Source organism: Paenibacillus barengoltzii NBRC 101215 (assembly GCF_004000745.1).
Classification (GTDB): domain Bacteria; phylum Bacillota; class Bacilli; order Paenibacillales; family Paenibacillaceae; genus Fontibacillus; species Fontibacillus barengoltzii.
This window is the reverse complement of sequence record NZ_BILV01000030.1, coordinates 1-57,671: the sequence shown is the minus strand read 5'-3', so window position 1 is coordinate 57,671 and position 57,671 is coordinate 1. Positions and strand designations below refer to the sequence as shown.

General features: G+C 53.5%; 43 protein-coding genes (1 of these 43 running past the window's edge). 35 read left to right on the top strand and 8 right to left on the bottom strand.

Annotated features, from left to right (window positions below):
• From galE to PBA01S_RS10310, 13 genes are all read left to right on the top strand, one after another.
• Positions 1–898, top strand: the 3' portion of a protein-coding gene (gene galE / locus PBA01S_RS10370) for a UDP-glucose 4-epimerase GalE (protein ID WP_127575934.1). Its footprint begins 89 nt before the window's first position; only the last 898 of its 987 coding nucleotides appear in the window; its start codon lies beyond the left edge, outside the window; it ends in the stop codon at positions 896–898.
• Positions 899–910: 12 nt separating this feature from the next.
• The gene (locus PBA01S_RS10365) at positions 911–2,488 is read left to right on the top strand and encodes a UDP-glucose--hexose-1-phosphate uridylyltransferase (protein WP_127575933.1); all 1,578 of its coding nucleotides are present in this window, start codon (positions 911–913) and stop codon (positions 2,486–2,488) included.
• Positions 2,489–2,679: 191 nt separating this feature from the next.
• Entirely contained in the window at positions 2,680–3,843 is a 1,164-nt protein-coding gene (locus tag PBA01S_RS10360; protein WP_127575932.1) for an iron-containing alcohol dehydrogenase, read from the top strand.
• Between the two features lie 144 nt (positions 3,844–3,987).
• On the top strand, positions 3,988–4,518 hold the full coding sequence (locus PBA01S_RS10355) for an NfeD family protein (RefSeq protein WP_016311210.1): 531 nt from the start codon (positions 3,988–3,990) through the stop codon (positions 4,516–4,518).
• A 24-nt stretch (positions 4,519–4,542) separates the two neighbouring features.
• Positions 4,543–6,129 (top strand): flotillin lipid rafts scaffold protein FloT, encoded by a 1,587-nt coding sequence (floT, locus tag PBA01S_RS10350; RefSeq protein WP_016311211.1) that lies wholly within the window; start codon positions 4,543–4,545, stop codon positions 6,127–6,129.
• Between the two features lie 190 nt (positions 6,130–6,319).
• Positions 6,320–7,165: a glucose PTS transporter transcription antiterminator GlcT gene (gene glcT / locus PBA01S_RS10345; protein WP_016311212.1), complete on the top strand. Its 846-nt coding sequence runs from the start codon at positions 6,320–6,322 to the stop codon at positions 7,163–7,165.
• 235 nt (positions 7,166–7,400) lie between these two features.
• Entirely contained in the window at positions 7,401–9,476 is a 2,076-nt protein-coding gene (ptsG, locus tag PBA01S_RS10340) for a glucose-specific PTS transporter subunit IIBC (RefSeq protein WP_016311213.1), read from the top strand.
• 130 nt (positions 9,477–9,606) lie between these two features.
• Positions 9,607–9,882, top strand: a complete 276-nt coding sequence (locus PBA01S_RS10335; protein ID WP_009224359.1) for an HPr family phosphocarrier protein — start codon at positions 9,607–9,609, stop codon at positions 9,880–9,882.
• Positions 9,875–11,587 carry a phosphoenolpyruvate--protein phosphotransferase gene (gene ptsP, locus PBA01S_RS10330; protein WP_016311214.1) on the top strand — a complete coding sequence of 571 codons (1,713 nt, stop codon included), beginning with the start codon at positions 9,875–9,877 and terminating at the stop codon, positions 11,585–11,587. The genes PBA01S_RS10335 and ptsP overlap by 8 nt, the downstream gene beginning before the upstream one ends.
• A 373-nt stretch (positions 11,588–11,960) precedes the next feature.
• Entirely contained in the window at positions 11,961–12,599 is a 639-nt protein-coding gene (locus tag PBA01S_RS10325; protein WP_028538903.1) for a 50S ribosomal protein L25, read from the top strand.
• 195 nt (positions 12,600–12,794) lie between these two features.
• Entirely contained in the window at positions 12,795–13,508 is a 714-nt protein-coding gene (locus PBA01S_RS10320) for a DsbA family protein (protein ID WP_016311216.1), read from the top strand.
• A 44-nt stretch (positions 13,509–13,552) separates the two neighbouring features.
• Positions 13,553–13,999 (top strand): disulfide oxidoreductase, encoded by a 447-nt coding sequence (locus tag PBA01S_RS10315; RefSeq protein WP_028538902.1) that lies wholly within the window; start codon positions 13,553–13,555, stop codon positions 13,997–13,999.
• Positions 14,000–14,136: 137 nt separating this feature from the next.
• Positions 14,137–15,045: a DUF8580 domain-containing lipoprotein gene (locus PBA01S_RS10310; protein ID WP_127575931.1), complete on the top strand. Its 909-nt coding sequence runs from the start codon at positions 14,137–14,139 to the stop codon at positions 15,043–15,045.
• Between the two features lie 83 nt (positions 15,046–15,128).
• Here PBA01S_RS10310 and PBA01S_RS10305 read toward each other — a convergent pair whose 3' ends face one another.
• Complete coding sequence (locus PBA01S_RS10305; protein WP_028538900.1) at positions 15,129–16,010, bottom strand: AraC family transcriptional regulator; 882 nt, start codon at positions 16,008–16,010, stop codon at positions 15,129–15,131.
• Between the two features lie 132 nt (positions 16,011–16,142).
• Here PBA01S_RS10305 and PBA01S_RS10300 point away from each other — a divergent pair, with 132 nt between their 5' ends.
• A complete protein-coding gene (locus PBA01S_RS10300; protein ID WP_127575930.1) occupies positions 16,143–18,116 on the top strand; it encodes a glycoside hydrolase family 127 protein in 1,974 nt (657 codons plus the stop codon).
• Positions 18,117–18,121: 5 nt separating this feature from the next.
• On the opposite strand, the gene PBA01S_RS10295 is transcribed toward PBA01S_RS10300, so the two are convergent.
• Positions 18,122–19,435: an MFS transporter gene (locus tag PBA01S_RS10295; protein WP_164744140.1), complete on the bottom strand. Its 1,314-nt coding sequence runs from the start codon at positions 19,433–19,435 to the stop codon at positions 18,122–18,124.
• A 267-nt stretch (positions 19,436–19,702) separates the two neighbouring features.
• Between PBA01S_RS10295 and PBA01S_RS10290 the strand changes: the two genes are divergently transcribed.
• From PBA01S_RS10290 to PBA01S_RS10280, 3 genes are all read left to right on the top strand, one after another.
• The gene (locus tag PBA01S_RS10290) at positions 19,703–24,118 is read left to right on the top strand and encodes a WIAG-tail domain (RefSeq protein ID WP_127575928.1); all 4,416 of its coding nucleotides are present in this window, start codon (positions 19,703–19,705) and stop codon (positions 24,116–24,118) included.
• 385 nt (positions 24,119–24,503) lie between these two features.
• Entirely contained in the window at positions 24,504–26,732 is a 2,229-nt protein-coding gene (locus PBA01S_RS10285) for an FMN-binding protein (RefSeq protein ID WP_255315334.1), read from the top strand.
• Between the two features lie 155 nt (positions 26,733–26,887).
• A complete protein-coding gene (locus PBA01S_RS10280) occupies positions 26,888–27,844 on the top strand; it encodes a 3'-5' exoribonuclease YhaM family protein (protein WP_028538897.1) in 957 nt (318 codons plus the stop codon).
• 21 nt (positions 27,845–27,865) lie between these two features.
• On the opposite strand, the gene PBA01S_RS10275 is transcribed toward PBA01S_RS10280, so the two are convergent.
• Positions 27,866–28,729 (bottom strand): M15 family metallopeptidase, encoded by an 864-nt coding sequence (locus PBA01S_RS10275; protein WP_164744139.1) that lies wholly within the window; start codon positions 28,727–28,729, stop codon positions 27,866–27,868.
• Positions 28,730–28,833: 104 nt separating this feature from the next.
• Between PBA01S_RS10275 and PBA01S_RS10270 the strand changes: the two genes are divergently transcribed.
• The 9 genes from PBA01S_RS10270 (at position 28,834) to PBA01S_RS10235 (ending at position 41,368) form a co-directional block, all read left to right on the top strand.
• Positions 28,834–29,712 carry an ROK family protein gene (locus tag PBA01S_RS10270; RefSeq protein ID WP_085278068.1) on the top strand — a complete coding sequence of 293 codons (879 nt, stop codon included), beginning with the start codon at positions 28,834–28,836 and terminating at the stop codon, positions 29,710–29,712.
• A gap of 121 nt (positions 29,713–29,833) precedes the next feature.
• Positions 29,834–31,030, top strand: coding sequence for a GntR family transcriptional regulator (locus PBA01S_RS10265; RefSeq protein ID WP_127575925.1), 1,197 nt, complete (start codon positions 29,834–29,836; stop codon positions 31,028–31,030).
• Between the two features lie 788 nt (positions 31,031–31,818).
• Entirely contained in the window at positions 31,819–33,159 is a 1,341-nt protein-coding gene (locus PBA01S_RS10260; RefSeq protein WP_028538895.1) for an ABC transporter substrate-binding protein, read from the top strand.
• A 28-nt stretch (positions 33,160–33,187) separates the two neighbouring features.
• A complete protein-coding gene (locus PBA01S_RS10255) occupies positions 33,188–34,075 on the top strand; it encodes a carbohydrate ABC transporter permease (RefSeq protein ID WP_016311231.1) in 888 nt (295 codons plus the stop codon).
• Positions 34,072–34,998 (top strand): carbohydrate ABC transporter permease, encoded by a 927-nt coding sequence (locus tag PBA01S_RS10250; protein ID WP_016311232.1) that lies wholly within the window; start codon positions 34,072–34,074, stop codon positions 34,996–34,998. The genes PBA01S_RS10255 and PBA01S_RS10250 overlap by 4 nt, the downstream gene beginning before the upstream one ends.
• A 19-nt stretch (positions 34,999–35,017) precedes the next feature.
• A complete protein-coding gene (locus PBA01S_RS23120) occupies positions 35,018–36,145 on the top strand; it encodes a glycoside hydrolase family 76 protein (RefSeq protein WP_051416929.1) in 1,128 nt (375 codons plus the stop codon).
• On the top strand, positions 36,145–37,194 hold the full coding sequence (locus tag PBA01S_RS23115) for a glycoside hydrolase family 76 protein (RefSeq protein WP_255315333.1): 1,050 nt from the start codon (positions 36,145–36,147) through the stop codon (positions 37,192–37,194). The genes PBA01S_RS23120 and PBA01S_RS23115 overlap by 1 nt, the downstream gene beginning before the upstream one ends.
• A gap of 114 nt (positions 37,195–37,308) precedes the next feature.
• Positions 37,309–38,577: a glycoside hydrolase family 125 protein gene (locus tag PBA01S_RS10240; protein ID WP_028538891.1), complete on the top strand. Its 1,269-nt coding sequence runs from the start codon at positions 37,309–37,311 to the stop codon at positions 38,575–38,577.
• Between the two features lie 40 nt (positions 38,578–38,617).
• Positions 38,618–41,368: a carbohydrate-binding protein gene (locus tag PBA01S_RS10235; RefSeq protein ID WP_255315332.1), complete on the top strand. Its 2,751-nt coding sequence runs from the start codon at positions 38,618–38,620 to the stop codon at positions 41,366–41,368.
• A gap of 69 nt (positions 41,369–41,437) precedes the next feature.
• Here PBA01S_RS10235 and PBA01S_RS10230 read toward each other — a convergent pair whose 3' ends face one another.
• A complete protein-coding gene (locus PBA01S_RS10230; RefSeq protein WP_016311237.1) occupies positions 41,438–41,779 on the bottom strand; it encodes a cupin domain-containing protein in 342 nt (113 codons plus the stop codon).
• Between the two features lie 257 nt (positions 41,780–42,036).
• Here PBA01S_RS10230 and PBA01S_RS22765 point away from each other — a divergent pair, with 257 nt between their 5' ends.
• The 7 genes from PBA01S_RS22765 (at position 42,037) to PBA01S_RS10200 (ending at position 47,734) form a co-directional block, all read left to right on the top strand.
• A complete protein-coding gene (locus tag PBA01S_RS22765; RefSeq protein WP_157268794.1) occupies positions 42,037–42,210 on the top strand; it encodes a hypothetical protein in 174 nt (57 codons plus the stop codon).
• A 207-nt stretch (positions 42,211–42,417) separates the two neighbouring features.
• A complete protein-coding gene (locus tag PBA01S_RS10225; RefSeq protein WP_016311239.1) occupies positions 42,418–42,798 on the top strand; it encodes a Na-translocating system protein MpsC family protein in 381 nt (126 codons plus the stop codon).
• Between the two features lie 125 nt (positions 42,799–42,923).
• Complete coding sequence (locus PBA01S_RS10220; protein WP_016311240.1) at positions 42,924–43,706, top strand: ABC transporter ATP-binding protein; 783 nt, start codon at positions 42,924–42,926, stop codon at positions 43,704–43,706.
• A 37-nt stretch (positions 43,707–43,743) separates the two neighbouring features.
• Positions 43,744–44,583, top strand: a complete 840-nt coding sequence (locus PBA01S_RS10215; protein ID WP_127575923.1) for an ABC transporter permease — start codon at positions 43,744–43,746, stop codon at positions 44,581–44,583.
• Positions 44,584–44,637: 54 nt separating this feature from the next.
• A complete protein-coding gene (locus tag PBA01S_RS10210; protein ID WP_016311242.1) occupies positions 44,638–45,672 on the top strand; it encodes an ABC transporter substrate-binding protein in 1,035 nt (344 codons plus the stop codon).
• Positions 45,673–45,714: 42 nt separating this feature from the next.
• Complete coding sequence (locus PBA01S_RS10205) at positions 45,715–46,341, top strand: cysteine hydrolase family protein (protein ID WP_036624583.1); 627 nt, start codon at positions 45,715–45,717, stop codon at positions 46,339–46,341.
• Positions 46,342–46,360: 19 nt separating this feature from the next.
• Entirely contained in the window at positions 46,361–47,734 is a 1,374-nt protein-coding gene (locus PBA01S_RS10200) for an MFS transporter (RefSeq protein WP_028538886.1), read from the top strand.
• 71 nt (positions 47,735–47,805) lie between these two features.
• On the opposite strand, the gene PBA01S_RS10195 is transcribed toward PBA01S_RS10200, so the two are convergent.
• The 3 genes from PBA01S_RS10195 to PBA01S_RS10185 form a co-directional block, all read right to left on the bottom strand.
• Positions 47,806–49,293 carry a UxaA family hydrolase gene (locus PBA01S_RS10195; RefSeq protein WP_028538885.1) on the bottom strand — a complete coding sequence of 496 codons (1,488 nt, stop codon included), beginning with the start codon at positions 49,291–49,293 and terminating at the stop codon, positions 47,806–47,808.
• A complete protein-coding gene (locus PBA01S_RS10190) occupies positions 49,281–50,723 on the bottom strand; it encodes a tagaturonate reductase (RefSeq protein WP_127575922.1) in 1,443 nt (480 codons plus the stop codon). The genes PBA01S_RS10195 and PBA01S_RS10190 overlap by 13 nt, the downstream gene beginning before the upstream one ends.
• A 207-nt stretch (positions 50,724–50,930) precedes the next feature.
• Complete coding sequence (locus PBA01S_RS10185) at positions 50,931–51,962, bottom strand: LacI family DNA-binding transcriptional regulator (protein WP_127575921.1); 1,032 nt, start codon at positions 51,960–51,962, stop codon at positions 50,931–50,933.
• A 172-nt stretch (positions 51,963–52,134) separates the two neighbouring features.
• Between PBA01S_RS10185 and PBA01S_RS10180 the strand changes: the two genes are divergently transcribed.
• Complete coding sequence (locus tag PBA01S_RS10180) at positions 52,135–53,055, top strand: dienelactone hydrolase family protein (RefSeq protein WP_127575920.1); 921 nt, start codon at positions 52,135–52,137, stop codon at positions 53,053–53,055.
• Between the two features lie 38 nt (positions 53,056–53,093).
• Here PBA01S_RS10180 and PBA01S_RS10175 read toward each other — a convergent pair whose 3' ends face one another.
• Entirely contained in the window at positions 53,094–53,975 is an 882-nt protein-coding gene (locus tag PBA01S_RS10175; RefSeq protein ID WP_028538881.1) for an AraC family transcriptional regulator, read from the bottom strand.
• A gap of 114 nt (positions 53,976–54,089) precedes the next feature.
• Here PBA01S_RS10175 and PBA01S_RS10170 point away from each other — a divergent pair, with 114 nt between their 5' ends.
• Positions 54,090–57,134: a glycoside hydrolase family 2 TIM barrel-domain containing protein gene (locus PBA01S_RS10170; protein WP_127575919.1), complete on the top strand. Its 3,045-nt coding sequence runs from the start codon at positions 54,090–54,092 to the stop codon at positions 57,132–57,134.
• Positions 57,135–57,671 lie beyond the last annotated feature (537 nt).

Genomic DNA, 57,671 nt, shown 5'->3' with positions numbered 1-57,671 from the left:
CGACAACCTGCAGACTGGACATCGCGAGGCGTTGCTCGGCGGTAAGCTGTACGAAGGAGATCTGCGTGATAAGCCGTTGCTGGCCAAGTTGTTCGCCGAGAACGAGATTGAAGCGGTTATTCATTTTGCCGCGAACTCTCTGGTTGGGGAGAGTATGAGGGATCCGGTGAAATATTTTGACAATAACGTGTACGGGACGCTTTGTTTGCTGGATGCGATGGATCAGGCGAATGTACGTAAAATCGTGTTCTCTTCCACGGCGGCAACCTATGGTGAACCTGAAAAGGTGCCAATTGAAGAGAGGGATCCAACCCGGCCAACGAATGTCTATGGGGAAACCAAGCTGACGATGGAACGGATGATGGCTTGGTTCGATCAGGTGCTGGGGATCAAATACGTGTCCTTGCGTTACTTCAACGCCGCTGGTGCCCATGAGAGCGGCAAAATCGGCGAGGACCATCGCCCGGAAAGCCATCTGATCCCATTGATCATTCAAGCGGCATTGGGACAACGTCCATCCATTCAGGTGTTTGGTGATGACTACAACACGGGGGACGGTACCTGCATCCGTGACTATATCCACGTCAGCGACTTGGCCGATGCCCATCTGCGCGCGGTGGATCATTTGCTTAGCGGCGGGGAGAGCGATGTATTTAACCTTGGCAACGGGCAAGGTTTCTCGGTGAAGGAAGTTATCGAAACCGTGAAGCAGGTCACCGGCCGTGACTTCCCGGTTGTCATCAGTCCGCGCCGTGCTGGCGATCCGGCGGTGCTCATTGCTTCCTCGGACAAAGCCCGCCGCGTGCTGGGCTGGAATCCGACCCGCAACAAGTTGTCCAGCATCATTGAAAGTGCATGGCAATGGCATAACAGCCATCCGAACGGCTATAACGACTAAGGGGTGTTATGGATGGGAGTCGAAGAGAAAAGTCGTCAAGACGCGCTTCATGCGATTGAACGGCTGGTGAATTATGCGCTCGAACAAGGCTTGATCGATTGGTGGGACGTGGACTATTCGCGTAATCGTCTCCTAGAGTTGTTCGCCTTCGATGAGCCGTACGCCGGTGAAGTGGCGACAGAGGCGCTGACTGGACCCCAGGAACCGCTTGAGATTCTAATCGATTACGGGCTTGCCATCGGTTTGATACCGGAAAACACTGCTACGTACCGCGATTTGCTGGATGCGAAAATCATGGGCCTGCTCATGCCGCGCCCGTCGGAAACGATCGCTGCCTTCCGCAAAACGGAAAGCGAGCAGGGAATTGCCGCCGCGACCGACGCCTTCTACAAACTGTCGGTAGCCAGCAATTACATTCGGATGGACCGGGTGCGCCAGAACATCTATTGGGAGCAGCCCACACCGTTTGGAGACATGGAAATCACGATCAATCTGTCCAAACCGGAGAAAAATCCGAAGGAAATCGCGATGGCGAAGCTGCTGCCCCCTCCGGTATATCCAAAATGTCAGCTGTGCCGCGAGAACGTGGGGTATGCTGGACGGCTGAATCATCCCGCCCGCCAGAACTTGCGAGTCATTCCGCTGACGTTAAACGGAGAGCTGTGGTTTTTCCAATACTCGCCTTACGTCTATTACAATGAGCATTGCATCGTGTTCCACCACGATCATGTTCCGATGAAGCTGACCCGCGATACGTTTAAGCGGTTGCTGGAATTCACGACGTTGTTCCCGCATTACTTCATCGGTTCCAACGCGGATCTGCCGATCGTCGGCGGGTCGATTCTGACGCATGATCATTTCCAGGGGGGACGCCACACATTCCCATTGGAAAAAGCACCAGTCGAAGTCGTCTATGCGCATCCGGACTTCGCCGGTGTTACCGTCGGCAGGGTGAAGTGGCCAATGTCGGTGCTGCGGGTAAACGGTCAGAACCGGGAAGCCGTGTTGGAAGCGGTAGATCATCTGTACGAGAAATGGAAGCACTACAGCGACCCGTCTGTTGGCGTCCTCGCATTCTCCAAGCAGGAGGGGGAATCCGTGCCGCATAACACGGTGACGCCGATTGTCCGCCGCAGCGCGGACGGCGGGTATGAAGCGGACATCGTCCTGCGCAATAACCGGACGAATGAGCAGCATCCCGAAGGCATCTTCCATCCGCACCGCGAGATGCATCATATCAAGAAGGAGAACATCGGCCTGATTGAAGTCATGGGTGTTGCCATCCTGCCGGGCCGGTTGAAGGAAGAGCTGGCGGCGGTTGCTGACATTCTGAGCGGTGATCAGGCGCTGTATCAGCAAACCGTATCGGAACCGAATGCCCGCTTGGCCGTGCATGCGGACTGGGTGAAGGAACTGGTGGCACGCGTGGGCATGTCGCTGGGGCGTAAAGAGGCCGAAGCGCTGCTGCGTGATGAGGTGGGCAAGAAGTTTGCGGAGATCCTTGGACATGCCGGCGTATTCAAAGCGACGCCGGAAGGCCATGAGGCGTTCGAACGCTTTGTGGAATCGATCGGGTACCGCAAACGTTAAGGCATGGATCGGAACAAAGGAGAAGGGTCATTCCAAGCTGTAAAGGTTTGGGTGATCCTTTCTTTTTCTGTTTGGCTTGTTGTTACAGTTAGAAGTATAATAGTTTGGGAGTTCGAAGAGGTTAGTAATAACACGATTGCTTAGTAGAAACACTACATTGATATAACCTAAATTTAAGGAGGAGTTACGGGATGGACAATTTCGTATTTCATAATCCTACGAGGCTGATCTTCGGTAAAGGCCAGTTGGAGGCGCTTCGGAACGAGGTACCGGCTTACGGCAAAAAAGTGCTGCTAGTCTACGGCGGCGGCAGTATTAAACGCAGCGGGCTGTATGATCAAGTAACGTCCCTTCTGCGCGAAATTGGCGCCGAAGTAACGGAGCTTGCAGGCGTTGAACCGAACCCGCGTCTTTCGACGGTGCATCGTGGAGTCGAGCTGTGCAAATCCAACGGCATCGAGCTGGTGCTTGCGGTTGGCGGCGGCAGCGTGCTTGACTGTGCGAAGGCGATTGCCGTCGGAGCGAAATACGATGGGGATATGTGGGATTTCGCAGAGCGCAAAGCTGTGCCGAAGGATGCTCTGCCGCTTGGTACGGTGCTGACCATGGCTGCAACCGGCTCCGAAATGAACGGGAACTCCGTGATCTCCAACGAAGTGACCAAGGAAAAGCTGGGCTGGGGCAGCAAGCTGGCTTATCCGGCATTCTCCATCCTTGATCCGCAGTTTACGGTGACGTTGCCGAAAGATCAAACGGTATATGGCATGGTGGATATCATGTCTCATGTATTCGAGCATTACTTCCATCCGACGCCAAACACGTTGCTGCAGGATGAGTTCTGTGAAGGGCTGCTGCGGACCGTGATTGAAACGGCACCGAAGCTGGTACAGGATTTGGAAAACTACGACCTTCGGGAGACGATCCTGCTGTGCGGTACGCTTGCGCTGAACGGCGTGCTGAACATGGGTTTGTCGGGAGATTGGGCGACTCACAACATTGAGCATGCCGTGTCGGCGGTTTACGATATTCCGCATGGCGGCGGTCTGGCGATCCTGTTCCCGAACTGGATGAAATATAACTTAAAGCACGATGTTACCCGCTTTAAGCGTCTGGCGGTCAACGTCTTCCATGTTGACCCTGCGGGCAAGAGTGATGAGGCAGTGGCGCTTGAGGGGATTGAAGCGTTGCGTTCCTTTTGGAACTCCATTGGCGCACCAAGCCGCTTGGCGGATTACGACATTGACGACAGCCAGTTGGAAGTGATGGCCGATAAGGCGGTCCGCTTTGGTCCATTTGGTAACTTTGCCGTGCTGGATAAACAGGACGTGCTCGAAATTTATCGGATGTCGCTGTAATCGCCTTTTCCGAAATAGTTACTCCACATAACCGGTCTTCCGATTTGCGTCGTGGGCCGGTTTTTCTTTTTTTGAAACATAGTTCACCAATTTACGTATTTAATTGTAGAGTTCAACAATATTTTGGGTAAAGGGAGGAACGGGATGGAAGCGCTGTTTTGGGGTTGTTTTATCGGCGGTGCTTTGTTTGCCGTTATCAGCGCTGTGCTTGGTGACTTGATTGGAAGCTGGCTGGATGGCATCTTTGATTTCTTGTCCGCCGATTTTCTCAAGCCGATCATCACGGCCTCGGCGATCACGTCCTTTGGCGGAGCCGGCATTTTGCTGGACCGATATTCCGGGCTTGGCACAGCTGCTGTAGTGATGTTAGCCATTGTGATTGCCGTCCTGCTGTCTGTTCTCGTCTATTTCGTCTATGTGAAGCCGATGGAGAACAGCGAGAATTCCACGGGATTCTCCGAATCGGAGCTGCCCGGTAAAATTGGTGAAGTCACGGTGCCTATTCCAGCACAAGGATTTGGCGAAGTGATGGTGAAACAGGCAGGCGGCAATTCGCTGCATATCGCTTCCAGCTGGGATCGGAAGGAGATTCCCGCCGGAACCGCCGTTGTCGTGATCGAGACGGCGAAGGACGGGACCGTCCAGGTTTCCGAGCTTTACCCCCACCCGATGTAGTACCAATTAAAGAAGAGGGAGCTGATGTCATTGTTCGAAGGTGTTGCTGATTTCCTACTCATCCCTGGGATCGTGATTGCAGTCATCATCGTGCTTGGGCTGGCATTTTGGGCAAGATACAAAACGGTGGGTCCCGATGAAGCAATGATCGTGACGGGGTCTTTTCTAGGGAACAAAAACATTTCCGACGACCAATCCGGCCGCAAAATCAAGATTGTGCGCGGCGGCGGGGCGTTTATCTGGCCGATCTTTCAGAAAGCCGAGTTTCTATCGTTGCTGTCTCATAAGCTTGACGTGATGACACCGGAGGTCTACACCGAGCAGGGGGTCCCGGTATCTGCGGACGGCGTGGCCATTATTAAGGTAGGCAGCTCGGTTGAAGACGTCGCAACAGCAGCGGAACAATTTATGGGCAAGCCGATTGAGTCGCTGAAGGGCGAGGCACAGGAAGTGCTGGAAGGTCATTTACGCTCCATCTTGGGTTCGATGACCGTTGAGGAAGTGTATCGTAACCGCGATAAGTTCGCTCAGGAAGTGCAAAGCGTTGCAGCCCGTGATCTGAAGAAAATGGGGCTGCAGATCGTCTCGTTCACGATCAAGGACGTTCGAGATAAGCACGGTTACCTGGAGGCGCTGGGGAAACCGCGGATCGCTGCAGTTAAGCGGGATGCCGACATTGCCGAGGCCGAAGCTCAACGGGATGCACGAATCCAGAAGGCGTTGGCGGAGGAAGCTGGGCAGAAGGCTGAACTGGTCCGCGATACGAACATTGCCGAGGCAGAGAAGGAGAAGGAGCTGAAGGTGGCGTCCTTTAAGAAAGAGCAGGATACCGCCAAAGCCGAAGCCGACCAAGCTTATAACATTCAGGAAGCTCGGGCGAAGCAAGTGATGGTCGAAGAGCAGATGAAGGTTGAGCTGGTACGGAAGGAACGGGAAATCGATCTGCAGGAGAAAGAAATCATCGTCCGTCAGAAGCAACTTGAAGCCGAAGTTAAGAAAAAGGCTGAGGCGGACCGCTATGCCGTCGAGCAAGCAGCAGAAGCAGAAAAAGCCCGGAAGATGCGGGAAGCCGATGCGTTGCAATACTCGATTGAAAAGCAAGCTAAAGCATCTGCTGAACAGAAGCGGTTAGAAGGTCTGGCGATTGCGGATGCCGAACGGGCGAAAGGGACGGCAGAGGCCGAAATCATTCGTCTGCGCGGCTTGGCAGAGGCCGAAGCGAAGGAGAAGCTGGCCGAAGCGTTCCAGAAATTCGGCGAGGCGGCAATACTCGATATCGTAACGAAAATGCTGCCGGAGCTGGCAAGCAAGATCGCTGCACCACTGTCCTCCATCGACAAGCTGACCGTGGTCGATACGGGCAAGGGCGAGGGAGCTGCTCGCGTCAGCAATTACGTGACCGAGCTGATGGCTACAGCGCCTGATATGCTGAAGAGTGTCTCCGGAATCGAGCTCGATCGGTTAATCCAAAGTCTGACCAAAGGCAAAGTTGTCGCTGCAAAACCGGAGCTCGAGACGGCTTCCGTCAAGTCTGCAGCAGGCGCAAAAGTTCCAGATTCGGTTGTACTGGAAACTGCGGCCTCAAAGGCGGCGGACCCAGACCAAAAGTAGGGCCTAAGTTGGCTTGACAACTGCCCTCCATCCGTGTATCTTGTCCTAGGATATGAAGAAACTCGGCGTCCCGCTCCTCATGAGAGTGAGGACGCCTTTGAAATGCCTGGGAATCGGCTGACGGCGCCCCAAAAATCCATTATAATGGGCTTAACCGTTTTCGGAATATAGGAAAAGAGGTGCTACTGTTGTGAACAGCCTGCGCGTGGCCAAAGTGTTGAATAACAATGTCATCATCGCGAATCATCCGGAGCATGGCGAGGTCGTTGTCATCGGCAAAGGCATCGGATTTAACCGAAAAACGGGAGATTCCATTTCGCTGGAAGCCGTCGAGAAGATGTTCATCCTTACGAACCAGCAAGAGCAGGAGCAATACAAGCAACTCGTGCACCAAGTGGATGAGCAACTGATCGAGATCATCGGCGAAATTATTATGTATATTTCCTCAAAAACCCAAACCGAACTGAATGAGCATATTCATATCGCGCTGACAGATCACTTGGCGTTTGCGATTAAGCGGGCGGAGCAGGACATCGCGTTTCATAATCCATTTTTGTTCGAAACAAAGGAAATTTATCCATTGGAATATGAATTAGCGGAATACGCCATACGTTTGATTAAGGACAGGCTGGGGATTGATCTTGGTGAAGACGAAATCGGCTTTGTGGCGCTTCATATTAACAGCGCCATCACCAACCGTCATATCAGCGAGGTCCGAGGACATGCCCAGTTGATCGCCGATTTGGTAGGCATCATTGAGAAGGAGCTTCGCTTCTCCATCCTTCGCAACTCGCTGGACTATTCGCGTCTGCTCACCCATTTGCGATTTGCGATCGAACGGATACGGCGGGGCGAACAAGTGGGGGAAGTCCACAAGCTGGAACGGCTACTGAAAGAGGAATATCCTGTTTTGTATTCGCTTGCCTATAAATTGACAAAAGTTATGGAACAGCGCCTGAAACAGCCGGTTTATAAGGCAGAGGTTAGTTATTTAACCATGCATTTACACCGGGTGGCGCCGGCAAATCTTCAATAGCTTGCTTGCGCGAAAAAAGAAGGTCTGCTATAATTCCTAGTGCATTAAAACAACAACTTCATAATCACAATGTGTGACTGATTCGATCAGGCATGAGTTGATAGAGGTTTTTTTGGATTGTATTGGACGGTTACGGGGCATTATATCCGTAAGCGATCACGGTACAACACCAAAGACCTATATTGGCTCATGCCTGTTTTTGTTAGTCCACCATAGTAATTACAGGAGGGTATTTATGTTTAAGCGTTTGTTTGGGGTATTACAACGGGTAGGTAAAGCGCTGATGCTTCCGGTAGCTCTTCTTCCGGCGGCAGGCTTGCTGCTCGGGATCGGCAATATGCTGGTCAGCCCCGAGTTCTTAAACTTGGTTCCAGCTTTGGATAACCATGGAGTTCATGCTGTAGCTACAGTCATGATGAACGCCGGCCAAATCGTCTTTACGAACCTGGCCTTGCTGTTTGCAGTAGGCGTCGCCGTGGGTCTGGCTGGCGGCGAGGGGGTTGCCGGTCTGGCTGCCATTATCGGGTACCTCGTCATGAACGTGACGATGGGAACGGTTATTGGAGTAGTACCGTCGATGATCGGAACCGATCCAGCCTATGCCAATGTACTGGGGATCCCAACGTTGGCAACGGGGGTATTCGGCGGTATTATCGTGGGTATCCTAGCTGCCGCAATGTATAACCGGTTCTTCCGGATCGAGCTTCCGTCTTACCTTGGCTTCTTCGCGGGGAAACGGTTTGTGCCGATTATGACAGCGGCTACTTCGGTTCTGCTTGGGTTGCTGATGGTTATCATTTGGCCGCCGATTCAAACCGGATTGAACACGGCTTCCCACTTTATGCTGGAGCAAAACCGGACGTTGTCCGCGTTTATCTTCGGGGTAGTCGAACGGGCGTTAATTCCGTTTGGTCTGCACCATATCTTCTATTCGCCGTTCTGGTTCGAATTTGGCGAATACATCAATAGCGCAGGTCAGCTTGTGCGCGGGGACCAATCGATCTTCATGGCACAACTGCGCGATGGCGTACCGTTTACAGCCGGTACATTTATGACCGGTAAATTCCCGTTCATGATGTTTGGTTTGCCTGCCGCTGCGCTGGCAATTTATCACGAAGCTCGTCCAGAGCATAAGAAATATGTGGCCGGGATTATGGGCTCGGCAGCATTAACTTCCTTCTTGACGGGGATTACGGAACCGCTGGAGTTCTCGTTCCTGTTCGTTGCACCGGCGTTGTTTGCCGTTCATACGATCTTTGCAGGTTTGTCTTTTATGACGATGCATATCCTGGGGACGAAGATCGGGATGACCTTCTCCGGCGGTTTGATCGACTTCCTGATTTTCGGGGTGATTCCAAACCGGACACCTTGGTGGAACGTCATCATCGTTGGTCTGATTCTGGCGGTCATTTACTACTTCGGTTTCCGTTACGTGATTCGCAAGTTTAACTTGAAAACGCCGGGCCGCGAAGATCAAGTTACCGATGAGGAAGGCGCGGGAGCTGGTGGAGCAACTTCGCAAGACGATTTGCCGCATAACATCTTGTCCGCGCTGGGCGGTCAAGAGAACATCGTTCACTTGGATGCCTGCATCACTCGGCTGCGGGTGGAAGTGAAGGATAAAGCAAATGTCAGCAAGGATCAGCTCAAGAAACTGGGCGCATCGGGTGTGCTTGAAGTAGGTAACAATATCCAAGCGATCTTCGGGACACGTTCCGACACGATCAAGTCGCAAATTGCCGATATTATGAGCGGCAAGACGCCGCGGCCTGCGGCGAAATCGGAAGCGGTCAAGACTGAAGAGGTTAAACCTGCTGAAGTGGAACAACAAGCAGCCCAAGACGGCGATGCGATTATCAACGAAGACATCGTCATGCCGGTAAATGGTGAGCTGATGGATATTTCCAATGTACCGGATCCCGTGTTCTCCGAAAGAATGACCGGAGACGGATTCGCCGTGCTTCCGCACGACGGCGTGATTGGTTCCCCGGTTTTTGGGAAAGTGTTTAACGTCTTCCCAAGCAAGCATGCCATCGGCATCATGTCGGACGGCGGGAAAGAAGTGCTGGTTCACATCGGCGTAAATACCGTTAAACTGAAGGGTCAAGGCTTCAATGTACTGGTGAAGGAAGGGGATCTGGTCGCTGCTGGACAACCGATTCTGGAAGTCGATCTGGATTATGTGAAAGAGCATGCTCCATCCATTATTTCGCCAATCGTCTTCTCGAACTTGCCGGAAGGCGCGTCCGTGAAGCTGAACAAAACCGGCAAGCTGTCCAAAGGCGAAGCCGACATCGTCACTATTAAGTAAAGCTCCAATGCGCTGTCGTTTGATCGCGGCGGTGCATTTGGCATTGGTTCTCACGTTCCCTTACAATAGGGTAAGGAGCGTATTATATATTTTTTCTAAAATTATAATTCAGAAAGCGAGAGGATTAATCATGGAAAGAATGTTCAAAATTACGGATGAAGACGGAATTCATGCACGCCCGGCAACGGCTCTGGTGAACACTGCTAACAAATTCAAGGGGGCCGAATCCTTCGCTGAAGCCGGCGGCAAGAAAGTAACGCTGAAATCGATCCTCGGCGTACTGTCCTTGGGTCTGGAACAAGGCGATTCGCTCAAGCTGATCGTTGAAGGCGAAGAAGCAGAAGCAGCACTTCAAGCGCTCACCGAAGTGATGGTTAACGAAGGGCTTGGAGAAGTGAATGCTTAAGATTGAAGGCATTGCCGCTTCGGCTGGCGTGGCCATCGCCAAAGCTTTCAAGTTGGAACATCCCGACTATACGATTCATCGTCGGGATGCTTCCGATTCCGCTGCGGAATTGGCGCGCCTGGACGAAGCTCTGGCCAAATCTCAACAGGAGCTCGAAGCGATCAAAGAGCGCACGCTTCAAGAGCTTGGTGAGAAGAAAGCGGAGATTTTTGAATCCCATTTGTTGATTTTGAACGACCCTGAGCTGTTGACGCCGGTTCGCGATAAAATCACGGCTGAGAACGTGAGTGCGGAGTATGCTCTGAATGAAACCGCTAATGAATTCATCTCGATGTTTGAAAATATGAAAAGCGCCTACCTCAAGGAACGCGCAGCAGATATGCGAGACGTTACCAAGCGTGTGCTTACGCATTTGCTCGGACTGAACTACGTCAACCCGGCTGACATCAACGAGGAAGTCATCGTGATTGCGGAAGACTTGACGCCGTCGGATACGGCACAGTTGAATCGCAATTACGTTAAAGGCTTTACAACGAATATTGGCGGACGGACGTCGCACTCGGCAATCATGGCCCGCTCGCTGGAAATCCCGGCGGTTGTTGGTACCAAAGAGGTGCTGGATAAGGTAAACAGCGGCGATCTGGTGATCGTGGACGGATTGGACGGCAGTGTCATCATTAATCCGACCGAGGATGTTCTGAACGAGTACAAAGCCAAACGCGATAAGTACCTGGTGCAGATTGAAGAATGGAAGAAGCTGCGCGAGGTGCAGACGACGTCGAAGGACGGCGTTCACGTGGAATTGGCTGCGAACATCGGTACGCCTAACGACGTGACGGGCGTGCTGGAGAACGGCGGTGAAGGAGTGGGCTTGTACCGGACAGAATTCCTGTACATGGGACGCACAGAGCTGCCTTCGGAGGATGTTCAATTCAACGCCTACAAGACCGTGCTGGAAAAAATGGAAGGAAAACCGGTCGTTGTCCGCACGTTGGATATCGGCGGCGACAAAGAACTGCCTTATTTGAATCTGCCGAAGGAAATGAACCCGTTCCTGGGCTTCCGTGCGATTCGCCTGTGTCTGGAGCAGAAGGATTTGTTCCGCACGCAGCTGCGCGCTTTGCTTCGCGCCAGCGTATACGGTACCCTGCGCATCATGTTCCCAATGATCGCAACGTTGGATGAGTTCCGCGCGGCGAAGGCGCTGCTCCTGGAAGAGAAGGAGAAGCTGCAAGCCGAAGGCGTTCAAGTCTCCGACGAGATTCAACTCGGCATTATGGTGGAGATTCCTTCGACTGCGGTCTTGGCCGATCAGTTCGCCAAAGAAGTGGACTTCTTCAGTATTGGTACCAACGACCTTATTCAATATACGATGGCAGCCGATCGCATGAACGAACGTGTATCTTACTTGTATCAGCCATATAACCCATCGATTTTACGCTTGGTCAAAATGGTCATCGATGCAGCGCACAAAGAAGGCAAATGGGCTGGAATGTGCGGCGAGATGGCTGGCGATGCAACGGCAATTCCGTTGTTGCTGGGGCTTGGACTGGATGAATTCAGCATGAGCGCAACTTCGATCCTGCCGGCTCGTTCGCAAATCTCCAAGCTGTCCAAAGCAGATATGGAGCAGCTGGCAGCGAAGGCACTGCAAATGCAGACGGCTGAACAGGTCGTAGAGCTGGTTCGCTCGATCGAAGCATAATCTTTTCCAATTGATAAATAATAGGGTTTCCTCTTGAACCGGTGCCGTTAAGGCGCCGGTTTTTTCCTTTGGCGAGGCGATTCATGTGATGCTCTTTTGCGGACTGTTGGGGGTGTCTGGCCCTCTTTTCGATGATTATCCCGTTGCATCAGGGGGTGTAGGGAACACCGCATAGCTCGGAACTAGGAGGATCAGCCTTTGATCGAACTCTAATTCTGAAGCAAAGGGATAATGGTGCAAAAGAGGCCAGAAGAGCATAGAACATTGAGAAGTTTAGTGGTGGTAAAAATGGGCACTATACGTTTATGGAGCTTATGCCATGGCAATCATGTCAGTGATGCAATAGGCACAATTTCAAGGAGGTTGTTGCAAGATGAGTACGAACCATCACACGTTTCAACTAAATGCTACGCCAAGAACGGATTTCCATCGTTCCACGCTGCGCAAGCTGAGACAACATGGACGTGTTCCTGCGGTTGTGTATGGAGCGGAAACCGAGAACCTTGCAGTTTATGTGGACGAGAAGGAGCTGTTGAAGGTTGTACGGACAGGCAGATCGGAGTTTTTTGATCTGAATGTCGAAGGGGGGCCAACCGTCCCGGCGCTGATTAAAGATGTTCAGCAACAGCAAGGGAAGATTTTGCATGTCGATTTTCAACAAGTGTCCAAAAACAAACCGATTCGCGTAAAAATACCGCTGCATTACACAGGTACGGCTGCGGGAGCGAAGGTAGGCGGTGTATTGCAGATTCAGGAGACGGAGCTGGAAGTGGAGGGTTTACCGGATGTTTTGCCGGCATCCTTGGAGGTCGATATTTCTTCGCTGGATGCAGGGGACAAGCTGATGGCCGGAGATGTGAAGCTGCCGGAAGGCGTGACGATGCATGCTCAGCCAGAGGAATTGCTAGCTTCCATCGTGCTGCCACGGGTGGCTGATGCGGATTTGGCGAAGGAAGCCTCGGCTGACGGCGAACCTGAAGGAACGGTAGGCGCGGACGAAGCGAAAGAATAATCTAAGACGATCGCTGGATAGGAGTTTCTTTGAAGGGCTGCTACTAATGCCTTGGGCGTTAGGGCAGCCTTTTATTATGGGAAAGTTCCAGCGAAGTTCTAGGCTCAACTTGACGAATCTTGCTTTTGTAACTAGAATGGTTGCAGGATAAAACGTATATTGAAAATGAACTATTATATGGAAAGAAGGGATCGCATGCCGCCGAAAACAACAAAGAACGCTTTGGCCAAGCGCAAAGCCGAACAACAAAAGCAGCAACAGCAATTAAAGAGGAGACGTCTGATCTGGTTTTCGACCGTGGGGTTGCTTCTGATTCTGATCATCGTTGTCTTGACGATTCAGCCGAAACCGAAGCCCGTCGAATTTGATTATGCTGCGCTGCCTGTGTTGGGACAAGCTGATGCCCCTGTTAAGATTGTGGAGTTTGGGGATTATCAATGTCCGTCTTGTAAACATGTTAATGAACTGATTAAGCCAGAGTTGGCGAAGGATTATATAGATCAAGGTAAAGTTGCTTTTTATTTCATGAATTTGCCGTTTATCGGTTCCGATTCGTTTACGGCCGCGCTGGCCGCTCAATCGGTGTATCATCAAAGCAATGAGGCATTCTGGACATATTTCGATGCGATTTTTGAACGCCAGGGGGAGGAGAACAGCGGTTGGGCTTCGCCTGAATTTTTGGTCAACCTGGCTAAGGAGCTGGAGTTACCCATCGATTACGACCTGTTGCAGAAAGATATCGCAGAGGCCACGTATCAGGACGAGGTGTCAGCGCATTTGGCTCGAGGAGACAAGCTGGGTGTAGACAGCACACCGACGTTCTTCATCAATGGGATCGAGTATGCCGGCAACCTTGGCGATTATGAGACGCTGAAGAAGACCATCGACAACGAACTGGCCGGAGAGTAAGACCTTCTAGTCAACCGAGGTTGAAAAAGGAGTAAAGAGGAGGAATGAGGACGATGCGGGGGTTTTTGAGGGACTACGGCATCTACCTCGCCTGGCTGGTTGCGATGGTCGCGACGGCGGGCAGCTTGTATCTAAGCGAAGTGCTGCATTATGAGCCGTGCCGGCTGTGCTGGTTCCAGCGGATCTTCATGTACCCGCAGGTCATTTTGCTGGGGATTGCTGCGTATAAGAACGATCGGCACATCATTCCGTATGTGCTCCCGCTCAGCATCATTGGCGGCATGATCTCCATTTATCATTACAGTGAGCAAAAAATCCCGGCGTTAGCCAAGCTGCTTCCCTGCAAAATTGGCGTTCCTTGCAACGTCGATTATCTTGGGCAAGGCTGGCTCGGATTTATTACGATTCCGTTCATGGCACTGGTTGCCTTCGTGCTGATCGTCCTGTTCTTATTGGCCGCTCGCGAGGGCAAAGAAGTTGAGGAACAGTAAGGAATTAGGAAGAGGCAAGCTCTCCGTCTTAAGGAGGCTGCCTCTTTTTTGCGCTTTTGCGAAGCGTTCGCGTAAATTGCTTTGCGGTGGCAACCTTTTAAAGAGTTAAGCCGTCTGTGTATGTGGGGGTGCTTATCATGACAAACATGAGCTTAAAGAAACATAGATGGAAGAAGACCGCCGGCTGGCTGGGAATGATCCTGCTTGTGATTTCGTTGACCGCTTGTGCCGGGAACAGTGCTGAGCCTGGAATGAATGCTGGCGGTGAAACGAATGAGAACCAGACGGAGACAGGCAACAACTCACCCGATGACGTCGCAGCCGAAACGAAGCAGGGGACGGGAACGTTTGTTGGTTTGATTGACAACCACTCTGCGGAGATTGAGGTGGAGGGGACGCCAACGGCTTTTCAAATGGATGAAACTATAAGCGCGTCGGCTCAGAGTCTGGTGCAAGGCACGCCGGTGTCATTCGAGTATGTGGAGCGGGCAGTGGAAGGCGATGCTGCGCTGAAGCAACTCGTCTTAATGAAGCTGGAAACGGCTCCTGCCAAAGAGGCTACGGACTCCGGTGCAACATCGGATCTGCCGGCGGAGAAATCGATTGAGCTTGAGCTGGAAGGCATGAAAGAGACGAAAGCGGCCACTTTGCAAAAGGGCGACGGCTACGCATTTTATATGTTCGACATCTTCTCCTTTGATGCCAAAACCAACAAGCTCATGATGAATTACGACCCGGATTATCATGTGATCATTTCCAAGCTGCCTGCCGATTACAACATCGAGGAACTGGCCAAAGCAGCCAAGAGGGAGATGTCGAAAATCGGTAACGTGGAGCAGCGCAGCGGCGATCAGATCTACGATACGATGCGTGATGCGGAGCTGTTCCTGATCGCCCAAGGCAAGGGGCTGACCCAGCAGTATATCGTCAAGAACATCAACGGGCAGGGATTTGCCTTTCTGCTGAATCAACCGGTTGGCGAGGCATCGGAAGGCTTTGGTCCGCATGCGTTCGCATCGATCAACACCGTTGTGGCAACAAATTAATTATGAATGAAACCGTCCGCGCTGGGCTTTATGCAATGGGCGGTTTTTTTGTTTTTTAAGATATCAGAAAGAATGACGTTTTCTTAAGACATATATCGCTTGCGGAACTCGCGGGGAGAGCAGCCGTTTTTGAACGCAAACCGGTTCGAGAAGTAGGGCGTGCTGTTGAAGCCAACGTAAGAAGCAATGTCCGCAATCGGCCACTCTGTGGTCAGCAGCAGCAGCTTGGCTTGCTCTAGCCGGTAATGCAGCAAGTAATCGTTGGGCGTCATGCCATATACCTGCTTCATGCAGCGCGTGATGTAGTTATAGTGGTAATGCAAGGCATCGGCCATCTGCCCGCTGTTAAGCTCCGAACGGAAGTTGCTCTTGATGTAGGCCTCGGCCTTCTCCGCAACGGTTACTACCGGCGAGGCATGCGATTCCAACTGCCGGAGGTCCATTGAGCGAAGCAATTCCTCGAACCGCTGCTGCCGGTTCCAAAACGCCCGGGATTGACGTTCCCCGAGGCCTCCCAACAGCTGTCGGAACAAGCGGAACGTCTGGTCCGGTGAAGGAAGGTCCCACGCTTTCGGCAGATGCAGAGAGTACGGTGCAGCCAGGAAACGGCTGTAATGCTCATCCGCGTCCGGATAACGATGATCCGCTTCCTCTGCCGGGAGTTGCTGCCAAGCACAGACCGTATGAAAATGCAGCCAATAAAACGATGTTATCTCCTCGCAGGGCTTCACCGCGTAATGATGCCGATCGGGCAACAGCAGCAGCGATTGGCCGGCCCCTAAGCTCCAGGATTGCCCCGACTCCCCGAGGTATAACGTGCCGGATTCCACGACGATCCAATCAAAGATCCCGATATTCCGTCGGTTGGGATGCTCGTCTCCGGGCTGATAGACGGTATGTCCACATTCCAAAAAATAAGGCAAAGGCGGCGCCGTCAGCTGTACCAGGTCCGTTGGTTTCGGCAAGGAACTCTCCTCCATTTTGAGTGTGAAATATTATAACTTTGAGGTTGATAGGATTCGTATTTCGTTCTAAATATATGAGATAAAATGAGATTTGTCAGTATGATTTTTTGAAAAAAAGGAGGAGGCCTTGCGATGAAGTTAGCCGGGCAAATGCCGCGTTCCGAGCGGGTTGCGCTGAATCGGGTGAACATTCGAGACGAATTTTGGAGTTACTATATCCGTTTGGTGAAGGATGTGGTTGTTCCTTATCAATGGGAAGCATTAAATGATCGGGTGGAAGGTGCTGAACCTAGCGGCGCTGTACGCAATTTCCAAATTGCCGCAGGGCAGGCTCAGGGAGAATATTACGGGCTGGTATTCCAGGACAGCGATTTGGCGAAATGGCTGGAAGCCGCTGCTTATATTTTGGAAGCGGATCCAAATCCGGAGCTGGCAGCGATCGCCGACGGGTTAATTGATACGATGGCCTTGGCACAACGGGAAGACGGGTATTTGAACACGTATTATATCCTGAAGGAGCCGGACAAGCGCTGGACGAATCTGACGGAATGCCATGAGCTGTATTGCGCAGGACATTTGATTGAAGCGGGAGTCGCCTATTATCGGGCCACGGGCAAAAGAAACCTGCTCGACATCGTCATCAAGTTTGCGGATTATATCGACAGCGTGTTTGGTGCGGAACCCGGCAAGCTGCCCGGGTACGACGGCCATCAGGAAATCGAGTTGGCGCTCGTTAAGCTGTACGAGGTGACCGGAGAAGAGCGATATTTGCGACTAAGCCAATTTTTCCTGGAGCAACGGGGACAGAAGCCTTTCTTCTTCGAAGAGGAGCTCAAGCGGCGGGGAGGTCAAACGCACTGGGCGGGACATGCCGATCATGTGAATCTCGCTTACCATCAGGCACATCTGCCGGTACGAGAGCAGGAGACTGCGGTGGGGCATGCGGTTCGGCTGCTGTATATGTTGACTGGGATGGCCGACGTTGCAGCGCTGACCGGTGACGAGTCGATGCTGGCTGCCTGCCGCAAGCTGTGGGACAACATCGTCGACAAACAGATGTATATTACCGGCGGGGTAGGCTCCATGCCGCAGGGCGAAGCATTTTCATTTGATTACGACCTGCCGAATGACACGGTATATTCGGAGACTTGCGCTTCTATCGGGCTGATCTTCTTCGCCCAACGGATGCTGCGAATTTCGCCGGATTCGAGATATGCCAATGTGATGGAGCGGGCTTTATACAATACGGTTGTCGCTGGAATGGCAAGGGACGGCAGGCATTTCTTCTATGTGAATCCGCTGGAGGTGGATCCGAAAGCTTGCGGAGGCGCGAACCATAAGTTTGACCATATCAAAACGGTTCGTCAGGAATGGTTCGGCTGCGCTTGCTGTCCGCCAAATATCGCCCGGCTGCTAGCCTCACTTGGCGAATACATCTATACAGTGCAAGGCGATACGGTATATGCGCATCTCTATATCGGCGGGGAAGCTGAATTGCCAACGAGCGGCGGCAAGGTGAAGCTGACGCAAACGACCGATTATCCTTGGGATGGAAAGGTGCGGTTTGAGGTGCAGCCAGAGGGAGAAGGCCGTTTTACACTGGCGTTACGGCTGCCGGATTGGTGCCCAGAAGCGAGCCTTCACGTGAATGGAGTAGAAGTGAAACTGGAGGGAGCTGTGCTTCAGGACGGCTACATTCGGCTGGCACGGCAATGGTGTGCAGGGGATGTGGTGGAGCTGAAGCTGGCGATGCCGGTGACGCGGATGTACAGCCATCCTCTCGTACGCGGCAACGCCGGCAAGGTGGCGCTGCAGCGCGGTCCGCTCGTCTATTGCCTGGAGCAGGCTGACAACGGGGCGAACCTGCATGAGCTGGTGTTGCCGCGGGAGGCCGAACTTCACGCGGCATACGAAGCCGATCTTGTGGGCGGCATCGTTACCGTGCAGACGGAGGCGGTTCGCATCACCGGGTCGGACTGGGACGGCGGATTGTACAGCGCGTCGCCGCGTCTGGCAGAGCAACCGGCAACGCTGAAGTTTATCCCGTATTATGCCTGGGCGAACCGCGGCGAAGGGGAAATGATGGTGTGGGTGCGCGAGCGCTAAATCGTCTACTGAACGTTCCACAACCGGGTTCGCACATAAAAGACCAGGACGGTCAGATTCCATATCGCGCAGGCGATAAAGATAACGCTTGTACCCCACCAGGCGATAACCCAGCCAGAGGCGTAGACGGCGATAGGCATGCCGATCCGGAAGCAGGTCCCGGTAATTCCGGCGATCCGTCCCATCAGCGGGGCCGGCGTCTGCTCTTGGCGGAAGGCGTACACCGACACGCTGTACAGGGTTGCGGCAAATCCGGATAAGAAAAGAGCAACGGCGAACATCACGAGGCCTTCGGTGATAAATAGAAGGAGATAAGCGATAACATTCAGCAAGATGGATGCAGCAAACACTTTGCCCAGCCCCCAGGATTGTCTTAACCGGCTGAGCAGCAAGCTTCCGGCAAGACCTCCGGCCCCTGACGCCGAGAGTACTACGGCCAGCAGGGACGACGATAACCCCAAATCATCCTTGGCATAGTAGATCGATGTCGTACTAATCACGGTGTGCGTACAGTTTAGAAAGACGACGAACACGGTCATCAAGACAAGCGGCTTGTTCGCGCAAAAAGCGCGCCAGCCTTCCAGAAACTCCGCGGTGAATCGGGATTGCCGCGGGGTTTCTTTTTGCTCCGCCAATTTTAGTCTAGTAAATAACCCCATACATATCAGGTAACAGAACGACGTGATAAGCAAGCCATCAGAAATGTCGGATAACATCAGGATCAGACCAGACAACGCCGGCCCCATAATGCCAACAAACGTTTCGGCGAAGCTCAGCTTGGCATTGGCGCTTGTCAGTTCCCGAGCCGGGACACTCAGTTTGATCAGGCTGACCTCGGCATTAAAATATCCATAGTTCAGCGTCATCAACAGGAAGCCGATGGCGTAATAGACCGGCATCAGATGGATCCCGCTGCGGAATAAGACGGCAAAGGCAAGCAGCAAAATCGCTTGCAGTCCGATCATCCAGAGGACCCAGCGCTTTTTGTTGACGCGGTCAACCAAGACGCCGATGAAGATGGCGAAGAAGAAGTTGGGCAACAGCTCTGCGGTTTTCATACTGCTCATCGCCACAGAGGAATGAGTGATGTCATACATCATCAGCGGCAGGATGATTTCATAGAGCTTCCCGCCGAAGCTTAACAGCACAACGCTGGTCAAAATAATTGCAAACGAGCGGCGATACCCGAGATTGGGTGCAGTCGCGGGACTATCCGTCGATCGGGCGCTGGCGTCAGGCTCATTCGACGTGCCTGCGGCAGCCGGGGTGAGGTTGACGGATGCTTTTTGAGCGGTGTTTATGGCGAGATCGGTTTTCATGTCTAGTTGCCTCCAGGACTTAGGCTTAAGGGATGTTCCGTGAACTTCAGCGAACTTCGGCGTGTTTCGACGTGCGTTCCGAGGTTTGTCGCGTAAGGATATTGTAACGTGCGGACGTTCTGCTAAAAACGGTAGAAAACGAGGAAACCATTTCATCTTTTTCAGGAGGCGGCATGCGGCGGCATCAGGCCGAAAAGCTGTGACAAGAGCCTAAACCCCCGCATATGATACCAAAGATTACTATTTTGGCAAAGGAGAGGGCGGCTCTTGAAGAGACATAAATCATCAAAATCAAGCAGATCAAAGAAATCGCTCTATTACGTAGATAACCCGAATATCAACGAGCTTAAGCTGCTTGAGGAACGAAAGGCATCGTTGCGATCCCGAGACAAGAAGGTTGAGCTTCATGAAAGCCCAGCTCCCGTACTGCCCGCGCTGCCGGAACAAGAGAAAGAGGCGAACACGCCAGCATCAGCTGCGATAGAGTCTGCGGCAGGGTCTGCGGCAGTTACGGAACATGGAAGCAGCGATAGCGGGAACCAGGCGCTGCAGGAACTGCTCAGTGAAAAAGCAGCCCCGCATCAAGAGCAAGGGATTATTTATACCGACGATATCATCGATGAGGCTGTTACTGGGGAGAAAATTGCGCCGTATACGATCGATGCATCACGGATCATGCGAGGAACGATTGATACCGCTTGGATCGCCGATTATGCCGTGGAGACCATTAAGCTGGCGGATCGGGCGGTCACTTCTTCGAAAATCGCTCCTTCTTCTGTGAACGGCAGCCATCTGGTGGATGGTTCGATCGAAGGCCGAGCGATCCGGGATCACTCGATCAGCGGGGAGAAGCTGGTTGATGGCAGCATCACCCCAGAGAAGCTGGCGGATCGGGTGATCACCGGAGAGAAGCTGGCCGAAGGGGCAGTGGAGAGCCGGCATCTGGCGGAATGGATCGTAACGTCCGAACTTTTGCAGGACCAATCTGTTACGGGAGATAAAATCCGCAGCGGTGCTGTAAATGCGCAGCATTTGGCGAACGGAGCAGTCGACACCTCTAAACTGGGAGAGGCCGCTGTGACAACGTCGAAGCTGCGCGACCACTCCGTAACGGGGGAGAAGCTGGCGGAAGGGGCGGTGGAGAGCCGTCATCTGGCTGATCACAGCATAACTTCGCGGCATTTGGCTCCCGGGATGATCGATCGGGAACTGCTGGCTTGGTCGAGTGTCGGCGCGGAGCAGCTCCAGGAAGGGAGCGTGACTTCAGCTCATTTAGGTGAAATGGTGATTGAATCCCACCATCTTGCGTCAGGAGCGGTGGGCAGCGAGCATGTACAGCCGGGTAGTATCGGTCAGGAGCATCTCGCTGACCAAGTGATCGAGGCGCGGCATCTCGCCGATAAGTCGATTCCCTCCACGAAGCTGGCCGACCAGTCTGTGGGCACTTCCCATATCATCGAGCAGGCGGTGACTTCGTCCAAGATCGCCGATCAAAGTGTGTTGCCGGGAAAAATCGCGGACGAAGCCGTATTGACCCGGCACTTAGCCAAAGGGGCCGTGCAATCGCAGCAGCTTGCTCGGGGAGCAGTTACGAGCCAGCACCTGACAGAAGGGGCGGTGCAAAGCGATCACCTGGGCTCGGAAGCGGTGCAGGAATGGCATTTGGCCGATGCGGCGGTCACGCGGCAGAAGCTGGCATCCGCCGAGGTGACCTCGGAGCATCTGGCGGATGAAGCGGTGGCGACGAATCACTTGCAATCCGGCAGCGTAACGGCTGACAAACTGGCAAAAGACAGTGTGACGAGCCGGGTGATCGCTCCGGGCGCGGTGACGGAATCCGCCATCGGTGCGCAGCAAATCACAGCTGACCATTTGGGATCGGGCATTGTGCAGACCCGGCATTTGGCAATAGGCTCCATCACCCGCAGTCAGATCGCACCCGGTGCGATTCGGGAAGAGCACCTGGGGGTTGGCGTCATTTTCTCACCGCATCTTCAGGATCATGCGGTCACCAGCCTGAAGCTCTCACCGGAAAGTGTGACCACAGATAAGTTGGGAGATCTGGCAGTCACGGCGGCGAAGCTGGCGAACGGCAGTGTTACCGGCCCAAAACTGGCGGCGCAAGCCGTGGACGCCGGGCATCTAGCCCCCGGGGCCGTCGGATCGGAGGCGCTGTCCGCAGGCGCGGTAGGTACAGTTCACTTGGCCGCTGGGGTGGTACAGAGCAAGCATTTGGCAGAAAACAGTGTGTCGGGACGCCACATAAGTGACGCAGCCGTGGGCTCCCGCCATCTTGCCGCCGAAGCCATCGAAGCCGGTCATCTGTCTGCCGAGTTGCGGCAGAGCGGATTGCTTCCCGAGGCGGGTATCCGCGGCAAGGATTTGCAGGCGGGATCCATCACCAGCTTGCACCTGCAAGCCGGTGCGGTGGATACGGATGCGCTGGGTGAGCAGGCGGTTGGCAGCGCACACCTACAGGAAGGTGCGGTGCAAAGCGGTCACCTGGCGGAAGCGTCTGTTCACAGCCGGCATTTGGCTGAAGGGGCGATCCAAAGCGAGCATTTGGCCAAAGGCAGTGTAACGGATCGCCACCTCGGCATCTCGGTGATTGGATCTTACCACATCGCTCCGGAATCGATCAGCGCTGCCCATATGACCCCTGCCTTGCGTCAAAGCGGGCTGCTGCCTGTCGCCGGGATCGATGGGGAGGCACTGCAGCCAGGAGCGATTACCAGCCAGCATCTGCAGGCGGGTGCGGTGGGCTCCGAAGCGCTGGGTGAGCAAGCGGTTGGCAGCTCGCATCTGCAGGAGGGAGCGGTGCAAAGCAGCCATCTGGCGGAGGCGTCCGTTCAAAGTGAACATTTGGCTGAAGGCGCGGTGCAAGGCGAGCATTTAGCCGAGGGCAGCGTGGAGTCTCGGCACCTTGGGGAGGCTGTGGTGGAAGGCGCTCATCTCGCCCTAGAAGCCGTGAATTACGAGCATTTATCCGCAGAGCTGCAACTGCAAGGTCTGCTGCCGCCCGAAGGGATTAACGGGGATGACTTGCAGGCCGGGGCAATTACGAGCCGTCATCTGCAAGCCGGTGCGGTGAATGCCACAGCTCTCGGTGAGCAGGCGGTGAACAGCGGTCACTTGCAGAGCGGCGCCGTGTTGAATCGCCATCTGGCAGAGGCGTCGGTGCAAAGCCGGAACCTGACTGCAGGTGCGGTGCAAAGCGAGCATTTGGCTGAAGGCAGCGTGGAGTCCCAACACCTTGGGGAAGCGGTGGTGGAAAGCTTGCATCTCGCTCCCGAAGCCGTGAATTACGGGCACTTGTCTGCCGAACTGCAGCAACAGGGGCTGTTGCCGGCAGGGGGAATCAGCGGCGAGGACTTACAGGCCGCATCGATTACGAGCCGACATCTGCAAGCGGGTGCGGTGAATGCCATTGCCTTGGGCGAGCAGTCGGTGGGCAGCGGACATCTGAAGGCAGGTGCCGTGTTGAACCATCATCTGGCAGATGGGGCCGTCCAAAGCCGGAACCTTGCTGAAGGCGCAGTGCAAGGCGGGCATTTGGCTGAAGGCAGCGTGGAGTCTCGACACCTTGGAGAAGCTGTGGTCGACAGCAGGCATCTTGCTCCTGAAGCTGTAAATATCTCGCATTTATCGACGGAGCTGCAGCGGCATGGTCTCTTGCCTGCGGAAGGCATCGGCGGGAAGGACCTGCAACCGTCGTCGATTACCAGCGCTCATTTGCAACCCGGAGCGGTTGGCCCTGGTGCGTTGGGCGTGCAAGCGGTGCGCAGCGATCATCTGCAAGCCGGTGCGGTGCAAAGCGTACACTTGGCAGAAGGAACGGTTCAAAGTCGTCACTTGGCTCATGGCGCAGTGCAAGGCGAGCATTTAGCAGGTGGGGTTGTGTCGGAGCACCATCTGGGCGAAGCCGTTGTCGGGGCACGCCATCTGCAGAAAGGTGCGGTGCAGAGCGATCAACTGGCGGAGGCGTCCGTCCAAAGCCATCACCTGACCGAGGACGCCGTGCAAAGTGTGAATCTGGCTGCGGAAAGCGTGGAGTCCCGGCATTTAAGTGATGCGTCGGTAAATGCCCACCATATCGCGCTCGAATCCGTCAATATATGGCATCTGTCCACCGAAATTCAGCAACATGGTTTGCTGCCTGAGGAAGGGATTAGCGGTGAAGACATCCAGCCCTCTTCCATCGGTCGTGAACATCTGCAATCGGGGGCTGTGGATGCCGGGGCTTTGGCTGCAGGCGCGGTTGGAGCCGAACATTTGCTGCCAGCGTCCGTTGAAAACGTCCATTTGGCGGCAAATGCGGTCAACAGCGCCAACTTAGCGGATGAGGTGGTGGGGACTCGCCACTTGCAGCCAGGTTCCGTTGGAGTGAAGCAGCTTGGGTTTGCTCCGGTAACGTCGCTGGCAGGCCAGCCGGCGGAGCTGCAATTTGGCATGGTTCCGTTCCTGTTGAAGCCTCAAGAGGAAGAGGCAGCGGTGACAATCAACTTTGAATCGCCGTTTGGTTCATCGAATTACGTTGTCGTTGCGATGACCAATCACCCTGCGTACTATGCTTCGATGAAAGAGCAAACGCCGGGCTCGGCAACCATCACGATATCCAAGCTGAAGGACACCAGCGTCAACTACGGAATCATGACGTGGATGGCGATTGGCAACACGCAGTAACGTCTTCCAAACACTTGCGGTATGGCAGCCGTCGGGAATCCCCCGGCGGCTATTTTTATCAGTTTAGCCGAAACAAAGTGACATATCTTTCAGGCTATGTGATTTTGTGTACAGCGTTTTTGCGTCAAATTACCTAGTATTTAATGGGAACCGCTCCATCTAATTTTTTTCACAGGTTATGTGAATTTCTTCACATTATTTCATGGGCGGTCCGGTTCAAAGGATAGACATCGTGCAAGAGGGAGGGGCGCGATTGCTTAGAGTAGCACTTTGATTGTGATGTGATCTAAGCACAGTTGAAATTCAAAACGAACATGCCATGAACGGCGAGCAGGTTATGTAACATTACGTAACTCGGTGAAAATCACAAGGGAGAGGATTGCATTTGAAAAAGCTGATTAGCCTTACAGTAAGCGCGACGTTGGTGTTATCGTCATTGTCGCTTATGGTTGGTACCTCCGGTTTCAAGCTGACCAGCATTGACGTGGTGTCTGCTGCATCGGAATCGGAAACGCCTGCCAAAGAATCAACACCTAGCAAAACCACAACACCAAGTAAGACAACGACACCAAGCAAGACGACAACGCCAAGCAAATCGACAACGCCAAGTAAGTCGACGACAACCAAAACAACCACGAAAACAACTACAAAAACGACAACAACTCCTGCAAAGACAACAACGAAACAGACAACTCCGGCCAAAACAACAACTCCGTCTGTCAAACCTGCGGAAAGTAAGTATGTTGACGGCGTATATGTAGCCTACGGCAACGCTTATTCCAAAGGGACCGAAGGGGCCAAAGTCACGATCAAGGACGGAAAAATCGCTGCGGTTGAGCTGCTCAGAACCAGCCCTAAGCTGATCGACCGAGACGTTCGCAACAACTACAGCGGTCTCTGGAACGCTTACGAAACGATGAAAGCGGATCTGCTTGGCAAAACGCAAGAGCAGGCTGCTAAAGTGGACATTGTGTCCGGAGCGACCCGTTCGAGTGAGGGCTGGAAGCTGTCCGTTGACCGTGCCTTCCAAAGAGCCTTGAAGGAGAAGCCAAAGGATGTCACTTATTTTGCCGGCGAGCATATGGGTGTCGATCCGGAAGGCAAATACATGGTGTTTGTAACCTTCGACGCAACGAAACGTACAGCGGTGAAAGTGTATCCGCTTGACGCGAGCGGCAATGCCATCGAAGAAGCGAATATGACCAGCGAACAAGCGAAATTGGTGAAAGCGATCGCAGCGGAACTGCTGGCGAAAGGGACCAGTGCCGTGGGTGCAAAAGGTCAGGAAGCTGACTTCAAAGCCGCGGTAAAAGCGTATTGGGATGCGGAGCAAAATGCCAAAGTCAAAAATGATTCGAAATACATCGATGGTTTCTACTCCGCCTATGGTTCTGCCCGTGATAAAGGGGTGGAGAGAGCGGACATTTACATCCGCAACGGCAAGCTGGTGGATGTGAAGCTGTACAGATTGGGCTCCAACCTGATCGACCGCGGCGACACAGCCTATGCTGAAGTAGTCAAAGCGAATGCACCGATGACGGCAAAATTGCTCGCGAACGGCTCGTACATCGAGAACTACAAGGATGACGTTGATGCGATTGCCGGCGCCACCGAGAGCAGCCATAGCTGGAACCTTGCTGTAGAACGTGCTTTTGAGAAAGCGTTGAAGGTTCCGGGGAAAGCGAAATATTTTGAAGGAACGTTTGCCGGTGTGGATAACCAGTCGAGAATGCTGGTTCTGGCGGACATCAAGGCGGATCAAGTTTCGAACGTAAAAGTGTTCCTGTTTGGCGAAGACGGTAAATTGATCGCCTCCGATAAGCTGACGGATGAGCAACAAACCGTTGTCGCTCAGTTAACCGAAGGCTTGACGCAAAAAGGCGCGAACATGACGCCAATCGTAGGGGAAGAAAACTTGTCCCTCGCGGCGAGAGCAGCGTTCGCTGACCTGTTGAATAACGCGTCGAAAACGCAAGGCAACTACAAAGACGGAACATACACGACCTACGGTGACGCTTACGACAAAGGAACGAACCGTGCCGATGTCACGCTGCGCAATGGCGTGATCGTTGGCCTGAAGCTGTATCGTGTAGGCGTGAACATGGTGGACCGCGGCGCTTCGGCTTACGCTGAAGTCGTTAGAGCGATCCCGATCCTGACCCGCGATCTGTTGTATGCCGGAACGAGAGAGCAAGCAGCTCAAGTGGATGCTGTCACTGGGGCTACCAGCAGCAGTAACGCACTGAAAGCAGCCGTTGAAAATGCTTATAAGAAAGCGGAAATCAGCGAGACTTACAAAACAGCTTATATCAACGGGATTTTCGCCGGGATTAATAAGGACAAATCCGTATACGTGATGGTGACGGTGCAAAACAACATTCCGTTCAAAATGGAAGTCTTCTATTTGGATGAGAACGCCAAAATCAAGACTGAAGACCAATTAACCGCTGACGAGAAAGCCGTCAAGGCAGAAATCGAGACGCCAACCGCCGCAGGTTCCCTGCATAAATACGGGTATCGCCCGGCAGCGTTTGGTGAAACCGAAGGCGTAAAAGCCGTATCGGCACAAGTGATTGAGGCCGTCAAGGACGCGCTGGAGAACGCCGGAAGATAATTTGTTGAATTGAAAAAGGACGCTGGCTCCGTGAGATTCACGGGGAGGCGTTCTTTTTTTATCTATAGAAGGACGCTAGGCGAGCATGAAAAGGCGCTGAGGTTTTGGCTGTCCCATAGTATAATGGGTCTATCATGGGTTTGGAGGAATTATGGGTGACGCAAATTAATCAATTACGAAACCAGGATGAATTCATTGGCTTTTATTTGCTGAAGGAGCTGGAGATCAAGCAGACGAACGCGAATCCGCCCAAAGATTATTTAGATATCGTGTTGTGTGATTCGACCGGGGAAATCCCGGCAAAATTATGGGATGCCTCGTCAACGGACAAGGAGACATTTTTCCCAATGGGGCTGGTCAAGGTACGGGGAGTCGTGCAAACTTACCGGGAGAAGCTGCAGGTGAAAATCATCCAGATGCGATTGGCCAAGCCGGAAGACGGTGTGAATCTTACCGATTTTATCCGCTCTGCGCCAATTTCGTCGGAAGCGCTGATTCATACGATTCAGGCCGTCATTCACGATATTGCCGATCCGGATATTCAGGCGATCGTCCGCTTTTGTGTCGGCAAGGTGGAGGAGAAGCTGGCCCATTATCCTGCGGCCAAAACACATCATCACGCGTATTTCGGCGGCTTGGCCTACCATATGGTACGGATGTTGGAAATCGGCGATTTCCTATGCGCGCAGCGCGCGTTCTTGAACCCGGATCTGCTGAAGGCGGGGATCATTTTGCACGATATCGCCAAGCCGGAGGAGATGGTAGCTGAACTCGGGATCGTGTCCGAGTATAGTACACCGGGCAAGCTGCTGGGACATATTTCGATGGCGTCGCAGTGGGTGACCGAAGCGGCCATTCGCCTGGGCATCGCGCTGGATTCGCCGAAGGTACTTGCCCTCCAGCATTTGGTGTTGTCCCACCACAACTTGGGGGAATGGGGCAGCCCGGTTCAGCCGCAAACGCCGGAGGCGGTTGCCCTCCACCATATCGATGCGCTGGATGCCAAGCTGCAGATGGTAGAGGACGCGCTGGCTACGACCCCGGAATCCGAAGCGTGGACCCCGTTGATCCGGGGCTTGGAGAACAAGGGGATTTACCGGTTGAAGTGGTAGGCTAACCAAACGCCTTAAGGTCTATTCCACGTCAAAATCAAAATAGGTCGAGGGGTAAGGTTCATCTTTTAGCGTATAGTGCCACCATTCTTTCGAATAGGGCTGGAAGCCTTGCTTCACCATGGCGGTCTTGAGAATATAGCGGGCTGCGCGCTGGGCTTTGGTTAACCCTTTCGCGCCATGCGCGGAAATCGGGCCCAGAAAATCAACCCGGCTGCCCATATCCACCTCTTCGCCAGTCTTTTTGTAGACCATGGTCAGGTCCACGGTGCTGCCGCGGGAATGGCCGGATTTGGAGGACAAGTAGCCTTGCTTAAATAGGTTTTTCTTATCTACGTCGGGATAGAAACGTTCCTTCATCCTGGTATCCTGCGGGTCCTTGGACCAACGGGCGAAGTGGTTCACTGCCTTCTGCGGCCGATAGGCATCGATGATTTTCAGACGGTAGCCCTGGCTTTCTAAGTCGTCGTTGACTTTTTTTAAAGCGCGGGCTGCCCGCAGGGTTAGAATAGCAAACGGGCCGTTGTACCCGTCAATTCGCTCCCCGATAAAGTTATCGCCGGTATAATAGCGGAGATCGTATACGGCATTTGGAATCACTTCGTCGAGGTACACGAAGCCTTTCCCCTTCGGGAGTTGATACTTCTTGGTGACTTCCGCATTTTTGGTGTTGTTCGCAGTTTGGAAGGGAACCGACGACGAATCGGTAGGCTTGGTTGGTTGGGATGCCGCAGCGGTAGGCTTTGCGCCGGCCCCATTCACGCAGGTGATTAGCAGCAGAACGGTCAGAGTACATAAGCCGATTTTCCGATTTGTACGGGACAGATACTTCCTGGGTGCTGCAGGAGAGCTGTGCATGGATTTGTATTGAAGGAAAGGTAACATGATCATGCTCCTTCACCGATAAAATGATTCCAAGAATACAGCTGTTTAGTGAATGAATTTCTATGATTATAGCATATTCCGATCATAACAAAGGAGGAGATTTGATGCGTATCGGAGCGATTGAGGCCGGAGGAACGAAGTTTGTTTGCGGTGTCGGAAATGAGCACGGAGCCATCGAGGACGAGGTCAGCTTCCCAACCGAGCTGCCGGAGCCAACGTTAGAACGGGTGATTGCTTATTTTCGCGATAAACATGTTGAAGCGATTGGCGTCGGCTCGTTTGGTCCGCTGGATTTGAATCCACACAGCGCCACTTACGGGCATGTCACGACAACGCCGAAGCCGGGGTGGAACGGATATGATGTGCTTGGCAAGTTAAAAGCGGCTTTTGATGTTCCCTATGGTTGGGATACGGACGTAAACGCTGCCGCGTTGGGTGAGGTAAAATGGGGGGCTGCTCAGGGCTTGGACAGCTGTGTGTATTATACGGTGGGGACCGGGATCGGTGTTGGAGTCCTGACCGAAGGCAAGCTTGTCCATGGACTGATTCATCCGGAAGGCGGACATGTTCTGCCGCGGCGGCATCCGGAGGACGATTTCCCCGGTCTATGTCCATATCATGGGGACTGTCTGGAAGGTATGGCTGCGGGGCCTAGTCTTGAAGCGCGCTGGAAGGTCAAAGGGCAAGAGCTGACACCGGACCATCCTGCCTGGGCGATCGAAGCCTATTATTTAGCGCAGGCGGTGACCGGGTCCATCCTCATGCTCTCGCCGCAGAAGATCATCATGGGCGGCGGCGTCATGCAGCAATCGCAGCTGTTCCCGTTAATCCGCAAAGAAGTTCAGAAGAACCTGGCCGGATATGTGAACGCACCAGCCATTTTGGACGAGATGGATGAGTATATTGTCCCGCCGGGATTAGGAAATCGAGCTGGGCTTTGCGGCGCTCTCGCGCTGGGCTTGGAGGCCTTGGCTCGCTCTTAGCTGAAGCTTGGGCGGAGGGGCGGCGGCAAACTTTTTCAAACATAGTTCGACATTAGCTATATATCATGATATATTATAATATATATCATGTCCTTGTGTGAGGGAACGTGGGAGGAACGTCATGAGTGAAACCACCTCGTCAAAGCCGATGTACGAGAAGATTTTTGATGATGTCAAACAGAAAATTCTGGATCAGAGCTATAAACCGGGAGACCGGATTCCATCGGAGAAGGAGCTGGCTGAGGAATATCAAGTCAGCCGGATTACGAGCAAGCGAGCTTTAGAAATGCTGGCTGCCGAGGGAATTATCGTGCGGAAGCCGGGACGCGGCTCGTTCGTGACGGACCCCGAAGCTGAGGGCGCAGGCGCGGAAGAACAGGTACAAGGCCGAATGGACGGAATCTATAGCGGGAACAGAACGGACAGGGAGGCTGCCGGGAAGCTGATCGGCGTGGTACTGACGGATTTTGCCGGCAGCTACGGCACGCGGTTGATCTATGGGATGGAGGATGCTGCGCGGGAGCAGGATTGTTTTCTCGTTCTGAAGCGGACGTTTGGAGTTCAGGAGAACGAGGAAGCAACGATCCGCAAGCTGCTGCAGCTTGGCGTCGACGGATTGATCGTCTTTCCGGCACAGGGGGAGTATTTCAACGCGGAGATTCTCAAGCTGGTGATCGAACGCTTCCCGCTGGTACTGATCGACCGGGAGCTGAAGGGCGTAGCGGCAGCTTCTATTATTACCGACAATGTGAAAGCGGCGCAGGAAGCGACGGAGCACCTGTTTGACCTCGGGCACGCCCGCATTTCGCTGTTATCCCCGCCGCCGATCGATACGTCGGCCGTCGAGGAACGGATCGAAGGGTTCGTGCAGGCGCATGCCGGCCGCGGGATCGCTGTTGAGCGGGAGCTCTGGATCAGCGATTTGACGTCGACGTTGCCGGACTCTTTTTACGATGACAACATTGAACGGGATATTCAAAAAATTATGCGCCATCTCGAGGCCCATCCTTCGATTACGGCCTTCTTCGCCATCGAGTACAACATCGCGCTGCTGGCGAAAGCCGCAGTGACCCGGCTCGGCCTGCGCATTCCTGAGGACGTGTCGATCATCTGCTTCGACAGTCCGCAGTTCCGCATTGGGGAGGGCTACGCCTTCACCCATATGCGGCAGAGCGAAGAAGATATGGGCAAGCTGGCTGTGGAAAACGTGCTGGCCCTGATGGAGAACCGCCCGGCAGCCAACAAAATCAAGCTGCCCGCCGTGCTCGTCCCCGGGGAGTCCACCGGACCCGCAAGGGAGGAGTGGGAGCGTAAGTAGCGCAGGGCTTGCTCCCTGGGTGAGTAGCGTAAGGCTTACCTCCTAGGGTGGAGCCTAGTAGCTTAAGGCTTACCTCCTAGGGGGGGGCCTAGTAGCTTAAGGCGCACTTCCAAGGTGGAGCGCGAGTAGTGTTAGGCTCACCCTCTGGGTGGGGACGCAAGCAGTAGTGTTAGTGTCACCCCCTCTGGGGGAACTACAGTAGCATAAGGACACCCCCCTAGGCGAAGTGCTAGAAGGCTTACCCGCTGGGTGGATCGCAAATACCCTACGGTGGATTCAAGTTGCCCCGCCTCAACTCATACATGCCGAAGCTCAACTGCAAAAGTGCAGTTCAACTTCGGCATTTTTTCGTTTTTACCGGCCTTGGAATATAAAAGTGCAGTTAGTTTAAGGTGATTTAGTGGAAAAGGGAGAATTAGGCGGATTTTAACTGTACTTTTACAGTTGAAGGGTCCCAAAGCGACGCTTTCTCTAAAATCAACTGTACTTTTACATTTAGGCGCCACTTTTGGTGGTGCGGTCATTTAAGGCAGGATGTTGTCTTCCGTTTACGGACCTTTTTAATTACGGACTTTCTCGATCAAGGCCCTTCCCCATTAATGACATTTCTACAGGAAAGCCATTTTTGTACTCTCCAAATGTTGAAGGGGGTCATTTGGCATATCTTTATATACCAACTAACATCGATATTTTTCCTTATTGACATAATGATATGATACCAATATACTATCCTTATTGAAAACGCTTTAATTGCTATGTTATTCGAAATGAAAAGGGGAGGTTTACAAATGAAAAAGTGGATGATGGTAATGCTGGTGACCGTTCTGTTCGGTGCGATGCTGGCTGCTTGCGGAGGGGGAGGTAACGGCGGAAGTGCTGGTAACGGCGGCAGCGCAAGTAACGGCGGCGCAGGGAACAGCGGCGGCGGTGGTGACACCGGAAGCAGCAAAACCGAGAAAGTGAAGCTGACGTTCTGGGGCGACTGGGGCGGCGAAGGGCAGAAGCAGTTCGAGACGATGGTTGACGCCTTCAACAAGTCGCAAGACAAGATCGAAGTCAAATACGTGCTTCAGCAGGATATGGTCACGAAATTCCTCACGGCTGCGACGAGCGGCGGTTCGCCGGATATTTTGTTCTGGGACCGCTGGAGAACCTCATTGTACGCTCCAAAAAACGTGCTTCGTCCCATCGACGACTATATGGAGCGCGATGGAGTGAACAAGGAAGATTTTTACGAGGAGTCCTTGAAGGAGCTGACCAATAACGGGAAACTGTACGGCCTGCCGTTAACGGTAGATGCCCGCGCGTTGTTCTACAACAAGAAGATGTTTGCGGATGCAGGGCTGGAGGCACCAACGACGTGGGATGAATTGGAGCAAGCGGCCAAGACGCTGACGAAATGGAATGGCAGCAAGCTTGAAACTGCAGGGTTCTCCATGGCCGATCCGGGGTTGTTTAACATGTATTTACAGCAAGCCGGCGGGCAAATGCTCAGCGAAGACGGCAAAACCAACTTCAACAACGAGAAGGGCAAACAAGTTCTGGAGTTTTGGCAGCGCTTGCTGAACGAGGACAAAGTCTATAAAGTCGGCTTCGAACAAGGGCTTGGCGAAGGTACCGACGCGTTTGTTACAGGGAAAGTAGCGATGCTGTACACCGGACCTTGGATGATGAGCACGTACAACAAATATGGTAAGGATCTGGATTACGGCATCGTACCGCCGCCAGCCGGTCCGAATGGGGACAAAGGCAGCGTGATGGGCGGCTTCGGGCTTGTCATCCCGCAAGGCTCCAAGCATCCGGATGAGGCGTGGGAGTTCATCAAATGGTGGACAGCGAACAAGGACAACGCCTTGCTGTGGGCAAAAACGAGCTTGAACATGCCGGGCTTTAAACCGGCGCTGGAGGATGCATTCTTTACTGAAGATCCATTGTGGAAGCCGTTTACGGAGACGTTGGAATTTGCCAAAACGCGGCCGACCCATCCGGGATATTCTGTCATGGAAGAGAACGCGCTTATTCCGAACCTTCAACTGCTGCTCCAGAACAAGCAATCGATCGACGATACGCTGAAAAAAGCCCAAGAGCAAGGCGACAAACTGCTAGAGGAAAATGCTGTCGTGAAGTAAAAATCGGCCTCTGAAAGGGGAGCGAAGAATGGCATCCATCAATAAGCTTGGACGGCATCAGGCTCGAATGGCCTATCTGTTCATAACACCAACCATGCTGCTATTTGCCGTATTCATGGTCATCCCCGTCGTGATGGCCCTGTACCTCAGCTTCACCAACTATGACGTGCTGAGCAGCAACGATTGGGTAGGATTGGACAATTACCGCCGCCTGATCGACGATGCGCTGCTTTGGCAGACTTTCATCAACGTGTTCTATTATGCGATTGTTTTTGTACCGCTGAACTTATTGATTTCCTTGCTGTTTGCGATGCTGCTGAACAAAAAGATACGCGGGGTCAAGCTGTTCCGCACGTTTTACTACCTGCCGACCTTGACCTCGGCCGTCGCCGCGGCCACGGTATGGATCTGGATGCTGCATCCCGAATACGGGTTGATCAACGGGCTGCTTGCTTATTTTGGCATCACCGGCCCGGCCTGGGTGTCGCAGACGGAGACAGCGATGTTATCGATCATCGTCATGACGCTTTGGCAGTCGGTTGGCTCCAATATGATCATCTATTTAGCCGGCCTTCAAGGCGTGCCGGACTATCTGTACGAATCCGCCCGGCTGGACGGGGCGTCGCGGTTCGCTTGCTTCCGCTACATCACTTGGCCGCAGCTTCGTCCGACGACGTTCCTCGTCAGCGTCATGTCCATCATCGGCGCCTTGCAGTTGTTCGACCAGGCGTTTGTCTTGACGCAGGGCGGACCGGCGAACGTCACGAAAACTCCGGTCTACCTGATCTATCAGCAGGGCTTTAACCAATTGCAGATGGGGTATGCCTCAGCGCAGGCGTTTGTGCTGGCGATGGCGATTCTCGTATTTTCCATCATCAGCATGAAAATCACCAAAGCGGAGGAGCCGATCGTATGACAAATCCAGAGACGATAAAACCAGGCGTCCGTACACGAGGTCCGCAAATCGGTGTATCCACGCAGAACCGAATCGCGAATGTGTTGTTTTATACGGTTGGCGGTATCATTGCGGTCATCATGTTTTTGCCCTTTTATTGGAGCGTGCTGACCTCATTTAAACATGATGAAGACATGTTCACTTTGCCGATTAAATGGTTTACGACGAACCTGACATTCGAGCATTATTACAACGCGTTTACGACCGTGCCTTTTGGTCTTTATTTCTGGAATTCCTTTATTCTTGCGGCGGCCGGGGTGTTATGTAACTTGTTCTTCGGTTCGCTGAGCGGTTATGCGTTTGCCAAGCTGAAATTCCGGATGAACCAGCCATTCTTTCGCATTCTGCTGGTCTCCATGATGGTGCCGGGGATCGTGACAATGATCCCCAGCGTCTACGTGCTGCGCCATATCCCGCTGGCAGGCGGCAATGACCTGTTCGGCAGCGGAGGGTACGGGCTGATGAACTCGTTTTGGGGCATTATTTTGCCGGGGGCTTCCGGGACGTTTGCGGTCTTTTTCATGCGGCAGTTCTTTCTGACCCTGCCCAATGACATGATGGAGATGGCGCGGATCGAAGGCTGCGGCGAATTCAAAATCTTCTGGCGCATTTACTTGCCGCTGACCAAGCCGGCGCTGGCGACGCTCGGAATCTTTACGTTCCAGGCCGGTTGGAACGGCTTCCTCTGGCCGATGATCGTCCTGAACGATCCGGCGAAGGCGACGATTCAGATGGGGCTGCAGGCTTTTTCGTACAACTATCAGACGGATTATGGGCCGATGATGGCGGGGGCGCTGGTGGCCATTCTGCCGATCCTGGTGCTGTTCCTGCTGCTGCAGCGGTATTTTATTCAGGGGATCGCGTTTAGTGGAATCAAGGGATAGGACAGAGGGGAGAGCTCATATGACGACGACCATGAAAGAGACGGAAATCCGGCAGCAACGGGCCGACCTGGCTCAGACGGCATTGGATGCATTATTCTGGAACGAAAAAATTCGGATGTACAATATTCAAACGCCCTGCGAAAATGGAACCTGCAATGAGATTTTCCATTATTGGTGGATGGCGCATGCGGTGGATGTACTAGTTGACGGACTGCGGCGCACAGGGGAGCGGCGGTATGTTCAGCGGCTGGAGCAGCTGTATGATGGTCTGCTTCAGCGTAACGGAGGCGCTTGGCCCAATGAGCTGTACGACGATATGGAGTGGATGGCGCTCGCTTGGCTGCGCGCCTATCAGACCACAGGTGAACCGCGTTACAAGGAGGCCGTCCAACTGCTGTGGCAGGACATTCAAACCGGCTGGAACGAGCACATGGGCGGCGGGATCGCTTGGCAGAAATCACAGCTCGACTATAAAAACACCCCAGCCAATGCTCCCGCCGTGATTCTGGCAGCCCGGTTGTACCAAGCGTTTGGCGATCCAAACGATTGGGCTTGGGCACAACGGATCTACGAGTGGCAGGCGGCGAACCTGATCGACCCGGTCACCGGCCTGGTGTGGGATGGGATGAACCGTACCGGGGATGGCACCATCGATAAGGATTGGCGGTTTACGTATTGCCAGGGCGTCTTTATTGGAGCTTCGGTGGAGATGTACCGGGTAAGCGGTGATGCGGCTTACTTGGAGGCGGCGCTTCGCACGTTCCGCGTCGTCCTCCAGGAGTTCACCTCCAGAAAGACCGGTCTACTGCCGGAGGAAGGGGATGGCGATGCCGGACTGTTCAAAGGCATCCTGATCCGCTACTTGGTGCAGTTGGCACAAGCGGCTCCAGACCATCCTGAGGTTGCCGAGTACGTCGCCCTTCAGGCGGAACGTACCTGGAGCCACCTGGCCGCCGATCCGCAGCAACCGCGGTTTGGCACGGATTGGAGCCAGGCTCCTAAGCCAGATATAGCCGTATCCCTCAGCTCGCAGCTGAGCGGCGTGATGCTGATGGAGGCGGCAGCAGCGCTTAAGCCGAAGGCGGCTCAGGATCAATCAGCCCCAAGGCAAACTTCGGAGGCTGCCCCCCAAGGGGAGACGCCGTGATGGACCGCTGTGAGCTAGGTTGGGCCCAACTGGCGGAACGCATGCACCGCGATCTGTTCGCCTGTTACGGGAATGAGCAGACCGGCATCCTGGACCAGTGGTATCCGCGTTCGGCGGGACGGGTCGGCGAAAATTTCTACTACTGGTGGCAAGCCCATGTCCTCGATGTGCTGGTGGACGCCTATGAGCGGACCGGCGACCCGGCGCTGCCGGATCGGATGCGTCAGTTCTGCCGCAGTCTGGAGCGTTATAACGGCGGGACGTTCACGCACAATTATTATGACGACATGGAATGGACGGCACTGGCCCTGCTGCGGGCTTACCGGGCGACCGGTGAGGCGTGCTATGAGGAGAAGGTTCAAGAGTTATGGGCGGACATCCAAACGGCTTGGAATGAGTATTGCGGCGGCGGGATGGCATGGAAGAAGGATCAGTTGGATTACAAAAACACCCCGGCCAACGCCCCCGCAGCAATTCTTGCTGCCCGGCTTTATGGCATATTCGGTCGGCTCGAAGATCTCGCTTGGGCGAAACGAATTTACGATTGGAATAAAGCCAATCTGGTTGACCCCGCAACGGGCTTTGTTTGGGATGGCATGAACCGTACGGGGGACGGTGCGATTGATAAAGACTGGCGATTCACGTATTGCCAAGGCGTCTTCATTGGCGCGGGAGTTGAATTATACTTCTATACCGGCGAATCAGCCTACCTAGAGGATGCCCGGCGTACTGCGGCCGCCTGCTTCGAGGAGCTGTGCGAGCCCGGCACTTGGTTGCTTCCGGAGGAAGGCATCGACGATACCGGGTTATTCAAAGGGATCCTCATTCGCTATCTCGACCGACTTCTGGAGGTCGATCCAGCGTGTCCGCACGTGCGGGAGGTTATTTTTGCCAATGCGGAGACACTTCGATCCAGCGGGCTATTTGAGAGCCCGATGCTCTGCGCCCCTTCCTGGAAGGAGCAGCCGACCTTGCCGGTTCAGCTCAGCGTCCAGTTGAGCGGATTGATGCTGCTGGAAGCGGCGGCCCGGCTGGAGGCGCGCAAGTGAGGAACATGTACAACCGAACCACCGAAAGCGAACGTATGTGACCATAACGAGCACAACGAGCACAACCTGCATCACAAGCACAACGACTACGAGACAACACGGAGGAGATTAACCATGACTGAGCAACTAACTCAATCCGACATTATTGCCTTGGTGGAGACCAAAATGAAGCATCGCCCGAAAATCGTCGAGATGTTCAAACGGTGTTATGAAAATACGCTGGAGACCACCATCCATCGCCACGATGACGGCACGGTGTTTATGCTGACCGGCGATATCCCGGCCATGTGGCTGCGCGATTCCGTGAATCAGCTTCGGCCGTATCTCATCCCGGCGGCGCAGGATGCTGGCTTGCGCGAGATTATCGAGGGCGTGCTGAGAACGCAATACCAATCGATCCTGCGCGATCCCTATGCTAACGCGTTTAACGAATTTGAGAATTTCCGCGGTCATCAGACAGATTTGACCGAGATGTCCGGATGGATTTGGGAACGGAAATATGAGGTGGATTCGTTATGTTATCCCCTGCAGCTCGCCTACCTTTATTGGAAAAATACCGGAGAAACTCGCCACTTCACGCCGGAATTTAAGCAAGCGGCGGAACTGATTCTGCAAACGTGGCGGACCGAGCAGCGGCATGAGGAACTGTCAACATACACGTTCGTCCGGGAAAACAGCGGGGAAACCGATCGGCTTCCAGGACCGGTTGGCTACACGGGGATGACCTGGTCGGGCTTCCGCCCGAGTGACGATGCCTGCAAATACGGGTATCTCGTTCCGTCAAACCTTTTTGCCATTGTGGTGCTGGGGTATTTGTTGGAGATCAATGAGAAGTTTTACGGGGATGACGCTTTCGCGGGTGAGGTGCGTGCGCTGCGGGACGACATTCGGCAAGGGATCGAAAAATACGCCATTATTGAGGATGCGGAGTTTGGGAAGGTGTATGCGTACGAGGTAGACGGCCTGGGCGGCGTGAATCTGATGGATGATGCCAACGTGCCGAGCCTGCTGTCGCTGCCTTATCTCGATTACTGCAGCAAAGACGATCCGATCTATCTCAACACGCGTCGGATGATTCTGAGCCGCCGCAACCCCTATTACTATGAAGGAACGTATGCTAAAGGCATCGGCAGCCCGCACACGCCGCCGGACTACATTTGGCACATCGCCTTATCCATTCAAGGGATCACTGCGCTGGAAGAAGCGGAAAAGCTGGAGATTCTGGATATGTTCGAGCGGACCGATGCGGGAACGAATTTGGTACATGAAGGGTTCCACAAGGATAATCCATCGGAGTATACGCGGGAATGGTTCTCTTGGTCTAATGCCATGTTTGTCGAATTTGTGCTCAGTTTATGTGGTTTGGAAATTGCCATGCGCTAGCTTTCGGGTAAGAAAACATTCCGAAAATGGAGGTTTTGCCGTGAAACGGAATCCGGGGAATGGAACGTTATCGAAATTACTTGCACTCACGTTAACGATGGCACTCTCGATTTCGCTGCTTACCGGAGCAAACGCTTCGGAGGCCCACGCGGCCAGTTGGACTTCCAAGGATGCGGATGCGGCGATCCGGGCATTTAACGCCAAGTTCTGGGATCCGCAGGCTAAATTGTTCTGGGCCGACTCCAATCGCGGCTCTAACTACCAGGGCTTCTGGGTGGAAGCCGAGCTGTGGGAAATGGTCATGGACGCTTACCTTCGTACATCGGATCGGGAGTTAAAGGCGCAGCTGCGGGCCCAGATCGACGATATTTTCGATGGAGCGGTCCTGAAGTATGGCGAGGATTGGACGAACAATCCGTTTAACGATGACATTATGTGGTGGGCGATGGCCAGTGCCAGAGCGTATCAAATCACCGGGGAAGTCCGGTATCTGAATAAAGCGAAGTATTACTTCGATTTCGTCTACGACACCCAATGGGATGATGAGTTTGCTGGCGGCGGCATCTGGTGGTTGAACAGCGAGCATGTCACGAAAAATGCTTGTATCAACTTCCCGGCGGCCGAAGCGGCAGTGTTCCTGTATGAAATCACGGATGACCCGCACTATTTGGAGGCGGCAACCCGGATATATCGATGGGGCAAAACGATGCTGACGGACGGAAACGGCAAGGTATTCGACCGGATCGAGATGGACCAAGGACCTGTACCGGATGCAACGCATTATAATCAAGGAACGTTTATTGGCGCAGCTGTCGGACTGCATCGTGTAACAGGCGACAAGGTGTATCTGGAGGATGCGATCAAGGCTGCCCAATTTACGATGGCTCATCAGACAGAACCGAACGGACTGCTCGGTTACGAGGGACCGCATGGAGATCTGAAGGGCGGCAAAACGATTTTGCTGCGCAATTTGGCTTACCTGCAAAAAGCAGTGGACGGCAGTAAGTCCAAGGCGCATCGGGAGTTCGAGCGGAAGTTCGACGATTGGCTCGCTTTTAATGCGGCGATGGCCTGGAGCCATCGGAACGCAGAGGGGCTCGTCGACGGCAACTGGATCGGACAGCTGTTGTCCGGCACCTATGAGTCCTGGTCAGCCTCCAGCGCCGTTCAGGCTGTGACGGTCGTGCAGCCAAAGCCGGTGACAGTTCCGGTATATCCGGTGAAGCCGGCCAATCAACGGATCGAGGCGGAAAAATACAACATCGGCCAAGGCTTCGTGCTCGAGGGCAGTGCAGAAGGCACGTTGCAGCTGGGCGGGATCCAGCACGGACATACCGCTGTCTACAAAAATGTCGACTTCGGGTCGAAGGGAGCCGTTGGCTTCATTGCTAGGGCTGCCAGCGCCACGTCTGGCGGAAGCATCGAAATCCGGCTGGATAAGGAGAACGGACCTAAAATCGGTACCGTTCGGGTTGAGGGCACAGGCAGCTGGAACCAGTTTATCGATGCGGTGGCCGTGCTCAAGGATGAACAAGGTCAGCCGGTGGCCGTGACTGGCAAGCATGATGTCTATCTCACTTTTGTCAAAGCAAATGATGATTATCTGTTTAATTTGAACTGGTTCCGGTTTACGGAGACCGATCCGACGAAAACCGATGCCTATGCGAAGCGGAAGGCCGGCGATTTCGATGACGGAAACGGGGTGAGCCGAAACAGCGAATACGGCTTCCTGGAGGGGATCACGAACGGCGCGTACGTTCGGTATGAAGGCATCGATTTCGGCAGCGGTGCGGCCGGGATCACGGCGCATGTGGCAAGTGGAAACCGCGGAGGAACGATCGAGGTGAAGCTGGACAGCTTGAACGGGCCGACCATCGCCGCCCTTGAGATTCCGGCGGCAGGCGATTGGTCAACGTGGATCGACGTAATGTCCACGATCGATGATTCGGCTGCGAGGGGCATCCATGACGTCTATCTGGTGTTCCGTGGCACAGACGGCAGCGATTATCCATGTAATCTCGACTGGTTCAGCTTCACGACCGTCAAAGGCCGGGCTCAAGACGCTTACGGCAAAATCGAAGCGGAGAGTTATACCCTTGGCTCAGGGTTTGGCACAGAGCAGGGCGGAGGACAGACGTATCTCGCTGGAATGTACGGCCCGAACCAGCCTTATGCCATGTACAACTACATTGATTTTGGCGAAGGCGGCGCAGCGGGGCAATTCCATGTCAATGCGGCGAGCGATACCGCCGGTGGGACGATTGAGGTGCGGCTGGACAGCCCAAGCGGCCCTGTAATTGCGGAGGTGCAGGTCACAGGGACCGGCGGCTGGCAGGAGTTTAAGGTGTTCTCGGCGGAACTCACGGCTTCGGTTCGCGGCAAGCATATCGTGTTCCTGCTCTTTAAGGGATCGGATTGGTTGTTTAACCTGGATAAATTTACGTTTGGTGACCCGGACGTATTTACGGCACCGCCTGTTACACCTGAGCCGCCTCGGGACCACACTCCTCCAGGAGAGGTTGAGCATGTACGTGCGGTTCGAGAAAATGGACAGATTCGGTTAACTTGGGACGGTCCGTACGATGTGGATGCTGTGAAGGTGCAGATTCGTTTGCTCAAAAACAAGAAGCTAATCGGCAATACATTGGAGGTGGCGCGCGGTGTCCAGACCGCGGTGTTGCCGAACGTAAACAATCCCAAAAACTATACGGTCCAATTCCAAGCCGTTGATGCTTCTGGCAATGTCTCCAAGGGAACTGCCGTTTCGCTGGGAGACTTGATCAAGAAGTAATAAAAAACAGACCGGGGCGGAGGGGAGATTCAGCCTTCGGTCTGTTTTTTTGCGATTAGAATTCGTATCTTAAATGTTCTGTGCGTACTCTGGTGCAGGAACTTTGGTTAAGAAAACGTACAAGCTGGCGGGCTTGGTTCCGTCATTCCGGTAGGAGAAGGCTTCCGCTCCTTCCAAATGCAGGACTTCACCTTGATTGAGCGGAGAGGTTGCTCCATCCACCGTAATCGTCCCGTGACCTTGCAAGGCGAGAATAAACACGTCTGTATTCGGATGGGTGTGGGTTGGCAGCTCTTGGCCCGGCATAAAGTTTAGCACAAACACGACGCTTTCCCCTTTTTTGTAGGCTATCCGTTTGGTGAATTTATCCGCTTGGAAGTCCTGAAGTTGAGCTATTGATAATTTTTCCATTTTCCTGATATCCTCCTTATTCCGGCCTGGTGGACCGGATCCTTTGGCTGGAATACTCCGGCTTGATCGCCGGGACTCCTGATCCTTGTCTCCTATGTTAGCATCGAGCTTCTTCTTTCTACTTGATTCAGATCAAGTTTGCGAAAAAATACCCCCTATTTCAAAACTCTGTGAAATGGCCACTACTGCAAATTGGAGTAAATTGGAGAAAGGGGATATGGATGTTTTTTGAAAATGTGGTGAAAGGAGTAACGCTCGTGAAACGTTTTCCGGGGATGGATCAAGAAGCGGTCATGATGGAGATTAAGCAGCTCAAGCAGAAAGCTGACCGGCTGCTTGCGATGTCAATTCGGCTGAATCAACCCAGCTTGGCAGACGAAGCGGAGCGGTTGTACCAGCAAATTGACAGGTTGGCTTTGCTCACCGGGTAATTTGACACATTTCATCCTATGCCATACATTTAAATATAGCCTTCATGTAAAATAACATCACATCCAAGTGGATGGATGTTATTTTTTTTGACGTAAACGTATTGACAATCCCTTTTAAACGCCTATAATAAATCACAAGAATGAGAGTTTCATTAATCACACCCCAGAGTTATGATAGAATACCTGACATGAAGGAGGGTGTGAGGTATGGCCAACTTGACTGCTGGCGAATGGAAGCAGGACATTTTGAGGATTTACAACGCGATCAATAAGCAAATCTTTAACGTGGGTGTAAAACAGCAAAAGGTCGATTTCGTCGGCAACAAAATTGTGATTATTTCTTTGAACGGGCGAGTGCCGGTCTTAAAGCTATTGGATGAGGCTTATCCTCAGTCCACAAGGCAGCTGGATTACTTGTTATTTCAAGTGTTCAAGCGGGAGATTAAGGCAGCCCTCGAACGTCAATTTCAACTGAATATCGTCGCCATACTCAAAGATTACGATGCAGAGACCGAATTTTCCGGTACGATCGTTGTCTTGGATCGCGACGTGGAGGATTATCTGAAGGAGTTGTCGGAACTTCGCTAATCGAAAGAGCCGGCTAATCGTCAGTTTGGACTCGCAGCGCTATTTGTTAGGGGGCGCTATGGGTTTTAACTGGCGATTTTTTTATATCTACACACGAAAATTTCAAGGAGTGGAGGCGTTGGAGCATGCAGCCCAAAATCGAGATTAACGGAGTCAGTAAATGGTTTCGCCGGAACGGCCGAGATATCCCGGCCATGCAAGAAACGAGCCTGAAGATTGAAGCGGGAAGGTTCGTCAGCATCATTGGCCCAAGCGGCTGCGGCAAGTCGACCTTGTTCAACATCATTGCCGGACTCATTCCCCCCTCTACCGGAGAGGTGCTTGCGGACGGGGAGAACATCGTGGGAAAGACGGGATATGTTGGTTACATGCTGCAAAAGGATATGCTGCTGCCGTGGCGGACGATTCTGGACAACATCATTCTGGGGATGGAAATTCGCGGCGTCCCTAGAAAGGAAGCGGTGGATCGAGCGTTGCCCCTGATGGAGAAGTATGGACTCAAAGGCTTTGACAAGCATTATCCCAAGGAATTGTCGGGAGGCATGCGACAACGGGCTGCGCTGCTGAGAACGCTGCTTTACGATCGCGACATCATCTTGCTGGACGAGCCGTTTGGCGCGCTGGATGCCCAGACCCGGCTTACGATGCAAAATTGGCTGTTGCAAATTTGGACCGACTTTGGAAAAACGGTGCTGTTCGTCACCCATGACATCGATGAAGCGATTTACTTGTCGGACGATATTTATGTCTTCTCGTCGCGGCCGGGCCGGGTCAAAACGAAAATTACGGTCACGATGGAGCGCCCGCGTAAAACGGAGGATATGACGTCTCCGGATTTTATGGAATTGAAACATCTCTTGCTTGACCAGTTATCAGCGGGACATGCCGAGGAAGAACTCGCGCTTTGACCGTTGGGATAAAAAAACGATCTAGGAGGGATGAAGTGTGGAAGAAACTGTGCGGAAATCGACTTTTGTGATTCATTCTCTGTCCACGGATGCGGTGGTGCCGGCAGCTGAAAAAAAGCTAAAAACCCCGTTCGCTACAAAATCCGCACCGCTGATTTATGACGAAGAGGCGGCGGAGCGGAAGAAAGCTCGCAGAATCGGCTGGTTGGATTCTTATTATTGGAGCAGCCCAAGCGCGATATGGCAAACGACTTGGCTGCAAGTGGCGGAGGGCGGCCTGTTAGGCGATATCGCCTATACATCAGGCTCAACCGTACTGGGCTTTGTGTTTGGCACGTTATGCGGAGCTTTGCTAGGCCTGTCCTTCTGGTGGTCACGCAGCTATGCCGGCATTAGCGAACCTTACTTAATCATTTTAAATGCAATGCCCAAGCTGGCTCTGGCGCCTGTCCTCGTCATTTTGCTGGGAATCGGCTTCTTCTCCAAGGTGGCGCTGGCTTTTTCCATGACGGTTGTGGTATCTGCTTTGTCCGCCTACAGCGGGGTGAAAAGCGTAGACCCAGATATGGAGAAGTTGATGTATTCGCTGGGGGCCAAACGCTGGCAGGTCTTTACCAAAGTCGTCATTCCGTGGTCGATGCCCTGGATCATCAGCAGTTTGCGCATCAACATTGCCCTTGCGCTTGCCGGGGCCATCGTCGGCGAATTTATTGCCTCCAGCCAAGGTGTTGGACGCATGATCATGTATGCGGGGACGATTCTTGACATCAATCTCGTATGGGTTGGCGTGGTGGTGTTGTCGGTGCTCTCTATGGCCATGTATTGGGGCGTCGTGCTGTTGGAAAGAGGGTTGTCCAAAGGGTTCGGCGTTAAATAAAGAGGACCTTGTCAGTCATCCGGAATCAGAAAATGTTCATGAGGGGGAAGTTGGATGAAGAAGAGCAGACTGTTACCGTTATTATTGGGATTGGCTTTGACGGCCAGCTTACTTGCGGGATGCGGAGGAAAAAGCGAGTCCACCGCGGAAGCAGCGGAGGGGAGCACGGAACTCAAAAAAATCGTTATCGCCGAACCCGTTCATTCCACCGGATATCTACCTCTCTATTTGGCTCAACGGGAAGGTTACTTCAAGAAGCGGGGACTGGATGTGGAGGTGATTCAGGCAGCTGGCGGAGCACATGTCACCGCGGTGGTTAGTGGAGATGCATGGGGCGTCATCGGCGGAACGGAGTCCAACGCACTGGCGAACAAGAAGAACTCCGATCCCATCGTGTCAATCGTCAACGTCGTGAACCGAGCCAACGTCTACTTGGTGGCCAAAAAAGGGCTGGCTCCGGCCGGGAATTCAGAGGCGGATTTGAAAGAGTTCTTTAAAGGGAAGAAGATCAATGCCGGACGTCATGGCGGTACTCCCAATTTGCTGATCCGTTATTTGCTCATCTACTTGGGGCTGGATCCAGAGAAAGATGTCACGCTGCTGGAGCCGGCGGATGCCTCCACTGTCGTGACGATGGTGCAGCAAGGAGCGGCGGATATCGGCAATGGCGCGGAGCCGCAAATTAGCGACGGGATTTCTAAGGATGTCTGGGGCGAACCATTTTATAAGTTCCATGACTTCGGCGATTTCTCTTACTCTGTGCTTAGTGTTAAGAAATCGACGATCGAGAAAGATCCGGAAACGGTGCAGTTGTTCACCGACGCAATTATCGAGGCGCTGAAGGCAGTACAAGAGGACAAAGAACTGGCGATGAAAAACATGAAAGCTGAGTTCCCTACGTTATCCGATGATGCGATTCAGGCCTCCCTTGACCGCGCCTATGCGGACAATCTATGGAGCAGGGATGGGTTCATTACGGAAGCCGCTGTGAAACAAGACATGGATGTGCTGATCAAAACCGGGATTTATACGGGCGATTATTCCTATGATCAATTGGTAGATATGCAGTTCGTTAATTCATCCAAGTAAGGAAAGGGAAGGTGAAGCAAAGTGAATTTAGAACAGAAGCTAATGAACAGCCGGACAGCCATCGTGGTGGTCGATGTACAGAATGATTACTGTCACCCGGAGGGGGCTTTAGCTCAAGCGGGGAATGACATAGGTGCCGTAGCCGATATGATGCCCAATTTACATCGCCTGTTGGCAGCAGCCAGAGTGTTTGAGGTGCCAGTGATTTTTATCCAGACCTTTCATGAAGAAGCGACCGATTCCGAAGCTTGGAGGGGACGATCGAACGGACGATCGATGGCGGTATGTCGGAAGGGCAGCTGGGGCGCGGATTTCTACGAAGTTGCGCCCGAGCCGGGTGAGGTCGTCGTGAACAAACACCGTTACAGCGCTTTTGTGAATACTCGACTCGATTCCATCCTGCGGAGCCAGAAGATCGAAACGTTGATCATGACCGGTGTCAGCACCAATGTGTGCGTGGAATCGACGGCTCGGGACGGTTTTATGCTGGACTATCACATCGTGCTGCTTCGCGATGCCTGCGCCTCTTATTCAACCCAGGCTCATGAAATGACGATAAAAAATATTGAAGGATATTTCGGTGAAGTCACGGACACCCGCGAAGTGATTTCCTTGTGGGAACGGGCCGGGAAAACGACCGTGAACCCGATGACGATGACACAAGTGTAAAGCAGGTGCAGGTATGGGCATGAACGGCAAAACCCGTACACTGGTTCAATATATTATTTGTACGGGAGCCTTCTTATCGAACTGTTCCGCCGGCATGTTCAACATCGCGCTGGTGGATATCGCTAGAGATTATCAGATCGGCCTTGCCTCTGCGCAATGGGTGGTTACGGCTTATTTGCTGGTCATTTCCGTCCTCCTGCCGGTGATGGGGAAACTCGGGGATATCCGGGGGCGGCGGTCCGTGCATAATCTGGGTTACCTCGGCTTTGCGTTAGGAGCGCTTGGCTGCGCGCTTGCCCCGTCTCTGGGCTGGCTGATTGCCTTCCGGATCGTACAAGGCGTTGGCGCCTCGATGTATCAGGCGACCAACATGGCGCTGATCGTTTCTCTGTTTCCTCCCGAAAAGAGGGGGAGAGCCCTAGGGATGATCAGCACCTTCGTGGCCGCCGGTTCGATGATTGGCCCCAGTCTCGGAGGGGTGCTGATTCAATGGATCTCTTGGGAGGCGTGCTTCTGGTTGCTGGCCGTCACTGCCTTGGCAGCATGGATCATGGCCCAGCGGTTTATTCCGAAGGATCAGCCGGAGGAGCAAGGGCACATCGATGTAACTGGAGCGCTGTTGTTTGGGATTTCGTTAACCGGCCTGGTCACAGCGATTCATCTAGGCTCGGAATGGGGATGGGGATCCCTGGCTGTGGTCGTGTTGTTGCTCTTGTTTGCGGGTTGTGCCGCTGGATTTGTAATGTGGAGTCTTTCCACCAGCGGCTCCCCCTTCATCGATCTCAAGCTGCTCAGCGATGCTGCGACAAATACCGGGCTATGGATCACCATCGTTACGTATATGGCCGCATTTTCGTCGCAACTTGTATTGCCGGTTTATCTTCGCCACGAGTTAGACGCCCCGCCGGCAATGGCCGGATTGATCATGATGGGGTATCCGCTGGCTTTGATCGTCGCTTCCCCGTTATTCGGCAGTTTATCGGACAAGCACGGTTCCTTGCCGTTGTTGACGGCGGGATTGCTCGCGATGTCGGGAACGTTATTGGCTTTAGGATTTCTTTCCTCCTCCTATCCGATGTTTCTGCTCATTACCTTGATTGTCTTGCTGGGGGCATCCATGGGGATGATCACTTCGCCAAATACGAGCCTGGTGATGGGCCGCGTGGATCCAAGCCACTTGGGGTTAATCAGCAGTTTACTCGCGTTGTCGCGGAACCTGGGCATGATGTTTGGCACAGCGGCAGGCGGAGCCCTCCTGGCCGGCGTAGACGGATATCGGATGGTGTTCGTCCTTTGTCTCGCGTTGGTGTTCGGCTCCTTGGTTCTTCTGCTGTTTACCGTCCGTCAAGCGCGGCATCGTCGCCACCATGAAGAGACGGTATCGCCATCTTAGAAAAGCTAAGCCATTGCCTGGACGTTATCGTCCGGGCAATGGCTTTTTGGTGTGATTTGGGCGCGATCCGTTTATAAGGTGACTCCCGTTTTGAAAATTGCCAGTTCGCGGACCTCGTTCTGCTCGTTCCGAGTCGGTTGACCGCTGGCTACTGCAATGACGTATTGAATAAACTGCTCCAGCACTTCTTCCATCGGCGTATCCAACAAGATGCCGGCGTTGAAGTCCATCCAGTGCTTCTTCTTGGCGAACAGCTCGTTGTTCGTAGCCACCTTGACGGTGGGAACGAAGCTGCCAAACGGTGTCCCGCGGCCAGTCGTAAAGAGAACGAGCTGGCAGTCGGCGGCGGCGAGCGCAGAGGAGGCAACCAGGTCGTTCCCTGGTGCCTGCAGCAGGCTGAGGCCTTTCTTGCGCAGCTTCTCACCGTATTTCAGGACGTCGACCACCGGGGCGGTCCCGGCCTTTTGCGTGCAGCCCAGCGATTTGTCCTCCAGTGTACTGATTCCGCCGGCCTTATTGCCGGGCGAGGGGTTTTCGTAGACCGGTTCACCGTAGGATAAGAAATATTGCTTAAAATCGTTGATAAGTGCAACAATTTGCTCGAACACCTCTGGACTTTCCGCGCGGGCCATCAGCATCTGTTCAGCTCCAAACATTTCGGGGACCTCGGTTAGAATTGTAGAGCCGCCCTGGGAGATGAGAAAATCGGAAAAAGCGCCAAGCAGCGGGTTGGCCGTAATGCCGGAGAAGCCGTCCGATCCGCCGCACTTGAGCCCAACGTTCAGCTCGCTGAGCGGCACAGGCTCTCTGCGATCGTTGCGCGCCGCTTCAACCAGCTCCTCCAGCAGTGCCAGACCGGCCTCCAGCTCATCCTCGACCTCCTGGGCCACCAGAAATTTGACGCGTTGCTCATCGTAATGGCCCAGCCGCTCCCGGAACTCGGAAATGACGTTATTTTCGCAGCCTAGACCAAAGACGAGAACGCCGCCTGCATTGGGGTGAAGCACGGCATCAGCGAGAATGCTGCGCGTCATGAGATGGTCTTCCCCAAGCTGCGAGCAGCCATAGGGGTGACTCAGCACGGTAATGTTATCGAAGGGACCAAGATCCGGGTGCTCCGCTTTAAAGGCGCGGATCATTTGCTCCGCGATTCCGTTCACGCAGCCGACCGTGGGCACGATGTACAGATCGTTGCGTATGCCGGTTTTTCCATTGGCCCGCCGGTATCCTTGAAAGGTCAAGGAACGCTTCGGATAAATGACGGGGTGCAGGTTCGGTTGATACGTGTATTGCTCCTCGCCGGCGAGGTTGGTTCTGATGTTATGCGTATGCACCCACTCGCCAGGAGCGATCGCGGTGACCGCATGGCCAATTGGGTAGCCGTATTTTGTAACGGACGAACCGGCGGGGATGGCGGTGAGTGCGATTTTATGGCCTTGAGGAATGTCCTGCAATGCACGAACAGACTCTTCGTTAACCTGGAGCTCTTCACCGGCTGTGATTGGCCGTAACGCTACCGCTACATTGTCACGCGGGTTCATTTTCATTAATCGTCGCATAAGCTGCCGCCTCCCAACCATTGTAATGTCGCTCGGGCGCCAAAAGCGTCCAGCTTCCGCACATATTGCTCCAGGGTTCTCGCCAGTTCGGGAACGCTGGATAAATCCTGCCCCCACAGCTTCGTTTCCCGTAACAGGACCGGGATCGCTTCAACGGGTTGTGACCAAGCTTGATCAAAAAGGGTCAGCACCTCCGGACTGTCCTTTCGCGCAAGCCGATCCCCCCGATAACCAACCAGCAAGGCGGCGAAGGCCAGCGTGATTCGCTTTGGCAGCTCGCCCCGTTCCCGCTGGTAGCGCAGGAGCACAGGCAGCAGCCGGGTTTGGAACTTGGCGATGCTGTTTAGCGAAATCGAAGCCAGCTCGTGGCGGATAAACGGGTTCATGAAGCGCTCGCGAACAGCCTCGGCATAAGACAGCAGTCCGGCTCTAGGCAGATCAAGCATCGGAACGATCTCCTGCTCCATCAGTTCCTTGACGAACACAGAGAGATCCTCGTCGTTCATCACATCTTCGACCGTTGTTAGCCCGGCAAGCAAGCCCAACGCGGCCATGGCCGTGTGGGGGCCGTTTAACAGATGAACCTTCTGCTCGCGGTACGGACGCAGGTCTTCGGTAAAGATGACGTTTAACCCCGCTTCGGTTAATGGCAGCCGTTCAGGCAGCCAGGCTGGGCCTTCAATCACCCACAGCAGGTAAGGCTCGGCGGTTACCATCAAATGGTCTTGATAACCGAGCTCTTGCGCCAGTTGCTCTGCTTGCTGCTGCGGATATCCGGGAACGATCCGGTCTACGAGGCTGCAGCAAAAGGTGTTCTCCTGTTCAAGCCATTGGATGAACCCATCGCCAAGATCCCATTCAGCGGCGTAGCGCAGGACGATCTCGCGCAGCTTCTCGCCATTGCGGTCAATCAGCTCGCAGGGGATGATCGTAAATCCTGCTTTGCCCAGCTGATAGCGACGGTAGAGGAGGGCGGTCAGCTTACCGGGAAAGCTCTGCTGCGGTGCGTCCGTGAGACGATCCTCCGGCTTGTAGGCGATGCCGGCCTCGGTCGTGTTCGAGGTGATGAATTCCAGTGAATCTTGCTCCGCCAAGGCGAGAAATTGTTCGTACTCGGTGTACGGACTGATCAATCGGCTGACAGAGTGAATGATCTCATGTTCATTGATGACTTGCTGGTCGGCGATCCCGTTAATGAGTACCGTGTAAAGATGATCCTGCTTCGCATAATGCTCAGATACCGGGCTGCCCTGCGGCTTAATCATCACGATGTTACCTTGAAACCGGCCTTGCTTGTTCATCTGCTGCACCTGCCAGGCAGTAAAGGCACGCAGGAAGTTTCCTTCGCCGAACTGGATCATCCGTTCCGGGTAGGCAGGCAAATCGGGAAATAAGGTTCGGGATAAGAGCGGATATTGCGGGGTGTCCATATTTTTCGCCTCCTTGGTATAGATGCTGAGGAGATAAAGAGATACCACACTTGTTTGCACACGTGAACATTAAGGAGTAGGGTGAGTTGCCTGGCTTGCCGAACAGGGCCAGGACTAACCCAATAAGCTTGCTAATTGCGGGTCGAAGTCGACCCTATAATGTAATGACTAACAGTCAGTAAGCATGATTCACTGTTCCAGTTTAGATCAGGAGATCTTGGCCACAGACTGTCGAATCACCAATGTCGTTGGGACGAACAAGGTCTCGCTGGATGGTTCAGTTGGTTGCTCCTGATCCGATGCCCCTGGACCTGCAGGCTGCATTAGCTCGATCAGCTTGCGGGTTCCCAGTTCGCTGATATCGGCGACCGGCTTACGGATAGTCGTCAAGGCGGGGTTGGTGTATCCAGCGAACACAATATCGTCGAACCCGATCAGCGACACCTGATTCGGCACGTTCACCCCCCGGGCGAAGCAGGCGTTCATCGCCCCGATCGCCATATCGTCGTTCGCGCAAAATACCAACGTTGGCGGCTCCTTCAGATCCAGCAGCACGTTCATCATCAGGTACCCACTATCGATGCTGTAATCGCCGGCAACTTGATATTCAGCAGGGAGGGCAAGACCGTGGGCGAGCAAGCTTTCCAGGAAGCCTTGCTTCCGTTCTGTCGCAGACCGAAAGCCTGCTTTGCCTTCCATGATGGCCAGCCGCCGGTGGCCTTGATCGATTGCATAGTTGATCGCCTCCCGCACACCTTCCCGGTCATTGGCAACAACGTTCACGATGCCGGGATCATCCAGATAGCGGTTTAAGACAACAAGCGGGATGCCCGCCTGCTTCACATGGTAAATAAACGCATTGTCGGCGTCACTTTGGCTCATGACCAGGATGCCGTCGAAGCGGTGCGGCGAAATGCCTTCCAAATGACGGATGCCGTCAATCCCGTGCACAGTAAGACTGTAGTTTTCATCCAGCGCATGATGAATGCCCTTGATCGCATCTACGAGGAAGCTGGCGGACGTTCCTTGATCGATGCTGGAGAAGAACAATCCGATCGTGTACGTCCTTTTCATCACCAGACTTTTGGCGCTGACATTCGGAACATAATTCATCTCGGCGGCGATTTTTTCAATTTTCGCCCGCGTCTCCGGCTTAATCAGCGGGCTTCCGTTTAATGCACGGGATACCGTGGTGTGGGATACACCAGCCACGCGGGCAATGTCTTTAATCGTAATCATAGATCCTCAACTTCCGCAGGAATTCACATTGTTTTTCACGTTTTCATTCTATTCCCCAATATCTAAAAAAGTCAAGAAAAACAAGCAATGCACACGTGAAAATAAAATTTGCTCCAAATTGATTGTAAGCGCTATAATTATCGGTAAATTGTAACAGAGAGGATGAACGGATATGCACGTGAAGGAGCAGCGATCAAAGCTATGGGAGACGCTTGGGGAGTTGCCTTCCTTTGGAAGGCCGGTTTCCGCCCGGTTATTAAAGCGGGAGGAGTTTGACGGCTACGTGCTGGAGACTCTGCTGCTGGATTTAAACGGGCTGGAGGCGGTACCGGCCTTTTTCGCTAAGCCGCAGGAGGAGGAAGGTCCTTACCCGCTGGTTGTGTTTAATCACTCCCACGGCGGAAATTATGGGAACGGTCGCCAGGAGTTGATTCGCAGCAGCGGTTATCTACAAGAGCCGTCTTTTGCCAAAGTGCTGACCGGCTTAGGTTGTGCGGTATGCAGCATCGATATGTGGGGCTTCCATGAACGCAGCGGCAGGAGTGAAGGCGAGCTGGTTAAAGAAATGCTGTGGACCGGACGATCGTTATGGGGCATGATGATTTACGATAATTACCGGCTGATCGATTATCTGTGCACCCGGGAGGACGTTGATTCGACGCGTATCGGGACGATCGGTATGTCTATGGGAGGGCTGATGGCGTGGTGGCTGGCGGCGCTTGATGAACGGGTAAGCGTCGTCATTGACCTTTGCGGACAGGTTGATGCAGAAACGTTGATTGCGCGGCGCGGTCTGGAACATCACGGGTTTTATTACTATGTACCTGGGCTGCTGAAGCGTTTTACGACCCTCGATATTCAAAAGCTCATCGTTCCCCGCCCCCGCCTCAGCTTGGTTGGCCGCAACGACCGGTTATGCCCGTTTGAAGGGGTGCAGCGGCTTGATCAAGGCTTACGTGAAGCCTACGCCGCCGCCGGGAAGGCAAACCATTGGCAAACCGTTATCACCGGCGGCGGCCATATGGAGTCCGCGGAAATGCGTGCGGCGTGGCCGGAATTCATCGCTCAGTATTTGCTGCATTCCGCACCATAGGAAGAGTCGCGCTCGGAGCAGTCATCAGCCTACGACCATCAGCTGCTTTCCCGTCCGCGAAGCTCCTCCGACGGCAGCCGGCCGAACTCACGCTTGTACAGCCGAGCGAAATAAACCGGCTCCAGGCCGACATACGCCGCAGCTTGGCGAATCGTCATGTCGGGATGATCAAGGAGCAGATGCCGGGCTGTTTTTAGCCGTATCTGATGAAGGTATTGCAGCGGTGTTAACCCCATCGCTTGCCGGAAGAGCCGGGTCAGTTGCTTTTGTGAGTAGCCGACGTGACCTGCCAGTCCGGCGATGGTAATCGGCCGATTTAAGTGGTCATGCAGAAAGCGAACCGCAACATCCACAACCGATGCTCGGTAGGAGGCGGGGGGAGCAGCGGGCGGCACCCATGGGACGGCTGAATCCGACTTTAGGCTCGTTTGTCCCGATGTATCCTTGAGGATGGCTAGAAATAACGAGTACAATAACTCGGTCGTTCGCCAAGGGTCATGTTCGTTACCGGACAGCTGCCAGATGGCAAGCAGGCGATCCGTAAATAATGAAATGTCTGAGAGCTGCAGTAACCGCGGGGCATCCCCAAAGCCCCATCGGTTTAGCACCTCGCCAAAGTTTTCCAGCAACGTGACATACCCGACAAACCAAGGCCCCTCCCCGTAGGGCATATATTCATGAGCACAGCCGGCGGGGATGTAGAGCAATTGGCCGGGGCGCAGAATGTCCCATTTGTTCTTGTTAACGTAAAGCCGGCGAAACTGCCCTGTACCAGAGATCGTTAAGAACAGCTGATGTGCCGAATATCCCTTCATTCTGGTGAGCGGCGGCTGAATTTCCGTACCCACCGTATAAACGGATAGCGGCAGAAGCTCGTTGTGTAAGGGGGTTAAATTACTTCTGAGCGGAAGCAGGTCCATGGGGAGTTCCTCCATTTTGTCCATTTTGTCTGGTGGTTTGTCCGATTTGTGGCTTCCGCCCGATTATATCTCAACCCTATAATGAGAGCAAATCGTTTGGGGAGTGTGAAATAGGTGGAATTGAACCGTGAATGGGAAAATTTATCGTGTCTGCACATCGGCCGGCTGCCGGCCCGCGCCTCCTATATTCCGTATGAGAGCGCCATGACAGCCCGAACGGGAAAACGCGGACGCTCACCGCATGTTCAAACATTAAACGGAAACTGGAAATTCCGCTATTATCGCAGCGTTCGCGAAGTAGACAGTCATTTCTATGAGACGGAAACGGATGTGAGCGGTTGGGACGATCTAATCGTGCCTTCTTGCTGGCAAACGAATGGGTATGACCAACTGCATTATACGAACGTCAACTATCCGATTCCCTACGATCCGCCGTTTGTGCCGGATGACAATCCTGCGGGAACTTATGTAAGGGATTTCAATCTACCCGAAGCATGGACGAAGAAGCAGACGCGGATCGTATTTGAAGGTGTGAACGCCTGCTTTTACCTGTGGGTGAACGGCCGTTTTGTGGGTTACAGCCAAGGCAGCCGAATTCCGGCGGAGTTTGATCTTACGCCGTTTGTCGCGGCAGGACGCAACCGTCTCGCCGTGCTGGTGTTGAAATGGTGCGACGGTACCTATTTGGAGGACCAGGATGTCTGGCGCTTCTCAGGGATTTATCGCGACGTTTATTTGCTGTCCCGGGATAATACGCACATCCGTGATGTGTTTAATCAACCGCTGTTATCGGACGATCTATCCGAAGGCAAGCTGCGGTCGGAGATTGAAACGACGGGGAGCCTGACGATTCAAGCGGAGTTGCGAGATCCTGCGGGCAAGCTGATTGGACAAAAGGAGGCGCAAATCGACGGCAAAGGAGCAATGGAGCTGGACGTGCCGCAGCCTCAATTGTGGAACGCTGAGCAACCCCGGTTGTATGAGCTGATTCTGACCGCGGGCCAAGAAGTGCTGCGTTTTCGGGTTGGCTTCAAAAAGGTGGAGATCACAGATGGCATCTTCCGCATCAACGGCCGCGCTGTGAAGCTGAAGGGAGTGAACCGCCACGATTCCCATCCGGAGCTGGGGCAGACCATTCCGGTGAACCATATGATTGCAGACCTGAAGCTCATGAAGCGGCATAACATTAACACAATCCGGACCTCGCATTATCCGAATGACCCGAAGTTTCTTGATCTATGTGATGAATTCGGGTTTTACATCATTGATGAAGCGGATCTGGAGTGCCATGGTGTGACCAGAACCGGTGAGCTCGAAGCAGGAGCTTTCCATAAGTTGTCGAACAATCCGGATTGGAAAGAAGCGTTCGTGGAACGGGCGGTTCGCATGGTCGAGCGGGACAAAAACCACGCCTCCGTCATCATCTGGTCCATGGGCAATGAATCCGGATACGGGGATAACCATATCGCCATGGCGGAATGGACAAAAGCGCGGGACGCCTCACGTTTAGTTCATTACGAAGGAGCGGATCCTCGGTATTACAGCAATTCGGACACGTCCTGCCTGGATTTGGACAGCCGCATGTACCCTTCAGTGAAGGAGATCGAGCGGTATGCCCTCGATGAGAACAGCACCAAACCGCTATTCCTTTGCGAATATAGCCATGCGATGGGTAACGGACCAGGCGATTTGCAGGATTACTGGAACGTAATTTATCGCTATCCGAAGCTGATGGGCGGTTGTGTCTGGGAATGGTGCGATCACGGGATTGCTGCGGAGACGCCGGATGGGCAACGTTATTATGCGTACGGCGGCGATTTCGGCGATCAGCCAAACGACGGGAATTTCTGCATCGACGGCCTGGTTTTCCCAGATCGTCGGCCACATACCGGTCTGCTGGAATTAAAGCAAGTCATTGCACCGGTGCTGATCGAGGCAGAGGATGTCGCTCAAGGCCGCTTCCGCGTACTGAACCGTTATGATTTCAGCAACCTGTCACACCTGGCGGTCAGCTGGAAGCTGGAGCAGGAAGGAGACGTGCTGCAGCAAGGGCGGTCAGGCTTGCTAACCGCTGCACCAGGTGAGACCGAGATCATCTCTCTTCCCTATGATCTGACGGTGGCACAGGAGGAGGGGACGGGGCCGCTCACCTTAACCTGCTCGGTCCGGCAACAGCTGGACACACCATGGGCGGAGGAAGGATACGAAATCGCCTTCTATCAATTTGAATTGCCGGGTGCGACTTCAGCGTTGGCCCACGAGAAGCTGCAAAGCGAGGAATACGCCGGCTTTATGACGATAGATGAACAAGACGGCATGCTTACGGTACGTGGGTTTGATTTCGAGCACGTCTTTGATCTGAAAAAAGGGATGCCGCAACAGGTATCGAAGCACGGTGTGCCGTTGCTTGCGAGTCTGGCTCGGTTTAACATCTGGCGGGCTCCGATGGATAACGATATGAACATCCGCAAGGAATGGGAAGCGGCGGGTCTTGATCATGCTGCAATGAAGGTATATCGGAGTCACTGGGAGCAAAAGCCGGACGCTTCGGTCGAAATCCACGTTGACTTCTCGCTCGCCAGTTATATCTTCGAACCGTTCGTACGCGGTAATGCTGTATGGGCAGTTGGGGTCTCGGGCGAGATTCAGCTGAAGGTTCACGCCGAAGTACGCGAGAATCTTCCGTTCTTACCGCGCTTTGGCCTCGAGCTGACGATGCCGAAGGGGACCGAAGAGATTGAATATTATGGCTACGGTCCGCATGAGAGCTACATCGACAAACGGGCAAGCGTACGCAAAGGCAAATACTTGCTGTCGGTGGACGATATGTTCGAGAACTATGTGATGCCGCAGGAAACGGGTTCCCGCTACGGTACGGAATGGGCGATCGCCTCCACCGTTCAGGGCATGGGATTAAAGTTCACGGCAGCCCAACCGTTCTCGTTCCAGGCGTTGCACTACACCGCCGAGGACCTGACGGCAGCGCAGCATACGTATGAACTCAAGCGCCGCCCCGAAACGATTGTCACGCTCGATTACCAAATGAGCGGCACCGGCTCCGGCTCCTGTGGCCCGCAGCTCGCAGAGCCTTACCGTTTTACCGAGAAGTCGTTCGATTTTGAGCTAACCATCCAGCCGATATTTAAGGATGAAGAATAGAGATAGCGTATAGTTGGTGTAAATAACCGTTCCCTGGCTAAAGCAGCTGGGTGAGCGGTTATTTCTTGCTGCGGGGGAGGAGGAAGAGGTGGTCTATCCGATCCCCCCTTTTGAAGGATTATCCCGTTGCATCAGGTGGTGAATAAAGAGAAGGAGTAACCTACGTAAAATTAAAAAAGAAAAAGCAAAGAAGAGTAAGATACCCCAAAGTTAAAGTTTAAAAGGAGTAGATATATAGAAAAGGAGTAGACATAGATATTGATATTTTTTGGATATGAAAATATGGATCTAAAAGTAGATTTCGATATAGATCATAATATATATGAATAATGTATATTAAAGTAAATATTTAGAAATGATTAATCAGATATAGATTCGAGTGCAAATCTGCATGCTGAATTACGGATTCTCCCGATGCCTGTTGCGTCGAGAGATTAAGTTGCAAGATGGATTAAGCTGCGGTTGCAATGGACGGATGGTTCCGATGATGTGCGATTAACTGGTCGTAAGAGATCGCAGGAATGGACAAGCACATTT

Bases quoted from the DNA above. Each gene is read 5' to 3' on its own strand.
- PBA01S_RS10365 (WP_127575933.1), top strand. From the start codon at position 911: ATGGGAGTCGAAGAGAAAAGTCGTCAAGACGCGCTTCATGCGATTGAA.
- PBA01S_RS10360 (WP_127575932.1), top strand. From the start codon at position 2,680: ATGGACAATTTCGTATTTCATAATCCTACGAGGCTGATCTTCGGTAAA.
- PBA01S_RS10355 (WP_016311210.1), top strand. From the start codon at position 3,988: ATGGAAGCGCTGTTTTGGGGTTGTTTTATCGGCGGTGCTTTGTTTGCC.
- floT (WP_016311211.1), top strand. From the start codon at position 4,543: ATGTCATTGTTCGAAGGTGTTGCTGATTTCCTACTCATCCCTGGGATC.
- ptsG (WP_016311213.1), top strand. From the start codon at position 7,401: ATGTTTAAGCGTTTGTTTGGGGTATTACAACGGGTAGGTAAAGCGCTG.
- PBA01S_RS10335 (WP_009224359.1), top strand. From the start codon at position 9,607: ATGGAAAGAATGTTCAAAATTACGGATGAAGACGGAATTCATGCACGC.
- ptsP (WP_016311214.1), top strand. From the start codon at position 9,875: ATGCTTAAGATTGAAGGCATTGCCGCTTCGGCTGGCGTGGCCATCGCC.
- PBA01S_RS10325 (WP_028538903.1), top strand. From the start codon at position 11,961: ATGAGTACGAACCATCACACGTTTCAACTAAATGCTACGCCAAGAACG.
- PBA01S_RS10320 (WP_016311216.1), top strand. From the start codon at position 12,795: ATGCCGCCGAAAACAACAAAGAACGCTTTGGCCAAGCGCAAAGCCGAA.
- PBA01S_RS10315 (WP_028538902.1), top strand. From the start codon at position 13,553: ATGAGGACGATGCGGGGGTTTTTGAGGGACTACGGCATCTACCTCGCC.
- PBA01S_RS10310 (WP_127575931.1), top strand. From the start codon at position 14,137: ATGACAAACATGAGCTTAAAGAAACATAGATGGAAGAAGACCGCCGGC.
- PBA01S_RS10300 (WP_127575930.1), top strand. From the start codon at position 16,143: ATGAAGTTAGCCGGGCAAATGCCGCGTTCCGAGCGGGTTGCGCTGAAT.
- PBA01S_RS10295 (WP_164744140.1), bottom strand. From the start codon at position 19,435: ATGAAAACCGATCTCGCCATAAACACCGCTCAAAAAGCATCCGTCAAC.
- PBA01S_RS10275 (WP_164744139.1), bottom strand. From the start codon at position 28,729: ATGTTACCTTTCCTTCAATACAAATCCATGCACAGCTCTCCTGCAGCA.
- PBA01S_RS10270 (WP_085278068.1), top strand. From the start codon at position 28,834: ATGCGTATCGGAGCGATTGAGGCCGGAGGAACGAAGTTTGTTTGCGGT.
- PBA01S_RS10265 (WP_127575925.1), top strand. From the start codon at position 29,834: ATGAGTGAAACCACCTCGTCAAAGCCGATGTACGAGAAGATTTTTGAT.
- PBA01S_RS10260 (WP_028538895.1), top strand. From the start codon at position 31,819: ATGAAAAAGTGGATGATGGTAATGCTGGTGACCGTTCTGTTCGGTGCG.
- PBA01S_RS10255 (WP_016311231.1), top strand. From the start codon at position 33,188: ATGGCATCCATCAATAAGCTTGGACGGCATCAGGCTCGAATGGCCTAT.
- PBA01S_RS10250 (WP_016311232.1), top strand. From the start codon at position 34,072: ATGACAAATCCAGAGACGATAAAACCAGGCGTCCGTACACGAGGTCCG.
- PBA01S_RS23120 (WP_051416929.1), top strand. From the start codon at position 35,018: ATGACGACGACCATGAAAGAGACGGAAATCCGGCAGCAACGGGCCGAC.
- PBA01S_RS23115 (WP_255315333.1), top strand. From the start codon at position 36,145: ATGGACCGCTGTGAGCTAGGTTGGGCCCAACTGGCGGAACGCATGCAC.
- PBA01S_RS10240 (WP_028538891.1), top strand. From the start codon at position 37,309: ATGACTGAGCAACTAACTCAATCCGACATTATTGCCTTGGTGGAGACC.
- PBA01S_RS10230 (WP_016311237.1), bottom strand. From the start codon at position 41,779: ATGGAAAAATTATCAATAGCTCAACTTCAGGACTTCCAAGCGGATAAA.
- PBA01S_RS10225 (WP_016311239.1), top strand. From the start codon at position 42,418: ATGGCCAACTTGACTGCTGGCGAATGGAAGCAGGACATTTTGAGGATT.
- PBA01S_RS10220 (WP_016311240.1), top strand. From the start codon at position 42,924: ATGCAGCCCAAAATCGAGATTAACGGAGTCAGTAAATGGTTTCGCCGG.
- PBA01S_RS10210 (WP_016311242.1), top strand. From the start codon at position 44,638: ATGAAGAAGAGCAGACTGTTACCGTTATTATTGGGATTGGCTTTGACG.
- PBA01S_RS10205 (WP_036624583.1), top strand. From the start codon at position 45,715: ATGAACAGCCGGACAGCCATCGTGGTGGTCGATGTACAGAATGATTAC.
- PBA01S_RS10200 (WP_028538886.1), top strand. From the start codon at position 46,361: ATGAACGGCAAAACCCGTACACTGGTTCAATATATTATTTGTACGGGA.
- PBA01S_RS10195 (WP_028538885.1), bottom strand. From the start codon at position 49,293: ATGCGACGATTAATGAAAATGAACCCGCGTGACAATGTAGCGGTAGCG.
- PBA01S_RS10190 (WP_127575922.1), bottom strand. From the start codon at position 50,723: ATGGACACCCCGCAATATCCGCTCTTATCCCGAACCTTATTTCCCGAT.
- PBA01S_RS10185 (WP_127575921.1), bottom strand. From the start codon at position 51,962: ATGATTACGATTAAAGACATTGCCCGCGTGGCTGGTGTATCCCACACC.
- PBA01S_RS10180 (WP_127575920.1), top strand. From the start codon at position 52,135: ATGCACGTGAAGGAGCAGCGATCAAAGCTATGGGAGACGCTTGGGGAG.
- PBA01S_RS10175 (WP_028538881.1), bottom strand. From the start codon at position 53,975: ATGGACCTGCTTCCGCTCAGAAGTAATTTAACCCCCTTACACAACGAG.